General features: G+C 72.6%; 51 protein-coding genes, 4 tRNA genes and 1 pseudogene (2 of these 56 only partly in view). 24 read left to right on the forward strand and 32 right to left on the reverse strand.

The window, feature by feature from the left end:
- Positions 1-22: the final stretch of a pirin family protein gene (locus tag AB0C99_RS00255; protein WP_362467628.1), read on the forward strand. Its footprint begins 941 nt before the window's first position; only the last 22 of its 963 coding nucleotides appear in the window; the start codon falls outside the window, past its left edge; the stop codon is at positions 20-22.
- 139 nt (positions 23-161) lie between these two features.
- The gene (locus AB0C99_RS00260) at positions 162-1,226 is read left to right on the forward strand and encodes an AI-2E family transporter (RefSeq protein ID WP_362467630.1); all 1,065 of its coding nucleotides are present in this window, start codon (positions 162-164) and stop codon (positions 1,224-1,226) included.
- Here AB0C99_RS00260 and AB0C99_RS00265 read toward each other — a convergent pair whose 3' ends face one another.
- Positions 1,227-3,401 carry a SpoIIE family protein phosphatase gene (locus tag AB0C99_RS00265; RefSeq protein ID WP_362467632.1) on the reverse strand — a complete coding sequence of 725 codons (2,175 nt, stop codon included), beginning with the start codon at positions 3,399-3,401 and terminating at the stop codon, positions 1,227-1,229. It lies immediately after the preceding gene.
- A gap of 150 nt (positions 3,402-3,551) precedes the next feature.
- On the opposite strand from AB0C99_RS00265, the gene aspS reads away from it, so the two are divergent.
- On the forward strand, positions 3,552-5,372 hold the full coding sequence (gene aspS, locus AB0C99_RS00270) for an aspartate--tRNA ligase (protein WP_362467634.1): 1,821 nt from the start codon (positions 3,552-3,554) through the stop codon (positions 5,370-5,372).
- Between the two features lie 81 nt (positions 5,373-5,453).
- On the opposite strand, the pseudogene AB0C99_RS00275 reads toward aspS, so the two are convergent.
- The 3 genes and pseudogenes from AB0C99_RS00275 to AB0C99_RS00285 form a co-directional block, all read right to left on the reverse strand.
- Positions 5,454-5,714: pseudogene (locus AB0C99_RS00275) on the reverse strand (hypothetical protein); the annotation flags it as partial.
- The gene (locus AB0C99_RS00280; RefSeq protein ID WP_362467636.1) at positions 5,715-6,611 is read right to left on the reverse strand and encodes a helix-turn-helix domain-containing protein; all 897 of its coding nucleotides are present in this window, start codon (positions 6,609-6,611) and stop codon (positions 5,715-5,717) included.
- Between the two features lie 291 nt (positions 6,612-6,902).
- On the reverse strand, positions 6,903-7,334 hold the full coding sequence (locus AB0C99_RS00285; RefSeq protein WP_362467638.1) for an ATP-binding protein: 432 nt from the start codon (positions 7,332-7,334) through the stop codon (positions 6,903-6,905).
- Between the two features lie 156 nt (positions 7,335-7,490).
- On the opposite strand from AB0C99_RS00285, the gene AB0C99_RS00290 reads away from it, so the two are divergent.
- Together AB0C99_RS00290 and AB0C99_RS00295 are read left to right on the forward strand one after the other, a co-directional pair.
- Positions 7,491-8,366 carry a helix-turn-helix transcriptional regulator gene (locus AB0C99_RS00290; RefSeq protein ID WP_362467640.1) on the forward strand — a complete coding sequence of 292 codons (876 nt, stop codon included), beginning with the start codon at positions 7,491-7,493 and terminating at the stop codon, positions 8,364-8,366.
- On the forward strand, positions 8,363-8,629 hold the full coding sequence (locus AB0C99_RS00295) for a DUF397 domain-containing protein (RefSeq protein ID WP_362467642.1): 267 nt from the start codon (positions 8,363-8,365) through the stop codon (positions 8,627-8,629). The genes AB0C99_RS00290 and AB0C99_RS00295 overlap by 4 nt, the downstream gene beginning before the upstream one ends.
- A gap of 81 nt (positions 8,630-8,710) precedes the next feature.
- On the opposite strand, the gene metG is transcribed toward AB0C99_RS00295, so the two are convergent.
- Positions 8,711-10,318: a methionine--tRNA ligase gene (metG, locus tag AB0C99_RS00300; RefSeq protein ID WP_362467644.1), complete on the reverse strand. Its 1,608-nt coding sequence runs from the start codon at positions 10,316-10,318 to the stop codon at positions 8,711-8,713.
- 108 nt (positions 10,319-10,426) lie between these two features.
- A complete protein-coding gene (locus AB0C99_RS00305) occupies positions 10,427-11,824 on the reverse strand; it encodes a VWA domain-containing protein (protein WP_362467646.1) in 1,398 nt (465 codons plus the stop codon).
- Positions 11,825-12,035: 211 nt separating this feature from the next.
- Between AB0C99_RS00305 and AB0C99_RS00310 the strand changes: the two genes are divergently transcribed.
- On the forward strand, positions 12,036-14,096 hold the full coding sequence (locus tag AB0C99_RS00310; protein ID WP_362467648.1) for a PhoX family protein: 2,061 nt from the start codon (positions 12,036-12,038) through the stop codon (positions 14,094-14,096).
- Between the two features lie 41 nt (positions 14,097-14,137).
- On the opposite strand, the gene AB0C99_RS00315 is transcribed toward AB0C99_RS00310, so the two are convergent.
- The 6 genes from AB0C99_RS00315 to AB0C99_RS00340 all read right to left on the reverse strand — a co-directional run bounded on the left by AB0C99_RS00315 (position 14,138) and on the right by AB0C99_RS00340 (position 20,161).
- Positions 14,138-15,127 (reverse strand): hypothetical protein, encoded by a 990-nt coding sequence (locus tag AB0C99_RS00315; protein WP_362467650.1) that lies wholly within the window; start codon positions 15,125-15,127, stop codon positions 14,138-14,140.
- A 55-nt stretch (positions 15,128-15,182) separates the two neighbouring features.
- Entirely contained in the window at positions 15,183-16,658 is a 1,476-nt protein-coding gene (locus tag AB0C99_RS00320) for an APC family permease (protein ID WP_362467652.1), read from the reverse strand.
- 241 nt (positions 16,659-16,899) lie between these two features.
- Positions 16,900-18,870: an FUSC family protein gene (locus tag AB0C99_RS00325; RefSeq protein WP_362467654.1), complete on the reverse strand. Its 1,971-nt coding sequence runs from the start codon at positions 18,868-18,870 to the stop codon at positions 16,900-16,902.
- Between the two features lie 61 nt (positions 18,871-18,931).
- Positions 18,932-19,168, reverse strand: coding sequence for a DUF2630 family protein (locus tag AB0C99_RS00330; RefSeq protein ID WP_362468088.1), 237 nt, complete (start codon positions 19,166-19,168; stop codon positions 18,932-18,934).
- A gap of 106 nt (positions 19,169-19,274) precedes the next feature.
- On the reverse strand, positions 19,275-19,712 hold the full coding sequence (locus AB0C99_RS00335; RefSeq protein ID WP_362467656.1) for a hypothetical protein: 438 nt from the start codon (positions 19,710-19,712) through the stop codon (positions 19,275-19,277).
- Positions 19,709-20,161, reverse strand: a complete 453-nt coding sequence (locus AB0C99_RS00340; RefSeq protein WP_362467657.1) for a hypothetical protein — start codon at positions 20,159-20,161, stop codon at positions 19,709-19,711. Before AB0C99_RS00340 ends, AB0C99_RS00335 begins: the two co-directional genes overlap by 4 nt.
- A 173-nt stretch (positions 20,162-20,334) precedes the next feature.
- On the opposite strand from AB0C99_RS00340, the gene AB0C99_RS00345 reads away from it, so the two are divergent.
- A complete protein-coding gene (locus tag AB0C99_RS00345) occupies positions 20,335-20,739 on the forward strand; it encodes a hypothetical protein (protein WP_362467659.1) in 405 nt (134 codons plus the stop codon).
- Positions 20,740-20,755: 16 nt separating this feature from the next.
- On the opposite strand, the gene AB0C99_RS00350 is transcribed toward AB0C99_RS00345, so the two are convergent.
- From AB0C99_RS00350 to AB0C99_RS00360, 3 genes are all read right to left on the reverse strand, one after another.
- Complete coding sequence (locus AB0C99_RS00350; protein ID WP_362467661.1) at positions 20,756-21,202, reverse strand: universal stress protein; 447 nt, start codon at positions 21,200-21,202, stop codon at positions 20,756-20,758.
- A gap of 66 nt (positions 21,203-21,268) precedes the next feature.
- Entirely contained in the window at positions 21,269-21,892 is a 624-nt protein-coding gene (locus AB0C99_RS00355) for an FMN reductase (RefSeq protein ID WP_362467663.1), read from the reverse strand.
- Between the two features lie 4 nt (positions 21,893-21,896).
- Positions 21,897-22,976, reverse strand: a complete 1,080-nt coding sequence (locus AB0C99_RS00360) for an LLM class flavin-dependent oxidoreductase (protein WP_362467665.1) — start codon at positions 22,974-22,976, stop codon at positions 21,897-21,899.
- A 117-nt stretch (positions 22,977-23,093) separates the two neighbouring features.
- Between AB0C99_RS00360 and AB0C99_RS00365 the strand changes: the two genes are divergently transcribed.
- The 4 genes from AB0C99_RS00365 to AB0C99_RS00380 all read left to right on the forward strand — a co-directional run bounded on the left by AB0C99_RS00365 (position 23,094) and on the right by AB0C99_RS00380 (position 26,220).
- Positions 23,094-23,234 (forward strand): DUF6126 family protein, encoded by a 141-nt coding sequence (locus tag AB0C99_RS00365; protein ID WP_362467667.1) that lies wholly within the window; start codon positions 23,094-23,096, stop codon positions 23,232-23,234.
- Positions 23,235-23,301: 67 nt separating this feature from the next.
- Positions 23,302-24,555, forward strand: coding sequence for a precorrin-6y C5,15-methyltransferase (decarboxylating) subunit CbiE (gene cbiE / locus AB0C99_RS00370; protein WP_362467669.1), 1,254 nt, complete (start codon positions 23,302-23,304; stop codon positions 24,553-24,555).
- A gap of 10 nt (positions 24,556-24,565) precedes the next feature.
- The gene (cobM, locus tag AB0C99_RS00375; protein ID WP_362467671.1) at positions 24,566-25,315 is read left to right on the forward strand and encodes a precorrin-4 C(11)-methyltransferase; all 750 of its coding nucleotides are present in this window, start codon (positions 24,566-24,568) and stop codon (positions 25,313-25,315) included.
- Positions 25,316-25,533: 218 nt separating this feature from the next.
- Entirely contained in the window at positions 25,534-26,220 is a 687-nt protein-coding gene (locus AB0C99_RS00380) for a hypothetical protein (RefSeq protein ID WP_362467673.1), read from the forward strand.
- Here AB0C99_RS00380 and AB0C99_RS00385 read toward each other — a convergent pair.
- Positions 26,207-27,352, reverse strand: coding sequence for a cobalt-precorrin-5B (C(1))-methyltransferase (locus AB0C99_RS00385; RefSeq protein WP_362467675.1), 1,146 nt, complete (start codon positions 27,350-27,352; stop codon positions 26,207-26,209). The genes AB0C99_RS00380 and AB0C99_RS00385 overlap by 14 nt on opposite strands.
- Positions 27,353-27,364: 12 nt before the next feature.
- On the opposite strand from AB0C99_RS00385, the gene AB0C99_RS00390 reads away from it, so the two are divergent.
- Together AB0C99_RS00390 and AB0C99_RS00395 are read left to right on the forward strand one after the other, a co-directional pair.
- On the forward strand, positions 27,365-28,243 hold the full coding sequence (locus AB0C99_RS00390; protein WP_362467677.1) for a cobalt-precorrin-6A reductase: 879 nt from the start codon (positions 27,365-27,367) through the stop codon (positions 28,241-28,243).
- Positions 28,240-29,814 carry a serine hydrolase gene (locus AB0C99_RS00395; protein ID WP_362467679.1) on the forward strand — a complete coding sequence of 525 codons (1,575 nt, stop codon included), beginning with the start codon at positions 28,240-28,242 and terminating at the stop codon, positions 29,812-29,814. The genes AB0C99_RS00390 and AB0C99_RS00395 overlap by 4 nt, the downstream gene beginning before the upstream one ends.
- A 9-nt stretch (positions 29,815-29,823) precedes the next feature.
- Here AB0C99_RS00395 and cobJ read toward each other — a convergent pair whose 3' ends face one another.
- From cobJ to AB0C99_RS00415, 4 genes are all read right to left on the reverse strand, one after another.
- Positions 29,824-31,326: a precorrin-3B C(17)-methyltransferase gene (gene cobJ, locus AB0C99_RS00400; RefSeq protein WP_362468090.1), complete on the reverse strand. Its 1,503-nt coding sequence runs from the start codon at positions 31,324-31,326 to the stop codon at positions 29,824-29,826.
- Between the two features lie 5 nt (positions 31,327-31,331).
- Positions 31,332-31,967, reverse strand: a complete 636-nt coding sequence (locus AB0C99_RS00405; RefSeq protein ID WP_362468092.1) for a precorrin-8X methylmutase — start codon at positions 31,965-31,967, stop codon at positions 31,332-31,334.
- Between the two features lie 14 nt (positions 31,968-31,981).
- Positions 31,982-33,253 carry a cobalamin biosynthesis protein CobG gene (locus AB0C99_RS00410; RefSeq protein WP_362468094.1) on the reverse strand — a complete coding sequence of 424 codons (1,272 nt, stop codon included), beginning with the start codon at positions 33,251-33,253 and terminating at the stop codon, positions 31,982-31,984.
- Positions 33,254-33,515: 262 nt separating this feature from the next.
- Entirely contained in the window at positions 33,516-33,869 is a 354-nt protein-coding gene (locus AB0C99_RS00415) for a hypothetical protein (protein WP_362467681.1), read from the reverse strand.
- A gap of 130 nt (positions 33,870-33,999) precedes the next feature.
- Between AB0C99_RS00415 and hrpA the strand changes: the two genes are divergently transcribed.
- Both hrpA and AB0C99_RS00425 read left to right on the forward strand, forming a co-directional pair.
- A complete protein-coding gene (gene hrpA, locus AB0C99_RS00420; protein ID WP_362467683.1) occupies positions 34,000-37,983 on the forward strand; it encodes an ATP-dependent RNA helicase HrpA in 3,984 nt (1,327 codons plus the stop codon).
- Positions 37,984-38,057: 74 nt separating this feature from the next.
- A tRNA-Asp gene (locus tag AB0C99_RS00425) sits at positions 38,058-38,134 on the forward strand.
- A gap of 422 nt (positions 38,135-38,556) precedes the next feature.
- Here the strand turns inward: AB0C99_RS00425 and bldC are convergent.
- Positions 38,557-38,763, reverse strand: a complete 207-nt coding sequence (bldC, locus tag AB0C99_RS00430; RefSeq protein WP_003949541.1) for a developmental transcriptional regulator BldC — start codon at positions 38,761-38,763, stop codon at positions 38,557-38,559.
- Between the two features lie 613 nt (positions 38,764-39,376).
- Positions 39,377-40,231, reverse strand: a complete 855-nt coding sequence (locus tag AB0C99_RS00435) for a hypothetical protein (protein WP_362467685.1) — start codon at positions 40,229-40,231, stop codon at positions 39,377-39,379.
- 152 nt (positions 40,232-40,383) lie between these two features.
- Here AB0C99_RS00435 and AB0C99_RS00440 point away from each other — a divergent pair, with 152 nt between their 5' ends.
- Together AB0C99_RS00440 and AB0C99_RS00445 are read left to right on the forward strand one after the other, a co-directional pair.
- Positions 40,384-41,472, forward strand: coding sequence for a Glu/Leu/Phe/Val dehydrogenase dimerization domain-containing protein (locus AB0C99_RS00440; RefSeq protein ID WP_362467687.1), 1,089 nt, complete (start codon positions 40,384-40,386; stop codon positions 41,470-41,472).
- Between the two features lie 300 nt (positions 41,473-41,772).
- Complete coding sequence (locus tag AB0C99_RS00445) at positions 41,773-42,030, forward strand: DUF3073 domain-containing protein (RefSeq protein WP_351657838.1); 258 nt, start codon at positions 41,773-41,775, stop codon at positions 42,028-42,030.
- Positions 42,031-42,199: 169 nt separating this feature from the next.
- Here the strand turns inward: AB0C99_RS00445 and purM are convergent, their stop codons facing one another.
- Both purM and purF read right to left on the reverse strand, forming a co-directional pair.
- Complete coding sequence (purM, locus tag AB0C99_RS00450; RefSeq protein WP_362467689.1) at positions 42,200-43,267, reverse strand: phosphoribosylformylglycinamidine cyclo-ligase; 1,068 nt, start codon at positions 43,265-43,267, stop codon at positions 42,200-42,202.
- 61 nt (positions 43,268-43,328) lie between these two features.
- Complete coding sequence (gene purF, locus AB0C99_RS00455; RefSeq protein WP_362467691.1) at positions 43,329-44,855, reverse strand: amidophosphoribosyltransferase; 1,527 nt, start codon at positions 44,853-44,855, stop codon at positions 43,329-43,331.
- A 276-nt stretch (positions 44,856-45,131) separates the two neighbouring features.
- Between purF and AB0C99_RS00460 the strand changes: the two genes are divergently transcribed.
- Positions 45,132-45,224: a putative leader peptide gene (locus AB0C99_RS00460; RefSeq protein WP_362467692.1), complete on the forward strand. Its 93-nt coding sequence runs from the start codon at positions 45,132-45,134 to the stop codon at positions 45,222-45,224.
- 106 nt (positions 45,225-45,330) lie between these two features.
- Positions 45,331-46,746, forward strand: coding sequence for a sulfatase-like hydrolase/transferase (locus tag AB0C99_RS00465; protein WP_362467694.1), 1,416 nt, complete (start codon positions 45,331-45,333; stop codon positions 46,744-46,746).
- Between the two features lie 19 nt (positions 46,747-46,765).
- Here the strand turns inward: AB0C99_RS00465 and AB0C99_RS00470 are convergent, their stop codons facing one another.
- Positions 46,766-47,575, reverse strand: a complete 810-nt coding sequence (locus tag AB0C99_RS00470) for an META domain-containing protein (RefSeq protein ID WP_362467696.1) — start codon at positions 47,573-47,575, stop codon at positions 46,766-46,768.
- 100 nt (positions 47,576-47,675) lie between these two features.
- Positions 47,676-48,473 carry a sterol carrier family protein gene (locus AB0C99_RS00475; protein WP_362467698.1) on the reverse strand — a complete coding sequence of 266 codons (798 nt, stop codon included), beginning with the start codon at positions 48,471-48,473 and terminating at the stop codon, positions 47,676-47,678.
- Between the two features lie 66 nt (positions 48,474-48,539).
- On the opposite strand from AB0C99_RS00475, the gene AB0C99_RS00480 reads away from it, so the two are divergent.
- Positions 48,540-48,962 (forward strand): nuclear transport factor 2 family protein, encoded by a 423-nt coding sequence (locus AB0C99_RS00480; RefSeq protein ID WP_362467700.1) that lies wholly within the window; start codon positions 48,540-48,542, stop codon positions 48,960-48,962.
- A 5-nt stretch (positions 48,963-48,967) separates the two neighbouring features.
- Here AB0C99_RS00480 and AB0C99_RS00485 read toward each other — a convergent pair whose 3' ends face one another.
- The 5 genes from AB0C99_RS00485 to purS all read right to left on the reverse strand — a co-directional run bounded on the left by AB0C99_RS00485 (position 48,968) and on the right by purS (position 53,624).
- Positions 48,968-49,807, reverse strand: coding sequence for a M23 family metallopeptidase (locus AB0C99_RS00485; protein WP_362467702.1), 840 nt, complete (start codon positions 49,805-49,807; stop codon positions 48,968-48,970).
- A 23-nt stretch (positions 49,808-49,830) separates the two neighbouring features.
- On the reverse strand, positions 49,831-50,337 hold the full coding sequence (locus tag AB0C99_RS00490) for a winged helix-turn-helix domain-containing protein (RefSeq protein ID WP_362467704.1): 507 nt from the start codon (positions 50,335-50,337) through the stop codon (positions 49,831-49,833).
- A 115-nt stretch (positions 50,338-50,452) separates the two neighbouring features.
- Positions 50,453-52,702: a phosphoribosylformylglycinamidine synthase subunit PurL gene (gene purL / locus AB0C99_RS00495; protein ID WP_362467706.1), complete on the reverse strand. Its 2,250-nt coding sequence runs from the start codon at positions 52,700-52,702 to the stop codon at positions 50,453-50,455.
- Complete coding sequence (gene purQ, locus AB0C99_RS00500; RefSeq protein WP_362467708.1) at positions 52,702-53,382, reverse strand: phosphoribosylformylglycinamidine synthase subunit PurQ; 681 nt, start codon at positions 53,380-53,382, stop codon at positions 52,702-52,704. Before purQ ends, purL begins: the two co-directional genes overlap by 1 nt.
- The gene (purS, locus tag AB0C99_RS00505) at positions 53,379-53,624 is read right to left on the reverse strand and encodes a phosphoribosylformylglycinamidine synthase subunit PurS (protein ID WP_362467710.1); all 246 of its coding nucleotides are present in this window, start codon (positions 53,622-53,624) and stop codon (positions 53,379-53,381) included. The genes purQ and purS overlap by 4 nt, the downstream gene beginning before the upstream one ends.
- Positions 53,625-53,986: 362 nt before the next feature.
- Here purS and AB0C99_RS00510 point away from each other — a divergent pair, with 362 nt between their 5' ends.
- The 4 genes from AB0C99_RS00510 (at position 53,987) to AB0C99_RS00525 (ending at position 54,890) form a co-directional block, all read left to right on the forward strand.
- Positions 53,987-54,331 carry an Lsr2 family protein gene (locus AB0C99_RS00510; RefSeq protein WP_362467712.1) on the forward strand — a complete coding sequence of 115 codons (345 nt, stop codon included), beginning with the start codon at positions 53,987-53,989 and terminating at the stop codon, positions 54,329-54,331.
- 101 nt (positions 54,332-54,432) lie between these two features.
- Positions 54,433-54,504: transfer RNA gene (locus tag AB0C99_RS00515), tRNA-Gly, on the forward strand.
- A gap of 80 nt (positions 54,505-54,584) precedes the next feature.
- Positions 54,585-54,657: transfer RNA gene (locus tag AB0C99_RS00520), tRNA-Gly, on the forward strand.
- Between the two features lie 157 nt (positions 54,658-54,814).
- A tRNA-Gly gene (locus AB0C99_RS00525) sits at positions 54,815-54,890 on the forward strand.
- 61 nt (positions 54,891-54,951) lie between these two features.
- Here the strand turns inward: AB0C99_RS00525 and AB0C99_RS00530 are convergent.
- Positions 54,952-55,145 carry the end of a phosphoribosylaminoimidazolesuccinocarboxamide synthase gene (locus AB0C99_RS00530; RefSeq protein WP_362467714.1) on the reverse strand. The gene runs 703 nt beyond the window's last position, so the window shows 194 of its 897 coding nt (coding positions 704-897); its start codon lies beyond the right edge, outside the window; it ends in the stop codon at positions 54,952-54,954.

The raw sequence follows: 55,145 nt of genomic DNA on the forward strand, positions 1-55,145 counted from the left end.
CGTCCACGGCATGGGCGAGTGACACCGGGACCGGAAGCGGTACGGGTACGAGGGCGCCGCCCCCGTACCCGTACCGCTTTCCCCGCCCGGCCCTGACGGGCGGTCACCCGTCCGGCCCGCACCGCAGGACGACACGCCGGGCGGCGTGGTCCGGTGGACGGGTGAGCACCGATCGCCCGACGCCCCTGCTGCCCCGAGGTGCCCAGCGCACCGCCGCCTGGTGCGGGGTCATCCTGCTCGCCGCCGGGGTCGCGGCGGTCTTCGTCTGGCTGTGCGTCGTCTTCAAGACGGCCGTCACCCCCGTCCTGCTCGCCCTGCTCGGCACCGCCCTGCTCGGCCCGCTCTACCGCCGGCTGCTGCGGATGAAGGTGAACAAGTCGCTGGCCGCCGGGCTGACGGTGATCGCCGTCGTCGCCGTCGTCGGCGGCGCCACGTACATCGTCGTCGCCGCCCTCATCGAGACCGGCGACCAGATCATCGCCTCGCTGCGGCAGGCCGCCACCGACATCGCCGAGCACCTCGGCGCCGCCGGGACCTCCCTCGACGACCTCGCCAAGAACGCCAAGGCGCTGCTGGAGAAGTTCGGCGGGACCGCCGCCTCCGGGGTGATCTCCGGGATCAGCGTGGTCGGCCAGATGCTCGCCGCCGCCGTCCTCGCCCTGCTCCTCATCTTCTTCTTCCTGCGCGACTCCGACCGGACCGTGGACGCGCTGCGCTCGCTCGCCCCCCGCTCCACCGGCGACATGGTGGAGGCCATGGGGCGGCGCGCCTTCGAGGCGGTCGAGGGCTTCATGCGCGGCACCACCTTCGTCGCGTTCGTCGACGCGGTCCTCATCGGGACCGGCCTGCTCGTCCTGAAGGTGCCGGGCGCGGTGGGCCTGGCCGCGCTGGTCTTCGTCACCGCCTACATCCCGTACCTCGGCGCCTTCCTCTCCGGCGCGATCGCCGTCCTCGTCGCCCTCGCCGACCGGGGCTTCGCCATCGCGCTGTGGGTGCTCGGGATCGTCCTCGCCGTCCAGGTCCTGGAGGGCAACGTCCTCCAGCCCATGGTCCAGAGCCGGACCGTGCAGATGCACCCGGCGGTCGTCATGCTCGCCATCACCGCCGGGGCGTCCGTCGCCGGCATCCTCGGCATGCTCCTCGCCGTCCCCCTGACGGCCGCCGCCTTCGGGGTGATCGGCGAGCTGCGCAGCCGGTACGGGGCCCAGGACGCCGGGCCCGGCTGATCAGCCGGACGGGCTGCCGCCCGGCCCCCCGGACTCGTGCAGTTCGAACCAGGTCGCCTTGCCCTCGCCGCGCGGGTCCACGCCCCACGCGTCCGCCAGCATCTCCATCAGCCACAGCCCGCGCCCGCTGGAGGCCATCTCGCCCGGGTGCCGCTTGTGCGGCAGCTCGTCGCTCGCGTCGGCCACCTCGACCCGCAGCCGCCGCCGGGAGTCCTCCGCGCAGACCACCTCGGCGACGAGCAGCGCGTCGCCGTCGGTGTGGACCAGGACGTTGGTGACCATCTCGGAGACCATCAGGACCGCCGAGTCGACCTGGTCCCCGTCCGCCCAGTCGTGCAGCAGCTGGCGGAGCTGCTCGCGGGCGGCGGCGATCCGCTCCGGCTCCGCCTGGGCGACCGTCATCATCGTGCGGCGCGGGGCGGGCAGCGCCGCCGTGCCCTGCCGGGACAGCAGCAGCACCGCGATGTCGTCCTCGCGGCGGTCGGCGAGCGGACCGGTGGTGTGGTGCGAGCCGGGCCCGTGGACGGCCTCGACGAGCCGGTCGGCCAGCGCCTCCAGGTCCTCGCCGTCGTCCGCCTCAAGCAGCTTGCGGACCCGCTCCCAGCCGCTGTCCAGGTCGTGCCCGCCGGTCTCCAGGAGCCCGTCGGTGCAGATCATCAGGGTCTCGCCGGGCTCCAGGGCGAGCCGGGTGGTGGGGTAGTCGGTGTCGGGGTCGATGCCCAGCGGCAGGCCGCCGGCGGTGGGCCGCAGCAGCACCGTTCCGTCGGTCATCCGCACCGCCGGGTCCGGGTGCCCGGCCCGCGCGATCTCGACGCGCCCCGACTCCAGGTCCACCTCCAGGTACAGGCAGGTCGCGAAGCGGGGCGCGCCGAAGGGGTCGGCGGCGTCGGCGGCGGCCGTGGCGTCGGGGATGCCGGGTGCGCCGGGTGCGCCCGCGTCCCCGCCGCCCGCCGTGGTGCCCTCGTTGATCCCGTACAGGAAGCGGGAGGCGCGGGAGAGCACCGCGTCCGGGCGGTGGCCCTCGGAGGCGTACGCGCGCAGGGCGATCCGCAGCTGCCCCATCAGGCCCGCCGCCCGCACGTCGTGGCCCTGGACGTCGCCGATGACCAGGGCGATCCGGCCGGCGCCGGAGCCGCCGGGCAGCCGGATCAGGTCGTACCAGTCGCCGCCGACCTGGAGCCCGCCGCCGGTGGGCACGTACCGGGCGGCGACCCGGATGCCGGGGATGCCGGGGCCGAGGACCGGCATCATCGTGCGCTGGAGGCCCAGCGACAGCTCCCGCTCCGACTCGGCCACCCCGGCCCTGGCCAGCGCCTGGGCCAGCATCCGGGCGACGGTGGTGAGCACCGAGCGCTCGTCGGGGGTGAAGGCGACGGGGTGCTTGAAGGCGGCCATCCAGGCGCCCATGGTGCGCCCGGCGACGACGAGGGGGACGAAGGCCCAGGAGCGGCGGCCGAAGCGCTGGGCGAGCGGCCAGGTCATGGGGAAGCGGCGCAGGTACTCCTCGGGCGACGGAAGGTAGATCGCCCGCCCGGTCCGGGCGACCTCGGCCGCCGGGTAGTCCGTGTCGAGGGTCATCGAGGTGAAGGGGCCCTCGTCGCCCTTGTCGTGCCCGTGGTGGCCGATGATCCTGAGCCGGTCGCCGGCGACGCCGAAGACGGCGAGGCCGTCGGGGGAGAAGCCGGGCATGGAGAGCGAGGCGGCCACCCGCAGCACCTCGGCCGTCGACCGGGCCTCCGCCAGCGCCCGGCCCGCGTCGAGCAGGAACGCCTCGCGGGAGCGGCGCCAGTCGCCGGTGATGGGCGTGGCGGCGGCGGTGCCGGGCTGGGGCTCGGCGACCTCCTGGAGGGTGCCGACGAGCTGGTAGTCGTCGCCCTCGATGAGCGGCTTCGACCTGGTCCGTACGGTACGGAGCACCCGGCCGTGCTCGTCCATGATCCGCAGCCGGGCCTCGGCGAGGGTGTCCTCGGCGACGGCGAGGTGGACGACGCCGTCGATCTCGTTCCAGTCGACCGGGTGGAAGCGGGAGCGTACGGCGGCCTCGGTGAGCCGTACCGGTTCGGCGGGCAGGCCGAGGAGGCGGGCCGCCTCGGCGTCGAGGGAGACCACCCCGGACGCGTTGTCCCATCGCCACAGGCCGGTCGCGATGGCGGCCAGGACGTCCTCGGTGCGCATTGCCCTACTTTATGAATATCGGACAGCAGGTCGCCACTGAGAGTATTCGAATCGCGATCTTGGGTGGGCCGGTACCCTGGGACGGCTGGACGTGACCGTCCGGCATCCCTCTCGGATCCCGAAGATTCCCGAAGAACTGGATGAACGACGATGCATCGGTACAGGTCCCACACCTGCGGCGAGCTCCGCGCCTCTGACGTCGGCACCGACGTCCGGCTGAGCGGCTGGCTGCACAATCGGCGCGACCTGGGCGGCATCCTCTTCATCGATCTGCGCGACCACTACGGCATCACCCAGCTGGTCGCCCGCCCCGGCACCGCCGCGGCCGAGGTGCTCGACAAGCTGACGAAGGAGACCGTCGTCCGCGTGGACGGCAAGGTCGTCTCGCGCGGCGCGGAGAACGTGAACCCGGAGCTCGCGACCGGCGAGATCGAGATCGAGGCCGCCACGGTCGAGGTCCTCGGCGCCGCGAAGCAGATCCCCTTCACCATCAACGCCGACGACGGCGTGAACGAGGAGCGGCGCCTGGAGTACCGCTTCCTCGACCTGCGCCGCGAGCGGATGCACCGCAACATCATGCTGCGCTCCGCCGTCATCGCCTCCATCCGCTCCAAGATGGTGGCCCTCGGCTTCAACGAGATGGCGACCCCGATCCTCGCCGCGACCTCCCCCGAGGGCGCCCGCGACTTCGTCGTCCCGTCCCGGCTGAACCCGGGCAAGTTCTACGCGCTGCCGCAGGCGCCGCAGCAGTTCAAGCAGCTGCTGATGATCTCCGGCTTCGACCGCTACTTCCAGATCGCGCCCTGCTTCCGCGACGAGGACGCCCGCGCGGACCGCTCGCCCGGCGAGTTCTACCAGCTCGACGTGGAGATGAGCTTCGTCGAGCAGGAGGACGTCTTCCAGCCGATCGAGAAGCTGATGACGGAGATCTTCGAGGAGTTCGGCGGCGGCCGTCCGGTCAGCTCGCCGTTCCCGCGGATCCCGTTCCGCGAGTCGATGCTGAAGTACGGCAACGACAAGCCCGACCTGCGCACGGACCTCGAACTGGTCGACATCACCGACGTGTTCGAGAACTCGGAGTTCAAGGCGTTCGCCGGCAAGCACGTCCGCGCGCTCGCCGTCCCGGAGACGGGCGACCAGCCCCGCAAGTTCTTCGACGGGCTCGGCGACTTCGCGGTCTCGCTGGGCGCGAAGGGCCTGGCCTGGGTCCGCGTCGGCGCGGAGGGCGCGCTGACCGGCCCGATCGCCAAGTTCCTCACCGAGGAGAACGTCAAGGTCCTCACCGAGCGCCTCGGCCTGGCCGAGGGCCACGCCGTCTTCTTCGGCGCGGGCGAGTTCGACGAGGTCTCCAAGATCATGGGCCCGGTCCGGGTCGAGGCCGCCAAGCGCGCGGGCCGCTTCGAGGAGAACGTCTTCCGCTTCGCGTGGATCGTCGACTTCCCGATGTACGAGAAGGACGAGGAGACCGGCAAGATCGACTTCTCGCACAACCCCTTCTCGATGCCGCAGGGCGGCCTGGAGGCCCTGGAGACCCAGGACCCGCTGGACGTCCTGGGCTGGCAGTACGACATCGTGTGCAACGGCATCGAGCTCTCCTCGGGCGCGATCCGGAACCACGAGCCCGAGATCATGTTCAAGGCGTTCGAGATCGCGGGCTACTCCCGCGAGACGGTCGAGACCGAGTTCGCGGGCATGCTCCGCGCCTTCGAGTACGGCGCCCCGCCGCACGGCGGCATCGCCCCGGGTGTCGACCGCATCGTGATGCTCCTCGCCGACGAGCCGAACATCCGCGAGATCATCGCCTTCCCGCTCAACGGCAACGGCCAGGACCTCCTCATGGGCGCCCCGACCGAGCTGGACGAGTCCCGCCTGCGCGAGCTGAACATCCAGCTCCGCAAGCCGGTCACGAAGGAGAAGCCCGCGGACGACCGCCCGGTCACGGAGTCGGTCCACCCGGACGCGGCGCGCTGAGCCTGACGGCCTGACTGCCTGACGGAAGGGCCCGGAACCGAGATCCTCGGTTCCGGGCCCTTCCGGCGTTCGTGGGCGGGGTTACGCGTCCTCGTCGGCGAAGATCTCGTCGACGGACGAGACGGTGACGGCACGGGCGACCCAGCGGCGCAGGACTTCGGGATCGTCGCAGCCGGTGATGCGCTGACGGGCGTCGTCGGAGACGGTGAGACCGCGCTGCTCCAGGATGATCAGCATGGCCTCGGCGCTGGCCTGGGCACGCCCTTGAGTGCGGCCCTCGTCGCGGATCTCCTCGGAGATGACCGACGTGTAGAAGGAGAGGTCCACAGCCACCAGGTTCCGTTACCCCGCCGGCGTGCAGGCCCCGCAAGTGCCCGGTTCGGGGGCGCGGTAGGCGTGGTCGCAGGTGTCGCAGTTCTGGAGGGGGTGACGGGCGGCGGGGGGCTCGTCCGGGGTGCGGAAGGGCGGCAGGGGCGGGAGGCCGGCGTTGAGGCGGTGGGCCAGGAGGGCGGCCGGGCGGCGCAGGGGCTCCGCCGGGAGGTCGAAGGTCAGGACGCGGCGTACGGCGTCGGGGGTGAGCTCGCGCTCCAGCCAGGCGGCGACGCCCGGGGCGAGGTGCTCGGCGTCGGTGGCGGAGACGTACAGGCGCGGGTCCGCACGGCGGAGGCCGGCGAGGACGTCGACGGCCGTGAGCAGGAGGTCGGGCGTCGGATACACGGGCTGCGGTACGGCGGGCAGGGCGCGGCGCGGCGGATCGGCCGCCCGCCGGGCGGGCCGTTCGACCTCGGGTTCCGGCCCGCGCCCGGCCCCGGTCCCCGGCTCCGGATCCTCCGGACCGCCGGTCCGCCCCGGATGGTTGCAGGAGATCGTCCGCGTGACGATCCGCCCGTCCTCGCCGCGCTCGCGGATCCGGCGCAGATAGCCGTACAGCTCCAGCTCGCGCAGGGCGTTGGCGATCCGGACGGCGCCCTCGGGGAAACGGGCCGCGAGGGTCTTGATGTCGACGGGAGACCCGGCGGGCAGCGACTGGATGTGCACGGCGACCCCGATGGCCACGAGGGACATCCCGTCGTGCTGGCAGAGGTGGTTGCCGATCACCGTGAAGCGGGTCGTGTGCCGCACGTTGTCGTGGATGACGCCACCGACCGCCGAGCGCCCGTGGGGGCGCCGGGGAGGGTGACTTTTCCAGCTGTTGCGGGACTCGGCGCGAGGGCGCGCGATAGTGTTCTGAACACCCATTGGGGAAGCTGTTCTCTTCCTCGTGGTCAGGCCCTCGCATTGGGATTGCCCTCCCGGCGAGGGCCGACGTATGTCTGCTGTCATATGCCGGTCGAGGTGAGCGTAAAGCAGGCAACCGGGGCGGAATCCAGCTGAGTTGGTGTTCTTCACTCGCATGAGTGAGCGTGCGCCCCGGGGCGGGAGGGGTGGGGCTTGGTGAGGGTTCTTTCTCTCTCGTCGTTACTTGGAAAGACCACCCGAGCCACCGGAGTCCGCGTTTCCGGACTCCGGTGAACGTGTCGTTCTTGCTGGTCAGGAGCGTGACAAGTCGAGTTCCGCCCACACGGTCTTCCGAGGTGCGGGCCCGAGCTCGACGCCCCACCGATCGGCGAGAGCCTCCACCAGCAGGAGCCCCCGCCCCGACTCGGCGTCGACGGTCCGGGTTCGAATACGGGGAAGGTCGGCTCCCCGGGTGTCCGTGACCTCGATCCGGAGGGCGTCCGTGTGCGCCAGGAGCGCGAGACGGAAGTTCCGCCCCGAGACCCTGCCGTGCGTGGCGGCGTTCGCCGCGAGTTCGGCGACGATCTGCGCGGCGGTGTCCACGACGCCGTACGGAAGCTCCCAGGTCCGCAGCCACTCCACGGCGAGCAGCCGGGCGAGCCGGGCCCCGCGTGGCGTGGGGGACACCAGGACGCTGAAGTGGTGTGTGGGCTGGCTGAGTTGGGTGGGGTTCTTCTGGTTCACATCACCGAGCGTGGCCGCCCCCGGCTACCGTGAACAGTGACGGTGCCGATGCGTAGGGTGACTGTCCGGGCCTTGTCCACTGCTGTCCGGCCTGTCCGAACCCGTGAGGCGGGTAGGGGTGTCGCGCCATGAAACTGGGCCAGGGAAGGGTGCGGTATGTCGGTGGACGGCGGGGCGCAGCGACTCAAGACCGAGGCGGACGAGCCGGGGTGGGAGGTCGATCCGGATGACGAGTGGGGACTGGCCGTCATCGCCACCGTGGGACGGCAGCTGAGGCTGCGGAGGGAGGCGGTGGGCATAAGGGCCGCCGAGCTCGGTGTGGCCACCGGCTACGGCGAGGACATGATCTACAAGATCGAGGGCGGGAAGCGGATCCCCCGGCCCGAGTTCCTCGACAACGCGGACGAGGTCCTGGGCGCGGGCGGGCTGATCGCGGCCATGAAGGAGGACGTGGCGAAGGTCCGGTACCCGAAGAAGGTGCGCGCCTTGGCGAAGCTGGAGGCCAAGGCGGTGGAGATCGGCGTGTACGAGTGCAACAGCATCCATGGGCTGTTGCAGAACCCGGAGCATGCCCGTGCTGCGATCGAGGCGGCACAGCCTCCGTACTCGCCTGACGATGTGGAACGCATGGTGGCCGCCCGGCTGGCCCGGCAGTCGGTCTTCGAACGGGACCCGGCTCCGTCCATCCACTTCGTACTGGAAGAGGCTCCGCTACGCCGACAGGTTGGGGGCACAATGGTGTGGCGACGGCAGCTCGAACGTCTCCTGGAGGTGGGTGGGTTGCGTCATGTCACCCTTCAGGTCATGCCGACGAACACCGAGGCCCACCCCGGGCTGGACGGCAGGATCGAGCTGCTGAAGTTCCCGGATGGGACGGCGGTGGGGCGCTCCGATGGGGCGTTCAGCGGACGGCCGGTCACCGATCCCAAGCAGCTCCGCATCCTTGAGCTGCGATATGGCACCATCCGGGCGCAGGCTTTCTCGCCGAGGGAGTCGCTGGCCTTCATCGAGCAACTGCTGGGAGAAACATGATCCACAAGGCATCCGCCGGGGACGCCTCCGAACTGGCTTGGTTCAAGAGCAGCTACAGCAGCGGCACCGACGGCGAGTCCTGCATCGAGGTCGCCTGGCGCAAGAGCAGCTACAGCGGCGGCACCGACGGCGAATCCTGCGTCGAGGTCGCCACCACCCCCGCCACCGTCCACGTCCGCGACTCCAAGAACCTCGGCGGTCCCCAGCTCGCCCTGACGCCGACCGCTTGGGCGGGCTTCGTCTCGTACGCCGTCGGCAGCTGACGTCTCCGGCGGGTACGGCGGTGGCCGTCGCCCCGGTGCGGGACGGCGGCCACCGTGTCGTACCTACGGAAGAAGAGCTGGTCAGTCCTTCTTCGGGTCTTCCAGGCGGGGGAAGAGGACCGCGCCCTTCGTGACCTTCGTGCCGGCCGGGAGGCGGCCCCAGTCGGCCGCGTCCTGGACGCGCTGGTCCGACAGGGCGCCCAGGGACGCCTCGGCGCCCAGGGAGTCCCACAGGGCCTGCGAGGTCGTCGGCATGACCGGGTTCAGGAGGACGGCGACCGCGCGGAGCGACTCGGCGGCCGTGTAGAGGATCGTGGCCAGGCGGGCCCTGCCCTCCTCGCTCTCGTCCTTCGCGACCTTCCACGGCTCCTGCTCCGTGATGTAGCCGTTGACCTGCTTCACGAAGTCGAAGACCGCCAGGATGCCGCCCTGGAAGTCCAGCTCCTCGCCGATCTTCCGGTCCGCCGTCGCGACCGCCGCGGCCAGGCCCTCGTGGAGCGCCCGCTCCGCGTCGCCGTCCGCCGTCGCCGCCGGCAGCTCCCCGCCGTAGTACTTGCCGACCATCGCCGCCACGCGCGACGCGAGGTTGCCGTAGTCGTTGGCCAGCTCGGACGTGTAGCGGGCGGAGAAGTCCTCCCACGAGAACGACCCGTCCTGCCCGAACGCGATCGCCCGCAGGAAGTACCAGCGGTACGCGTCCACGCCGAAGTGCGAGGTCAGGTCCTGCGGCTTGATGCCGGTCAGGTTCGACTTCGACATCTTCTCGCCGCCGACCATCAGCCAGCCGTTGGCCGCGATCCGGCCGGGGACCGGGAGGCCCTGCGCCATCAGCATCGCCGGCCAGATCACCGCGTGGAAGCGCAGGATGTCCTTGCCGATCAGGTGCACGTTCGCCGGGAACGTCTCCTCGAACTTCGCCGGGTTCTCGTTGTAGCCGACCGCCGTCGCGTAGTTCAGCAGCGCGTCGACCCACACGTAGATCACGTGCTTGTCGTCCCACGGCACCGGGACGCCCCAGTCGAACGTCGAGCGCGAGATGGAGAGGTCCTCCAGGCCCTGCTTCACGAAGTTCACGACCTCGTTGCGCGCCGACTCCGGCTGGATGAAGCCCGGGTTCGCCTCGTAGAACTCCAGCAGCTTCGGACCGTACTGGCTCAGCTTGAAGAAGTAGTTCTCCTCCTTGAGGATCTCCACCGGCTTCTTGTGGACGGCGCACAGCTTCGTGCCGTCCTCGGCCTCGATGAGATCGCCCGGGAGCTTGTACTCCTCGCAGCCCACGCAGTACGGGCCCTCGTAGCCGCCCTTGTAGATCTCGTCCTTGTCGTACAGGTCCTGCACGAACTCCTGGACGCGGTCGGTGTGCCGCTTCTGCGTGGTGCGGATGAAGTCGTCGTTCGCGATGTCCAGGTGCTCCCAGAGGGGCTTCCACGCCTCCTCGACGAGCTTGTCGCACCATGCCTGGGGGGTGACCCCGTTCGCCTCGGCCGTGCGCATGATCTTCTGACCGTGCTCGTCCGTGCCGGTGAGGTACCACACCTTCTCGCCGCGCTGGCGGTGCCAGCGGGTGAGCACGTCGCCTGCGACGGTCGTGTAGGCGTGGCCCAGGTGAGGAGCGTCGTTGACGTAGTAGATGGGGGTCGAGACGTAGAACGCCTTCGTGCCCTGCTTCTCGGTTCCAGTGGCCGCCATGGTCCGAATTTTAACGGCCGGGGCGGGTGGCCCCGCCCCCTCGCCCGCCGGGGCCGCGCCCCGGGCCGTGACCCGGGGCCGGAGGGGCCCCGGGTCGTCCGTGCCGGGTCAGAGCGCCTGGATGCCGGCCAGCAGGCCCCGGTAGAACGCCGCGTGCGCGGTCTCCAGCGGGGCCGTGCCCGCGAAGTGGACGCTCGCGGCCGGGACGGTGCCGGGCAGCTTGCGGAGGTAGTCGAACGCCTTGTTGTCCTCCTCGCCCCAGACCGTGAAGCGCCAGTGCACGGGGCGGTCCGCCGCCTCCGCCAGCGCCTGCGTCGCGGCCGTACGGGCGTCGGGGGCGCCGTCGGTCTGGAACACGACCAGGGCCGGGCGGTCCGCGCCGTTCTTCTCGTGGTGCGCGAGGACCTCCTCGACCGCCCGGTGGTAGTGCGTGCGGCCCATCCGGCCGAGGGTCGCGTTGACCGTCTCGACGCGGTCGGGGGTGAGGTCGGCGGGGCGGAGTTCGGCCGTGCCGTCGATGTCGGTGGAGAAGAAGACGGTGGTCACGGTCGCGTCCTCGGAGAGGTGCGCGGCCAGCGCCACGGTCTGCTCGGCGAGCCGCTGCACGGAGCCGTCCTTGAAGTACGGGCGCATCGAGCCCGAACGGTCCACCACGAGGTACACGGCCGCCCGCGCGCCCGTGAGCCCCTGCTTCTTCAGCACGGCCCCGGCGGCCTTGTACGCGTCGGCGAGGTGCGGGGCGGCGGCCTTGAGCTTGGGGAGGGAGAGGGCGGGCTTGGTGGGGGTCGGCTCCTCCGCCGGGGTCTCTGCGAGCTGCTCCTCCGCCGGGGTCTCTGCGAGCTGCTCCTCCGCCGGGGTCTCTGCCAGCTGCTCCTCTGCCGGGGCTTCCGCCTCGGCCGTCACCGGCTCCGCCTCGGCCTTCACCGGGGCCTCCGGATCCGGGTCGGCGATCGGCTCCGGCTCGGCGACGGGCTCGGCCTCCGCCACCGGCTCCGCGACCGGCTCCGGCTTCGGCTCCTCCGCCTCGGCGACCGGCTCCGGCTCCGGCTTCGGCTCCTCCGCCTCGGCGACCGGTGCCTCGACGACCGGCTCCGCCTTCGCGGGCTCCGCCTCCGCCACCGGTGCCTCGGCGACCGGCTCCGCCTTGGCGTCCAGCGGCTCCGCGTCCGCCACCGCCACCGCAGGCTCCGGCTTCGCGTCCTCCGGCTCCGCCGCCTCGGCGACCGGCTCCGGCTTCGCGTCCTCCGGCTCCGCCTCCGCCTTCGCGGGCTCCGCGTCTGCCACCGGTGCGGGCTCCGGCGTCACCGGCTCCTCCCCCCGCCGCGCCCCCGGCACCTGCGGGTTGTCGAAGGAGGCCGCCACCAGGTCCGCCGCCGCTTGTTCCGCCGGTGTCGGTTCCGGGGATGTCGCCTGGGCCGGGACGGAGGTCGCCGGGGCGGAGGACTGTTCGGCGTCGTTCGCGCGGTCTCGGCCGAATACCTTGCGCAGCATGCTCCGAATACCCATGGGCGAACCCCTTCGCATGAGTTGGGCGATATGCGTCCTTCATCCCTGGCCAGGGCGGACACGTAAGGTTAGCGGCCGCGCCCGCCGGGCCCTACGACCCGGGCACCCCCGGACGCCGTGCATTCATCCGGCGTTCATTCCCCCGCCTCCGCTGTGCAGATGTGCGCACATAACGTCACCGCCGGACGCTGATCGACACCCGGAGGAAGACGTGCCCAAACTGCTGCCGCTGCTGAGCAACCCCTCGCACGCAGGCGGGCGTTCCGCCCTGACCTGCCGGTTCCGGTGCGGTGACGCCTGCTTCCAGGAGGTGCCCAACACCAGCGGCAACGAGTACGTCGGCGACGTCATAGCGGGCGCGCTCTCGCGCCGTTCCGTGATGCGCGCCGCCGCCGTCGTGACCGTCGCCGCCTCCGCCGGCACCGCGCTCGCGCTCGGTGACGCCCAGGTCGCCGAGGCGCACGGGCGCCCGAAGCCCGCGCCGAAGCCCGACGGCGCGCGCGGTCTGCGCTTCCAGCCGGTCGCGCCGAACACCGCCGACCAGGTCACCGTCCCCGCCGGCTACCAGCAGAACGTGGTCATCCGCTGGGGCGAGCCCATCCTGCGCGGCGCCCCGGCCTTCGACCCGGAGAAGCAGACCGCCAAGGCGCAGGCCGGTCAGTTCGGCTACAACAACGACTTCCTCTCCCTGCTGCCGCTGCCGGGCGAGCACCACCGCCAGGTCCTCGTGGCCAACCACGAGTACACCGACGAGGTGCTGATGTTCCGGGGCTACGACCCCGAGAACCCGACCCGCGAGCAGGTCGAGATCGCCTGGGCGGCGCACGGCCTCGGCGTCGTCGTGGTCCAGGAGGAGCACCGCTCCGGCAAGCTGACCGCCGTCACCCGGCACCGGCTCAACCGGCGCCTCACCGCCACCAGCGTCTTCGAGGCCACCGGCCCGGCCGCCGGGAGCGCGCTCCTGAAGACCTCCGCCGACCCGTCCGGCCGCCGCATCCTCGGCACGCTCAACAACTGCTCCGGCGGCACCACCCCGTGGGGCACCACGCTGCACGGCGAGGAGAACTTCAACCAGTACTTCGCCAACGCGTCCAGCGCCACCGACAAGCGCTACGGCATCGGCACCGGCGCCACCGAGCGCAAGTGGGAGCGGTTCGACCGGCGCTTCGACCTGAAGCAGGAGCCGAACGAGGCGAACCGCTTCGGCTGGGTCGTCGAGCTCGACCCGTACGACCCGGAGTCCACGCCCCGCAAGCGCACCGCGCTCGGCCGCTTCAAGCACGAGGCCGCGCAGCCGCGCATGACGGCGGACGGGCGTCCGGTCGTCTACATGGGCGACGACGAGCGCTTCGACTACTTCTACAAGTTCGTGTCGAGCAAGCGCATGAAGAAGGGCTCCTCGCGGGCCGCGCACGCGCACAACCTCACCCTGCTCGACGAGGGCACTCTGTACGTCGCCAAGCTGACCGGCGACAGCCCGGCGGCCGAGATCGACGGCAGCGGGAAGCTCCCGGCGGACGGCGAGTTCGACGGCTCCGGCGTGTGGATCCCGCTGGCCACCGCCGGTCCCGGCGGGGCCGTGTCGCACGTGCCCGGGATGACCGCCGAGGAGGTGTACGTCTTCACCCGCCTCGCCGGTGACAAGGTCGGCGCCACCAAGATGGACCGCCCCGAGGACATCGAGCCCTCCCCGCGCACCGGCCGCGTCTACGTGGCGCTCACCAACAACACCAACCGCGGCAAGGGCACCAACCCGGGCGCGGACGAGGCCAACCCGCGCAACCTCAACAAGCACGGGCAGATCCTGGAGCTCGCCGAGCACTGGGACGACCCGGCCTCGGACGGCTTCGCCTGGCGCCTGTTCCTGGTCGCGGGCGACCCGAACGACCCGGCCACCTACTTCGCGGGCTTCCCGAAGGAGAAGGTCTCGCCGATCTCCTGCCCCGACAACGTGGCCTTCGACCCGCACGGCAACCTGTGGATCTCCACCGACGGCAACCAGCTCGGCTCCCACGACGGCCTGTTCGGCGTGGCCACGCACGGCGAGCGGCGCGGTGAGCTCAAGCAGTTCCTGACCGTGCCGACCGGCGCCGAGACCTGCGGCCCGATCGTGCAGGACCGCCGGGTCCTGGTCGCCGTCCAGCACCCGGGCGAGATCGACGGCGCCTCCGTCGAGAAGCCCGCCTCGGTCTGGCCGGACGGCCCCGGGAAGATCGTCCGCCCGGCCGTCGTGTCGGTGTGGCGGGCCGACGGGCGCGACATCGGCGTCTGAGGCGTCCGAGGCGTCCGAGGCTCCGGCCAGGGGCCTGGCGGTCAGTCGACCGCCAGGCCCTCCCGGAAGCGCGTGAACTGCTCCTCGGGCTCGCCCGTGTACACCCAGGGAACCCACGCCGCCCGGGTGCCCAGCAGCCCGAGGAGCTCCCGCGCCAGCTCCGGCCGCCCCGCGTAGCAGGCCGCGTGGGCCAGGTAGTTGAGGTCGGCGACCTCCTCGGGGGCCACCGGGCGGCCGGGCTCGCGGCCGCCGATCCAGCGGGCGTGGGTGCGGCGCAGCTCGGTGACCGCGAGCTCGTGCTTCCAGTGCTGGTCGAAGCCGCGCACGGGGCCCCGGCCGAGCGCCCCGTCGGCGATGTAGCGGTACTCCTCGACCCGGGCGATCTGCACCAGGACCGGCAGCGGCGAGCCGGGCGGGGCGACCCCGGCCGCGTCGCGCGCGAAGTCGTACATGGCGCCGTGGGTGCCGTGCCAGCGGGCCGACCAGTAGCGCAGCACCTGGGTGTGGCCCTCGGTGTTGTACGGGTCGCGGCGCCGCAGTTCGTCGAACCAGTGGCGCAGTTCGCGGCGCGGCACCCCGCCCTCGTACAGCCGCGCGACGGAGAGCAGCGAGACCCAGGGCATCGGGTCGGCGGGGGCGGCCTGGGCGGCGGCGAGGCAGGCGTCGACGGCGGCGTCGATCCGGCCCCGGTCGAGGGCCCCGCCGCGGCCGGCGGCGATGGCGGTGTCGAAGACGCGGACGACGTCGGTGGCGGCCCGCAGCACGGCCGCGTCCGGGTCGCCCGGCTCGGCGGCCCGCCACGCCTCGACGGTGGAGCCGCCCGCGGCGGCGTGCGAGAGCAGCCGCAGCCGGTGGGTGCGGCGCGGCCAGTCGTCGCCGGTGGCCCGCAGCAGGTCGCGGACCCCCTGCCAGCGGCCGATGACCATGTCGTGGCGGGCCTCGGTGAGCGCCCGGTCGCCGAAGTCCGGGTCGAAGTCGGGTGTGAAGCGGGCCGCCCGTGACGAGCGGGACGGTCTGCGGAGTGCGGCCATCCGGTTCCTCCTTTCCTCCCTCGAAGACAGGGGCCGTCCTCGAAGGCAGTGGCCGTCAGAAGTCCGTGGCGTACGACTCGTCCGTGCGGCGGGCGCGCGGCGAGTCCGGTGAGTCGAAGGGTCCCGCGGCGGCGAGCGCGCGGGCCGCGTCGAGGCGGGCGGGCCGGTAGTAGGCGCTGCCCTTGGCCCAGTACACGCCCATCGGCACGATGCCGACGGCGAGCCCGCCGATGCCGATGACGAGGGCGTTGGCGGAGAGTTCGCCGAGCGATTCGACGAAGGCCCACAGCATGAAGGCGGAGCCGAGCAGCGGCCACACCCCGCCGAGCACGAAGTCCCGTACGGAGCTGAAGAGGAGGGACTTGTAGGCGACGACGGCGGCGATGCCGGCGAGGCCGTAGTAGAAGGCGATTTGCAGTCCGATAGCGCTGACCGCGTCCTTGAGGACCTGCTGCACGGTGCCGGCGACGGCCGCCGCGGCGAACATGAGGAGCGCGGCGCCGCCGACCGCGACGACGGCCACCCAGGGGGTGTTCCAGCGCCGGTGCACGGTGCCGAGCGCGGCGGGCATGGTGCGGTCGCGGCCCATCGCGAAGAGCGAGCGGGTGACCTGGATGAGGGTGGTCTCCAGGGTGGCGACGGTGGAGAGCAGCACGGCCAGGACGAGGAGCTTGCCGCCCGCGCCGGGCCAGATCTCCTCGCCGAGGACGGCGAGGATGTTGGCGCCCGCGCTCTCGATCCGCCCGGCGCTCAGCAGCACGTTGACGGAGACGGTGAACGCCTCGAAGAGCAGGAAGACGACGCCGACGCCGATGAGCGCGGCGAGTCCGGCGGTGCGGCGGCTGTCGCGGGTCTCCTCGCTGAGGTTGCTGGTGACGTCCCAGCCCCAGTAGTAGAAGGCGGCGATCAGGGCGCCGGACGCGAAGCCGGAGGAGCCGCCGAAGTGGCCGAATCCGAACCATGACCAGTCGAAGGCGGTGGCGTGGCCGCGGTGCGCGACGGCGCCCAGCACGAACACCAGGAGGATCGCCAGTTCGACGCCGGTCATGAGGAGTTGGGCCCGTACGGTGAGCCGGGCGCCGCCCAGGACGACGAGCAGCATGATCAGGAACCAGCCGGCGCCGACCGCGCAGGACAGGGCGGTGTTCTCGGCCAGCCGGGCATCGAAGAGGGAGAGCGTCAGGGAGCCGGCGGGCAGCGATCCGGCGACCATGAAGACGGTCGCGGCGAAGACCAGGGCCCAGCCGGAGAGGAAGCCGAGGGCGGGGTGGAGGGTGCGGCCGACCCAGGAGTAGCCGGCGCCCGCGTTGACGTCGATGCGGCCGAGGCGGGCGTAGGCGAGGACGATGCCGAGCATCGGTATCGCGCAGTAGAGCAGCGCCGCGGGCCCGGCGAGGCCGACGGCGCCGAAGAGCACGGCGGTCGTGGCGGCGAGCGAGTACGCGGGCGCGCTCCCGGCCACGGCCATCACGATGGTGTCGAACGTGCCGAGGGCGTTGGGCTGGAGACCTCTGCCGGAGGTGGTGCGCATAGGGGTGTCCTCGGGGAGGGGAAGGACGGGGGACGCAGGCAAGTGACCCTGCCACCAGGTCGCTTGTGGCCGGGGAGGGGGCGCGGATCACGGTGAGTCGAGCGCATCGTAGTCGTACGCGTGGATTCCGGTAACGGCGGTGGGAGGGTTGCGTTCCGCAACCGCCGGTAAGGGCTCCCGTACGCCCCATTGGCCGGGTTTGAACCACGGCCGCGTCCAAGGCGCCCCCGCCGGGCGCCCGCTATGGCGAGGCGATGGCCCGCGCCGCCCTGACCTCCTGCCGGAGCGGTTCCAGGACCCCGTCCTCGTCGCCGCCGAGGTCGATCCGGACCTCCACCAGGACGTCGCTGGACCGCAGCCCCTCGGCGAGCTCCCGCAACTGCCCCTCGACGGCGGCGACCTCGGCGGGCGGCGGCGGGGGCGCGCCGTGGTCGACGCGGATCCGGGCGGCGGTGGTGGCGTCCACGATCCGCTCCACGGCGATGGCCAGCGGCCACCAGGCGGCGGCGAGGTCCCCGGCGGGCGGCGGTTCGGTGAGGGCGCGCTGGAACTCGGAGCGGACGGCGGACATGTCCCGGTACAGCGCGCGCCGGGCCCGGTGCGGGGCCGTGGTGTCGTCCCCGGCGAGCGGCGACAGCGGGGAGAAGGCGAGGGCCACGTAGTCGGCGGTGTCGGCGACGGCGTCGGCGAGCCGGTCGGCGACCCGGGTGTGCCAGGACTCGGGCCACAGCAGATACCCGGCGACCAGGGCGATCGCGCAGCCGATCAGCGAGTCGTAGAGCCGGGGCAGCACCAGGTCGAAGCCCTGGTGGTTGAGCAGGTCGGACAGGAGCAGGATGACGGGGGTGATGGCCGCGGTCTGGAAGGCGTACCCCTTCGCGGAGAAGGCCGGGATCAGGGCGCCGAGCAGCATCATCACGGGCACGTCCCACCAGCCGCGCGGCACGGCGGCGAGGACGGGCGCGGCGAGCAGCAGCCCGCCGGCGGTGCCGAGCGCGCGCAGCACGGCCCGCGAGAAGACCGAGCCGAAGTCGGGCTTCATGACGAAGGTGACGGTGAGGGCGACCCAGTACGAGCGGGGCACCGGGATCAGCGAGACGAGGGCCTGGGAGAGCCCGATGCACAGGGCGAGCCGCAGCCCGTAGCGCCAGGACGCCTCGGAGAACAGCACCCCGCGCGCGGTGCGCCGGATCCGGACCCGCAGCGCGGCGGGCCGGCCGAGCCGGTCGTCGACGTTGTGCGGGTTGGGCTCGGCGTTGTGGACGACGGTGGCGGCGTGGCGCAGGGCCGCGTCGACGGCCTTCTCGGAGGGGCGGCGGGCCTCGGGCAGGTCGAGCGTGTACGGCCCGGTGCGGCCCTGTTCGACGGCGTCGGCGAGGGCCCGCACGGTGGCCGGGATCTCGGGCGGCAGCGGCCAGTGGAAGCGGCGGGCCGCGAGGTGGGCGGCGGGCGCGGCCTCCAGGACCGGGACGAGCGCGTTGAGCTGGGCGAGCAGCCGCACCAGGCTCGGCGCCCGGCCGTGCTGGCGGGCGCGGCGGGCGAGGACGAGGTCGTAGGACTGGTTGAGGGAGGCGGTGACGGCCTGCCGCTTCTCGTCGTACGAGGCGGTGCCGGAGGCTTCGAAGAGCGCGGCGAGCGCCCGGTAGGTCCCGGCGACGGCGGCGCGTTCGGGGGTGCCGCCGCGCAGCGGCCAGCCGAGCAGGGTGAGCACGAGGACGACGACGCCGCCGAGGCTGAGCAGCAGCGGCGCCTTCCACCAGGGGTCGGGCATGGGCAGGCCGGCGCCGACGACGGCGTTGAGCAGGAGCAGCAGTCCGGAGACGGAGGCGACGGCGCCGATCGAGGAGATCATCCCGGAGACGAGCGCGACGACGGTGAGGGCGGCGACGGCGAGCCAGCCCTGCCCGAAGACGAGGGTGCCGAGGGTGACGCCGAGGGCGCCGAAGAGCTGCGGGACGGCGATGTTGAAGATCCGCATCCGGTACGCGTCGGCGGTGTCGCCGATGACGCCGGACAGGGCGCCCATGGAGACGAGCGCCCCGTAGGCGGGCTGTCCGGCGGCGAAGCCGACCGCGAGCGGCGCGGCGAGTGCGACGGCGGCGCGCAGAACGGCGGCCCAGGGCACCGGGGTCGGCTGCGGGCGGAGCCCCGCGGTGAGCCAGGCGGGTGGGGCGAGCCGGGGCGCGCGGGTGGTCGGTGCGGGTTTCGCCATGCCTACAAAGTAGGGCCAGGCCCCGCAAGCGGGACGAAGGGGGCGCTCATGGGGGCCGGGGTCAGTTGCGGTACCCCTCGACCTCGGCGGCCGGGCGGACCGCCGCGCTGTCCGGGTCCTCGCCGTACTCGGCCTTGGCGCGCCGCTGCCGCAGCAGGTCCCAGCACTGGTCGAGCTGGACCTCCAGGTCGGTCAGGCGGGAGCGTTCCTCGTCCAGGAGGCCGCCGGTGCGGGCGCGCAGGGCGCGCTCCTCCTCGACGAGGGCGCCGATGTTGGAGAGGATCTCGTCGTTGTCCATGGTGTCCATGCCTCTCAGCGTGTCCGAAGGGCGCCCGGCCCGCAGGTCGAGCGCCCCGGGGGCCGTCGTCCTGAACCTCGACGGCGTACGGCCTGCCGGACCGGTCCTAGTGGCGTACGGCCTGCTGGATCTCGGCCTTGGTGTCGCCGGTGAGGTTCCGGTTGCTGCGGGCCGTGCCGGACTTGGACTTCCCGGCCTCGACGCCGTCGATGTTGAGGACGACGGCGTCGAGCAGATTGCCGCCGGAGTCGCGGAAGTTGACCCACACCGTGTAGTCGGCGGTCTTGTCCTTGGGGTTGGTCGCGGTGATCTCGGCGACCGTCCGGTCGCCGTCCGCCGAGGTCGGCCCGGCCTTGACGTCGCCGGTCGCGTTCACCCCGTCCTTGACCTCGTCCATCTTCTGCTGGGCGGCGGACGCGGCGGCGGCCGTGGCGGAGGAGACGATGCCGCCGGCCTTCTCCTTGGCCTGGTCGCAGCCGGTGGCGGCCAGGGAGAGCCCGAGGAGCAGCGCGAGGGCGCCCGCCGTGGCGCGTGCGCGGTTCACCGGCGCTCGCCGGTGTCGGGCTCGTCGGTGGCCAGCGCCCAGATCACGAAGATGGAGACGGCCATGGAGAAGAGCGCCCACCAGGGCTGGTAGGGCAGGAAGAGGAAGTGGGCGATGACGTTCAGGGACGCGAGCGCGATGCCTGCGACGCGGCCCCACTCGGCGCCCTTGAGGATGCCGTAGCCGGCGATGGCGACGACGACGCCGAGGATCAGGTGGATCCAGCCCCAGGTGGTCAGGTTGAACTTGAAGACGTAGTCGCCGACCCGGGCGTAGACGTCGTCCTGGGCGATGCCCGCGATGCCCTGGAAGATGTCCATGATGCCGGTGACCAGCATCAGGACACCGGCGAAGAGGGTGCCCCCGGCGGCCCAGCCGCCGCCGCTGCCGCTGCTGCCGCCGGGGCCGTCCGGTGTCCGCTTCTGCGATGGTGCGGTGTTCTGGCTCATGGACCCATCGTCGGAGCGCCCGGCCGTCCACGAACGGTTCAGTTGAGCCGTACGGGTGAGGGGCGCCCGACGGGCCCGGCCGCCGGCTGATCCACTTGCGGGGCGCCGGGGGCGGGTGTGCCCTGGAGGGTGCGGGAACCGCAGGAGCGGTTCCGGGGAAAGGAGCTCCCGCCATGGCCGCACACGCAGCCGTATCCCCCCGGCGGCGGCTGAGCACGCACGGCTGGGCCGTGCCCGTCACGCTCGGCGTCGCCTACGGTCTCTACGCCCCCGTCATCGCGCGCCACGGCGGCGCCCTGTCCTGGGGCCAGCTCTGGCTCGGCCTGATCAGCGCCGTCGTGGTCGCCGTCTCGATCCACAGCCTGCTCCGCTTCGGCGGGCGGCTGCGGCGCGAGCTGCGCGCGGTGGCCTGGGGCGCCCTCGCCGGCATCGCGACCGGCTTCCTCTACAGCCTGTCCGGCGCGAGCGTCTACTCGTCCTCGCTGCTCGGCCTGATCACCGCGGCGGTCAGCGGCGCCGCCGCGTTCTACCTCTTCTACACCCACGAGGACGCGGCGGGTCACGCCGCGCCCTACTGAACCGGCCGCGCGGAGGCTACGCCTCCTCGCCCGGGATGTCGCCGCGGACGACGACGACCGGGCAGGGGGCGTGCTGGGTGACGTGGGAGGAGACCGAGCCGAGGACGGCCGCCTTGAAGCCGCTGTAGCCGCGGTCGCCGACCACCAGCAGGGTGGCGCCCTTGGCCTGGTCGATCAGGGCCTGGGCCGCGTTGCCGCTCACGACGGTGCGGGTGGCCGCGGCGGCGGTGGCGGGGGCCAGGGTCTGGTCGAGGGCCTGGTCGAGGATCTGCCGCGCGAGGCGTTCCGGGTCGAACTCGGGCGGGACACCCGGCATCAGGGTGGCCCAGGAGGCCGGGAACTCCCAGCTGATCACCGTATGGAGGGTGTCCCCGGTCAGGGCGGCCTGGGCCGCCGCCCACTTCAGTGCCCTCAGGGACGGAGCCGAGCCGTCCACGCCCACCACGATCCTGCCGCCGGCCATGACCGACCTCCGTTTCGCTGTCGGGAGGCCCCGAACGGAGACCTCCCGACCAACGTAACAAACGGATCAATCCAGCCGCAGATCGGCCAATTGCTTCTCGAAGGGGACGATCTCGTCCTCGTCGCCGCGCCGGGCGGGCCGCCCGGCCACGATGTCCGCGAACTCGGTCCCGGCGCGGGTGATCCGGGACGGCAGCCCCTCGGTGTACTCGTCGCCGCCCGAGCCCCAGTCCTCCGACGCCGCGTAGACGCCGGTCGGGACGGTGAGGGCCCGCAGGTAGGCGAAGAGCGGGCGCAGGGCGTGGTCGAGGACGAGGGAGTGGCGGGAGGTGCCGCCGGTGGCGCCGATCAGGACCGGCACGCCGGTGAGCGCGGACGGGTCGATCAGGTCGAAGAAGGACTTGAACAGCCCGCTGTAGGAGGCGGTGAAGACGGGGGTGACGGCGATGACGCCGTCCGCCCCGGTCACCGCGTCGATCGCGCCCTGGAGCTTCTCGGACGGGAAGCCCGTGACGAAGTTCTTCGCGATGTCCACGGCGAGGTCGCGCAGTTCGACGACCTCGACGTCGACGGCGTACTCCTGCTCGGCGAGCCGGTAGCGGGCCGACTGGAGGAGCCGGTCGGCGAGCAGCCGGGTGGCGGAGGGGGTGCTCAGGCCGGCGGAGACGGCGACCAGCTTCAGCGTCTGCATGACCTCAGACCTCCTGCTTCTGCTGTACGGCGGGGTGCAGCGGGGCGGTGGCGGGGACGTCGGCCGGGCGCAGGTTCGCGAACTCCTTGCGGAGCACCGGGACGACCTCCTCGCCGAGGATGTCGAGCTGTTCCAGGACCGTCTTCAGGGGCAGCCCGGCGTGGTCGACCAGGAAGAGCTGGCGCTGGTAGTCGCCGACGTAGTCGCGGAAGGACAGGGTGCGCTCGATGACCTCCTGCGGGGAGCCGACGGTCAGCGGGGTCTCGCGGCTGAACTCCTCCAGGGAGGGGCCGTGGCCGTAGACCGGCGCGTTGTCGAAGTACGGGCGGAACTCCCGTACCGCGTCCTGCGAGTTCTTCCGCACGAAGACCTGGCCGCCGAGGCCGACGATGGCCTGCTCGGGGGTGCCGTGGCCGTAGTGCGCGTACCTCTGGCGGTAGAGCCGGACCATCTTCTCGGTGTGCTGCTTGGGCCAGAAGATGTGGTTCGCGAAGAAGCCGTCGCCGTAGTACGCGGCCTGCTCGGCGATCTCCGGGGAGCGGATGGAGCCGTGCCAGACGAACGGCGGGACGCCGTCCAGCGGGCGCGGGGTGGACGTGAAGCCCTGGAGCGCGCTGCGGAACTTGCCCTCCCAGTCGACCACGTCCTCCCTCCACAGCTTGTGGAGGAGCGCGTAGTGCTCGATGGCGAGCGGGATGCCCTGCCGGATGTCCTGGCCGAACCACGGGTAGACCGGGCCGGTGTTGCCGCGGCCCATCATCAGGTCGACGCGCCCGTCGGCGAGGTGCTGGAGGGTCGCGTAGTCCTCGGCGATCTTCACCGGGTCGTTGGTGGTGATCAGGGTGGTGGAGGTGGAGAGGATCAGGTTCTCCGTGCGGGCCGCGATGTGCCCGAGGAGCGTGGTCGGGGAGGACGGGACGAACGGCGGGTTGTGGTGCTCGCCGGTCGCGAAGACGTCCAGGCCGACCTCCTCGGCCTTGAGCGCGATGGCGACGGTGTTCTTGATCCGCTCGTGCTCGGTGGGGGTACGGCCGGTCGTCGGGTCGGTCGTCACGTCGCCGACGGTGAAGATCCCGAACTGCATCGTGCTCACCTCTCGCCTTTCGCCGCCGGTTGCCGGCCGCTTTGTTGGTTGAATCTTAAACCATCAGAGGGAACGGCGCACCCCCCACACCTATTCCCGGCCCTTACGCTGGACGCCATGGCCGCCGACCCCACCGACACCGAGCGCTGGAAGGAGCGGGGCGTGATGCTCCGCGTCTTCGTGTACGTCTTCGCGACGCACGCCTTCGCCGGGTTCGTGTGGGTGCTCTTCTACGTCGGGCAGCACGCCCGGAAGTGACCCCGCGAGCGGCCCCGCGAGCGCCCGCGCGCGGGGGCTCCGGCCCTGCTCACGTAGAGTCCCGGGCGTGAACGCTGCTGCGATATCCGGGTCCGTGCCCGGGTCCGTGCCCGAGCCGGTGACCGTCGTCGGGATCGGCGCGGACGGCTGGGACGGGCTCCCCGAGAGCTCCCGCCGGGCCCTGCGCGCCGCCGAGGTGCTGATCGGCGGCCCCCGCCAGCTCGGCCTGCTGCCCGCCGCCGACTGCCCCGGCGCCCGCGTCCCCTGGCCCACCCCGCTGCTGCCCGCCGTCCCCGGACTGCTCGACGCGCACGCGGGCCGCCGGATCGCGGTCCTCGCGAGCGGCGACCCGATGTTCTACGGGATCGGGCACACGCTCGCCCGGACCCTCGGCCCCGAGCGGCTCCGCGTCCTGCCGCACCCGTCCTCCGTCTCGTACGCCTGCGCCCGGCTCGGCTGGCCCCTGGAGGCCACCGAGACCGTCTCCCTCGTCGCCCGCCCCCTCGACACCGTCGTCGCCCGGCTGCACGACGGGCGCCGCCTGCTGCTCCTCGGCGAGGGCCCCGAGTCCCCGGGCCTGGTCGCCGCCCTGCTGCGCGCGCGGGGCTGGGGCGGCACCCGGATCCGCGTCCTCGAACAGCTCGGCTCCCCGCGCGAGGCGCTCCTCGACGGCACCGCCGCCGACTGGCCGCACGGCGCCGCCGACCCGCTGCACGTGATCGCCCTCGACTGCGTCCGCGACCCGGACGCGCTCCGGCTCGGCGTCACGCCCGGCCTGCCCGACGAGGCGTACGAGCACGACGGGCAGCTCACCAAGCGGTACGTCCGCGCCGCCACGCTCGCCGCGCTCGCCCCCGCCCCCGGCGAGCTGCTCTGGGACATCGGCGGCGGCTCCGGCTCCATCGGCGTCGAATGGATGCGGGCCCACCGCGACTGCCGGGCCGTCTCCGTGGAACGCTCCCCGGAGCGCGCCGCCCGCATCGCGCGCAACGCGGCGGCCCTCGGCGTCCCCGGGCTGCGGGTGGTGACGGCCGCCGCCCCCGACGGGCTGGCCGGGCTCCCGGTGCCCGACGCGGTCTTCATCGGCGGCGGGCTGACCGCCCCCGGCCTGCTCGACACCTGCTGGGACGCGCTCCCGGCGGGCGGCCGGCTGGTCGCCAACACGGTGACGCTGGAGTCCGAGGCGGTGCTCGCCGCCCGCCACCGCGCGCACGGCGGCGAACTGGTCCGGCTCGCCGTCGCCGCCGCCGTGCCGGTGGGCGGCTTCACCGGCTGGCGGCAGGCGATGCCGGTCACGCAATGGTCCGTAACGAAGGGTTGAACACACCGACATGACCGTCTACTTCATCGGCGCGGGCCCCGGCGCGGCCGACCTGATCACCGTGCGCGGCGCGCGGACCCTCGCCCGGTGCGGGGTCTGCCTGTACGCGGGCTCGCTCGTCCCCGTCGAGCTGCTCGCCGAGTGCCCCCCGGACGCGAAGCTGGTCGACACGGCCCGGATGGACCTGGACCAGATCGTCGCGGAGATCGCCGCCGCCCACGCGGCGGGCCTGGACGTGGCCCGGCTGCACTCCGGCGACCCGTCCGTCTTCAGCGCCATGGCCGAGCAGATGCGCCGGCTCGACGCGGCGGGCATCCCGTACGAGGTCGTGCCCGGCGTCCCGGCCTTCGCCGCCGCCGCGGCGGCTCTCAAGCGGGAGCTGACCGTCCCGACCGTCGGCCAGACCGTCATCCTGACCCGGATCGCCCAGCAGGCGACGCCGATGCCGGCGGGCGAGGACCTGGCGACCCTCGGCCGCAGCGGCGCGCTCCTGGTGCTGCACCTGGCGGCCCGGTACGCCGACCGGATCGTCGCCGAACTCGTCCCGCACTACGGCGAGGACTGCCCGGCGGCCGTCGTCGCGATGGCCAGCCGCCCGGACGAGCTGGTGCTGCGCGGGACCCTCGCGGACATCGCGGACCAGCTGAAGGAGTCGGGGATCACCAAGACGGCGGTGATCATCGTGGGCCGCACGCTGGCCGCGTCGGAGTTCCGCGACAGCCACCTGTACGACCCGGCCCGGGACCGCCACACCTGCTGAGGCCCCGGACCGCGACGGGACGGCTCAGGTGTTGGGCCGCTTCCCGTGGTTGGCGCCCTTCTTCTTCCGCGCCCGGCGCTTGTTGCCTCGCTTCGACATGGCGGGTTCCTCCCTGGAGACCTGGGTGGGCTGGGGGGTTCTGCCCTGGCAAGCCTAGGTTCGGGGGAGGAGGGGCGCATGTCGGCCCGGCTGTCAGTGCGGTGCGCTGCAATGGGGCCATGACGGTCAACGATGTCGCCCGGGCGCTGCCCGGCGTGGAAGAGCTGCGCGACCACTGCCGGGGGCTCGCGATGCTGGACGCGATCCTGTCGCCGGAGTGGGAGGGCCGGTACTACTCGTTCGCGGACGGCACCGCCTCGATGCGGGACGGGCAGGGCGACGAGTACACGATCGCCTTCGCCCCCGAGGGCGGCGTCTACGTCGAGGGCTTCTCGCACGAGTCCCCGATGAGCCCCTGGGCCGACTGCACCGCCGACCCGGAGGTGTGGCCGGGCGTCCTGGACGAGGTCCCGGCCGGCCTGCGCGCGTACGGGACGACGGAGGTCCCCGAGCCCGTCACCGCCTGCCTGTGGCGGGAGCCCGCGGACCCGGCCTGGCGGACGGGCACCATCGAGTTCCCCACCTGGGGCGACGGCGACCCGGACGGCGCGGACTACCTCTTCCACCTGCTCACCGACCGCTCGCCCCGGGCGTACGCGAAGTGGGCCGGCTATTACTACGAGACGGAGGTCGACGAGGAGGCCGTCGCCCACGTCCTCGCCCTGCGCCCGCTGACCCCGCAGGTCGTCGCGGCGCTGAACCCGGAGACGGACCTGGCGTCCCTGGCGGAGGACATCGTCGAGATCGGCTACCCGGACGGCGTGTTCCCGCCGCTCCCGGACCACGTCGCCGTCAGGAGGGCCTGAGCGGCCCCGCCGTCGCCGACCGCCCCACCACGACCCCCGCCCGGTCGACGCACACCACGTCCACCGCCACCGGCGCGCCGCGCAGCACCGCCAGGGCCTCGTCGCGGGCGCGGGCGGCGACCAGGTCGCCCAGGGGGACCGCGGCGGCCTCGGCGAGGCGCAGGGCGGCCAGGCCCGTGTTCGCGGCGGTGATCTCCCCGGCCAGCGCCTCCGGGGCGCCGCCCGCGCGGGCCAGATCGGCCAGGAAGGACTTGTCGACCTGGGAGCGGGCCGAGTGCAGGTCCAGATGGCCCGCGGCGAGCTTCGACAGCTTCGCGAAGCCGCCGCAGATCGTCAGCCGGTCCACCGGGTGGCGGCGGATGTACTTCAGGACCGCGCCCGCGAAGTCGCCCATGTCGAGGAGGGCCAGCTCCGGCAGCTCGTACAGCTCCGTCACCGTCCTCTCCGACGTGGAGCCCGTGCAGCCCGCCACATGGGTGAGACCGGCCGCGCGGGCCACGTCCACGCCCCGGCGGATCGAGTCGATCCACGCCGAGCACGAGTACGGCACGACGACCCCCGTGGTGCCGAGGATCGACAGCCCGCCGAGGATGCCGATCCGCGGGTTCCACGTCGACCGGGCGATCTCCTCGCCGCCGTCCACCGACACCGTGATCTCCACGTCGCCGCCCCCGCCGTGCGCCGCCGCGACCGCCGCCACGTGCTCGCGCATCAGGCGCCGCGGCACCGGGTTGATCGCCGGCTCGCCCACCTCCAGCGGCAGCCCGGGGAGCGTGACCGTGCCGACCCCGGGACCGGCCCGGAAGACCACGCCCGAGCCGGGCGGCAGGAGCCGCACCGTCGAGCGGATCAGCGCCCCGTGCGTCACGTCCGGGTCGTCGCCCGCGTCCTTCACCACCCCGGCCGTGGCCGCGCCGGCGCCGGGGTCCAGGGACTCCACCGCCAGGGCGAAGGCCGGGGTCTGGCCCTTCGGCAGGGTGATCGTCACCGGGTCGGGGAACTCGCCGGTGAGCAGCGCCGTGTACGCGGCGGTCGTCGCCGCCGTCGCGCAGGCGCCGGTCGTCCACCCCGGGCGCAGGCCCGTGTGCTTGAGTTGGGCCTCACGCCCGCCGCCGGAACTCGTCGCACTCACGGATGGACTCCCATGCACGTACTCATACTCGGGGGAACGACCGAGGGCCGGGTCCTCGCCGGGCTGCTCCACGACGCGGCGGGCGCGACCGGCGCGACGGACGGGGCCGGGCCCCGCGTCACCAGCTCCCTCGCCGGGCGGGTCGCCGCGCCGCGCCTGCCGGCCGGCGAGGTGCGGGTCGGCGGCTTCGGCGGGGCGGCGGGGCTGGCCGACTGGATACGGCTCCACGGCGTGGACGCGGTCATCGACGCCACCCATCCCTTCGCCGAGCGGATCAGTTTCAACGCGGCCCGGGCGGCCGCCACCGCCCATGTTCCCCTGCTCGCGCTGCGCCGGCCCGGCTGGGTCCCGGGCGAGGGGGACGACTGGCACGAGGTGGGGTCGCTGGCGGAGGCCGCCGGGGCGCTCGGCGGGCTCGGCGGGCGGGTGTTCCTCACCACCGGGCGGATGGGGCTCGCGGCCTTCGCCGACCGGCCCGAGTGGTTCCTGGTCCGGTCCGTCGACGCGCCCGAGGCGCCGATGCCCGCCCGGACCGAAGTCCTCCTGGAACGCGGCCCGTTCACCCTGGAAGGGGAGCGGGAGCTGCTCGCCCGGCACCGGATCGACGTGCTGGTCACGAAGGACAGCGGCGGCGCGGCGACCGCCCCGAAGCTCGCCGCCGCCCGCGAGGCCGGGATCCCGGTCGTCGTCGTGCGGCGCCCGCCCGTCCCGGCGGGGGTCGCGGTGGCCGCGACACCGGAGGAGGCGGCCCGCTGGGCGCTGGACCTGGGGCGGGGGCCGGGCGTGGGTCCGGCTCCGGGCCCGGCCTCGGCCCCAGCCCCGGGCCCGCGGCCGGGCCCGGCCGGGCAGCGCGCGACAGACCCGGCGGCAGGTCCTTCAATGGAGGGATGAGTACCGTTCGATGGCTTGCCGCGGCGGGACTGACGGCGCTGCTCGGCGTCACGGCCGCCGGGCCCTCCCCGACACCCTCCCCGGCGCCCTCTCCGGCGCCCGAACCGCCCCCGGCGCAGCCGCCCCCGCAGCTCGACGACGCGGACGTGCGGCGGGCCGTCGACCGGCTGGACGGGGTCGTCGAGGCGGCCATGAAACGCACCGGCGTGCCCGGTGTGGCCGTCGCCGTCGTCCACGACGGGAAGGTCGTCAAGATCCAGGGGTACGGCGTGCGGAAGGCCGGCGAGAAGGCCGCCGTCGACGCCGACACCGTCTTCCAGCTGGCGTCCGTGTCGAAGCCGATCGCCTCCACGGTCGTCGCCGGTGCCGTCGGCGTCGAGGGCTGGGAGCGGCCCGTCGCCCCGGACGTGCCGGGCTTCGCGCTCAAGGACCCGTGGGTCACCTCGCACGTGACGGCCGCCGACCTGTTCTCGCACCGCAGCGGCCTGCCCGACCACGCGGGCGACCTCCTCGAAGACCTCGGCTACGACCGGGCGTACATCCTGTCCCACCTGCGCTACGAGCCCCTCGCCCCGTTCCGGGCGAGCTACGCCTACACCAACTTCGGCCTGACCGCCGCCGCGCAGGCCGTCGCGGACGAGAAGGGCGTGCCATGGGAGAAGCTGGCCGCCGACACCCTCTACAAGCCGGCCGGCATGGACCACACCAGCTCCCGCTTCCAGGACTTCGCCGACGCCCCCGACCGCGCCTACGGGCACGTGAAGGCCGCCGACGGCACCTGGAAGGCGCTCTACGTCCGCGACCCGGACGCCCAGTCCCCGGCGGGCGGCGTCAGCTCCACCGCCCGCGACATGGCGACCTGGCTGCGGCTCCAGCTCGGCGACGGCACGCTCGACGGGCGGCGGATCGTCGCCGCCGACGCCCTCCAGCGCACCCACTGGCCCGAGGCGATCTCCGGCCCGCCGCGCGCCCCGGCCGCCCGCACCGGCTTCTACGGGCTCGGCTGGAACGTGAGTTACGACGACGCGGGCCGGCTGCGCCTGTCGCACACCGGGGCGTTCGCCCAAGGCGCGCACACCAACGTCACGATGCTGCCCGGCGAGCAGCTCGGCATCGTCGTCCTCACCAACACCGCGCCGGTCGGCGTCGCCGACGCCGTCGCGCTCGACTTCTTCGACATCGCCGAGCACGGGAAGCCCAGCCGCGACTGGATCCCGCTCGTCGACCAGCTCTACCAGGCGGAGGCGGACGCGGGCCGCTCGAAGACCGACTACGCCCACCCCCCGTCGGACGCGGCCCCCGCCAGGCCCGCCGACACCCTCACGGGCGCCTACACCAGCGCCTACTACGGGCGCGCCGAGGTCGTCACGGCCCCCGACGGCGCCCTCACCCTCCGGCTGGGCCCGAAGCCGCAGTCGTACCGCCTGACGCACTACTCGGGCGACACGTACAGCTTCGAGACCAGGGGCGAGAACGCCGTCGGCCGCACCGGGGTCACGTTCACCCCGGACGGCCGGGCGTTCACCGTCGAGTACCTGAACGGCGAGGGGCTGGGCACCTTCGGCAGATAGCGGCGCTCCCTACCCGTAGCGGCGCGGCGTCCACGCGATCGTCCGGCCGTCGCCCCGCTCGGTCACCCGGGTCTGGGTGGAGCCGACGAGGAGGAGGGTGCGCATGTCGACCTCGGACGGGTCCAGGGTCTTCAGGGTCAGGATCCGTACCGACTGCTCCGGGCCGCCGACGTCGCGGGCGACGACCACCGGGGTGTCGGGCGCCCGCAGTTCGAGGAGGAGTTCGCGGGCGGCGGCGACCTGGTGGGTGCGGGACCTGGAGCCCGGGTTGTAGATCGCAAGGACCAGGTCGGCCTCGGCGGCGGCCCGCAGGCGCCCGGCGATGACGTCCCAGGGCTTGAGCCGGTCGGAGAGGGAGATCGTCGCGTAGTCGTGGCCGAGCGGCGCGCCCGCCGCGGCGGCGGCTGCGTTGGCGGCGGTCACGCCGGGCAGGACCCGGACCGGCACGTCGGCGTACCGCTCCTCGGACGCCACCTCCAGGACGGCGGTCGCCATGGCGAAGACCCCCGGGTCGCCGCCGGAGACGACCGCGACGCGGTGGCCGCGGCGGGCCAGGTCGAGGGCGAACTCGGCGCGCTCCGACTCGACCTTGTTGTCGGAGCCGTGCCGGAGCTGCCCGGCGCGCAGGACCGGGACCCGGTCGAGGTAGGTGGTGTAGCCGACGAGCACGTCGGCGTTGACGAGCGCGCCGCGCGACTCGGGCGTCAGCCAGGGCGCCCCGGCCGGCCCGGTGCCGACGACGACGACCTCGCCCCGCTCCCGTACCGGCGGCTTCGCGTCGACGCGGGAGGGCAGCACGGCGACCGAGAAGTACGGCACCGAGTCCGGGGCTATCCCGTCGAGGCGGCCGGTGCGCTCGCCCGCCATGAACGCGCGCTCCACGTACCGCGCGTCCTCAAGCCGGCCGGCCCGCTCCAGGGCCCGCTTCACGGTGGGGAAGGTGCGGCCCAGCTTCATCACGACCGCCGAGTCGGTGCCCGCGAGGCGGGCCGTCAGCTCGTCCTCCGGCAGCGTGCCGGGGACGATCGTCAGCACCTCCTCCGCCTCGCACAGCGGCTCGCCGAGCCGGGCGGCGGCGGCGCTCACGGAGGTGACGCCGGGGATGACGGTGGTGTCGTAGCGGCCGGCCAGCCGCTTGTGCATGTGCTGGTACGAGCCGTAGAACAGCGGGTCGCCCTCGGCGAGCACGGCGACCGTGCGGCCCGCGTCCAGGTGCGCGGCGAGCCGGGCCGCGGCCTCCTCGTAGAAGTCGTCGAGCGCGCCCCGGTAGCCGCCGGGGTGGTCGGTGGTCTCCACCGTGAGCGGGTACATCAGCCGCTCCTCGATGTGGTCCTCGCGCAGGTGCCCGGCGGCGATCGAGCGGGCGATGGACCGCCCGTGGCGGGCCGAGTGGTAGGCGACGACGTCCGCCGCCGCGATGGCCTTCACGGCGGCCACCGTCATCAGGTCCGGGTCGCCGGGCCCGAGCCCGACCCCGTACAGCTTTCCGGGCACGGCGGCCTCCGTGTTCACTGCCGTCACTGCTGGATCTCCGCTTCGTGCGCGAGGGCGTTGAGCGCCGCCGCGGTCATGGCGCTGCCGCCCCGGCGGCCCCGGACCACCAGGTACTCCAGGCCGAGGTCGTTGGCGGCGAGCGCGTCCTTGGACTCGGCGGCGCCGATGAAGCCGACCGGGATGCCGAGCACGGCGGCGGGCTTCCCGGCGCCCTTCGCGATCATCTCCAGGAGGTGGAAGAGCGCGGTCGGCGCGTTGCCGACGGCGACGACGGAGCCCTCCAGGCGGTCCCGCCACAGCTCCATCGCGGCGGCCGAGCGGGTGGTGCCCAGCTCGGCGGCGAGGCCCGGCACGGCCGGGTCGGACAGCGTGCAGACCACGTCGTTGTCGGCGGGCAGCCGCTTGCGGGTGACGCCGCTGGCGACCATCTGCGCGTCGCACAGGATCGGCGCGCCCGCGCGCAGGGCGGCGCGGGCGGCGGCGACGACGCCGGGGGAGTACGCGACGTCCCGGACCAGGTCGGTCATCCCGCAGGCGTGGATCATGCGTACGGCGACCGTGGCGACGTCGGCGGGCAGGCCCGCGAGGTCCGCCTCGGCGCGGATCGTGGCAAAGGAGCGGCGGTAGATCTCCGCGCCGTCCTTCTCGTACTCGTACATCCTGGTGTTCTCGCTCATCTCGTGGGTATCGCCGGGCCGCGGGCCGCCGCGACGGCTTCGGACAGGGAGGTACGGGGGGTGGGGGCGCCGTCGACGAGGTAGCCGCCGTCGGCGGTGGCGAGGACGTCGACCCAGGCACCGTGCGGGTGCCCGCAGCGGCGCTCGCAGCCCGAGTAGTGCACGGGCAGCGCGCCGCCCGGCGCGAGGGCGGCGTCCCGCCGCACGTCGGCGAGGGACTTGGCGCAGCCGGGGCGTCCGGCGCAGGCGCCGACGCCGGTGCCGGGCGCGTCGGGGCGGGTGATCAGGCCCGCCTCGGCCAGCGCGCCGAGCCGGGCGGGCGGGGCGGCGACGACCACGCCGCGCCAGGGCGTGAACCGCACCTCGGCGGCCGGGGCCAGCGCCCGCAGCCGGGCGGCGGTGAGCCGGCCGAGCGGGGCGAGCACGTAGAGGGCGTCCGGCCCGAGCGGCCCGGGGGCGGGCGGGGCGCCCTGCGGCAGCGGTACGGGACCGGGGACGGGCTCCGCCGCGATCCCGGCGTCCGCGAGGGCGCGGCCGAGCCCGTCGGCGAGCGCGGGCAGGCACCCCTCGGGCAGCTCCCGCACCCGCCAGGCACCGTTCCCGGCCCCCTCGGCGACCCGCAGGAAGACCCCGGCGGCGACGAGCGCGGCACGCGGGGCGTCGGCGGCGGAGACCCGCAGGGCCCGACCGCCGAGGAGCAGGAGCGCGCGGTCGCGGGCTCCGGTGTCCGCCCCCGCCCGCTCTGCGAGCAAGGTCACATCGCCGCCGAGCCCCGCGACGTCGCCCCGTCCGGAGTCCAGGACGAACAGGAAGCGGCCCGAGAGGGACGCCGTCCAGTCCTCCGCGCACAGCAGCGCGTCCAGCTCGCGCGTCCACAACTGCACGTCCGGGCCGCCGAGTCCGTCGAGGCCCGCGGTGGGCGAGGCGACGAGGTTGCGGATCCGCTCGTGGCCCGGCGAGGGCAGCAGGCCCGCGCGGTCGAGGAGCGCGGCCAGCTCGGCGCCGCAGCCCTCGCCCAGGCCGCGCAGCTCCGCGTTGCCGCGCGAGGTGATGCTGACCTCCCCGTCGCCGAGGGACTCGGCCGCGTCGGCCAGCGCCAGGAGCTGAGGCTCCGTCAGGCGCCCGCCGGGCAGCCGGAGTCGGGCGAGCCGCCCGTCGTCCGCCGGGTGGAGTCTGAGCGCACCCGGACAGGCGTCGCCGCGGTCCCGGACGAGAGGTCCGCCCGCTTCGGGCGAGGTGCGTGGGGTGGCCGACATGGCGGCGAGCATACCCACGGGCCGCCCCGCCCCCACCGGCCGCGAAGCCGCCGTGGCCGGGTGTGATCGGCCCGACCCCCGGGCCCCTCCCGGGGGGCTCCCCGACGATCTAGGGCCTGTCTGACAATTCCCGTCGGGTCCGGCCCGCCCGGCACGCACGCTCGCCGCACGGCCGAAACGCCCAAGTAGCTCCGCTACGAGGGCGCCCCGGCCGCACGCCGATCGCACGCACCGGACGACCCGGCCTGATCCGACGCGAATCGTCAGACAGGCCCTAGACCCTCAGGACCGACAGCTCCACCGGCGAGGGCGGCGCGAGTGCGGGCGGCTCGCGGCCCCGGGTCGCCTCCGCGGGGCCCTCGTCCACGGCCCAGTCCGCGCCCCCGCACCGGGCGTGCAGCAGCGCGGGCAGCAGCTCGCCGAAGGCGTGCGTCCGGGGCGGTACGACGGGGCCCGCGGCCCCCTCGTCGACCGGGTGGCCCGGGTCGCAGCCGGGCGCCGGGGCCCCGGCGGTCACCGGTCCCGGCGCGGGCGGGGACGTGGGCGCGAGGTCGCCGCGGAGCACGAGTCCCAGCGCCAGCGCCGCCAGCGCGGCGAGGGCCGCGAGCGCGCGTGCCGTGCGGGACATGCGGGGACCTTTCGGGGGCGGTGCGGGAGGGTGCCGGTGGGTGTGTCCCGAAATATTACGCAGGAGCCCGGCGCCGCCCTCGTAAATCGGTTCGCCGCTTCTCGGCCGCAGGTGCGATCCTGGATCCCGTATGTCTACTTCCTTCGCCGCCCTCCAGTCCGTCCTGGCCGAGGTCTCGCTGCGGGACTCCCACCGGCTCGGCCGCCGTCTCGAAGGCGCCCGCCGCATCCGCAAGCCCGAGGCCCGTGAGGCCGTCCTGGACGAGATCGCCGCCGAGGCCGGGAAGGCCAAGGAACGGGTCGACGCGCGCGCCGCGCGCGTGCCCGCGGTCACGTATCCGGAACAGCTGCCCGTCTCGCAGAAGAAGGACGAGATCCTGGAGGCGATACGCGACCACCAGGTCGTGATCGTCGCCGGTGAGACCGGCTCCGGCAAGACCACGCAGATCCCGAAGATCTGTCTGGAGCTGGGCCGGGGCGTCCGGGGTATGATCGGGCACACCCAGCCCCGCCGGATCGCCGCCCGCACGGTCGCCGAGCGCGTCGCGGAGGAGCTCCGCACCCCGCTGGGCGAGGCCGTCGGCTGGAAGGTGCGCTTCACCGACCAGGTGAACCCCGAGGGCACCTTCGTGAAGCTGATGACGGACGGCATCCTGCTCGCCGAGATCCAGACCGACCGCGAGCTGCGCGCCTACGACACGATCATCATCGACGAGGCCCACGAGCGGTCCCTCAACATCGACTTCCTGCTCGGCTACCTGGCCCAGCTGCTGCCGAAGCGCCCCGACCTCAAGGTCGTCATCACCTCCGCGACCATCGACCCCGAGCGCTTCTCCCGCCACTTCGGCGACGCGCCGATCGTCGAGGTCAGCGGGCGTACGTATCCGGTCGAGGTGCGCTACCGCCCGCTCTTGGAGGAGGACAGCGAGGAGGCCGACCGGGACCAGATCACGGCGATCTGCGACGCGGTCGACGAGCTCCAGGCCGAGGGCCCCGGCGACATCCTGGTCTTCCTCTCCGGCGAGCGGGAGATCCGCGACACCGCCGACGCGCTCATCAAGAAGCGGCTGCGGAACACCGAGGTGCTGCCGCTGTACGCGCGCCTGTCCCACGCCGAGCAGCACCGGGTCTTCCAGGCACACTCCGGCCGCCGGATCGTGCTGGCGACGAACGTGGCCGAGACCTCCCTGACCGTCCCCGGCATCAAGTACGTGATCGATCCGGGCACCGCCCGCGTCTCGCGCTACTCGCACCGCACCAAGGTCCAGCGGCTGCCGATCGAGCCGGTCAGCCAGGCCAGCGCCAACCAGCGCAAGGGCCGCTGCGGGCGCACCAGCGACGGCATCTGCGTCCGGCTGTACTCCGAGGACGACTTCCTCACCCGGCCGGAGTTCACCGACGCCGAGATCCTGCGCACCAACCTGGCCTCCGTCATCCTCCAGATGACCGCGGCCGGCCTCGGCGAGATCGAGAAGTTCCCCTTCATCGACCCGCCGGACCACCGCAACATCCGGGACGGCGTGCAGCTCCTCCAGGAGCTCGGCGCGCTGAACCCGAACGAGAAGGACCCGAAGAAGCGGCTCACCGAGCAGGGGCGCAAGCTCTCCCAGCTGCCCGTGGACCCGCGGCTGGCCCGGATGGTCCTGGAGGCCGACCGGAACGGCTGCGTCCGCGAGGTCATGGTGATCGCCGCCGCGCTCTCCATCCAGGACCCGCGCGAGCGGCCCGCCGAGAAGCAGGCGCAGGCCGACCAGCAGCACGCCCGCTTCAAGGACGAGACGAGCGACTTCCTCGCCTTCCTGAACCTGTGGCGCTACGTCCGCGAGCAGCAGAAGGAGCGCGGCTCCAGCTCGTTCCGCCGGATGTGCAAGCAGGAGTACCTGAACTTCCTGCGGATCCGGGAGTGGCAGGACATCTACGCCCAGCTGCGGACGGTCGCCAAGCAGATGGGGATACACCTCAACGAGGAGGACGCGCCCGAGCAGTCGGTCCACGTCTCCCTGCTGTCCGGGCTGCTCTCCCACATCGGCCTGAAGGACGTGAAGGAGTCCAAGGACGGCGGGAGCGGCGGCGGCCGGGACGGGAAGCGGGAGGGCTCCCGGAGCGAGTACGTGGGCGCCCGGAACGCCAAGTTCGCGATCTTCCCCGGTTCCGCGCTCTTCAAGAAGCCGCCGCGCTTCGTCATGTCCGCCGAGCTGGTGGAGACCTCGCGGCTGTGGGCGCGGGTGAACGCGCGCATCGAGCCCGAGTGGATCGAGCCGCTGGCCCAGCACCTCGTGAAGAAGACGTACAGCGAGCCGCACTGGGAGAAGGACCAGGCCGCGGTCATGGCCTTCGAGAAGGTGACGCTGTACGGCGTGCCGATCGTCGCCGACCGCAAGGTGAACTACGGCCGGATCGACCCCGAGGTCTCCCGCGAGCTGTTCATCCGCAACGCGCTGGTCGAGGGCGACTGGCGCACCCACCACAAGTTCTTCGCCGACAACCGCAAGCTGCTCACCGAGGTCGAGGAGCTGGAGCACCGGGCGCGGCGCCGGGACATCCTCGTCGACGACGAGACGCTCTTCGACTTCTACGACAAGCGGGTGCCCGAGCACGTCGTCTCGGGCGCGCACTTCGACTCGTGGTGGAAGCACAAGCGCCACGAGGAGCCGGAGTTCCTCGACTTCGAGCGCGAGATGCTCATCAACGAGAAGGCGGGGGCGGTCACCAAGGACGACTACCCGGACTCGTGGCGGCAGGGCGCGCTGAAGTTCCGGGTGACGTACCAGTTCGAGCCGGGCGCGGACGCGGACGGCGTGACCGTGCACATGCCGCTCCAGGTGCTGAACCAGGTGACCGACGAGGGCTTCGAGTGGCAGATCCCGGGGCTGCGCGAGGAGGTCGTCACGGAGCTGATCCGGTCCCTCCCCAAGCCGATCCGCCGCCACTACGTGCCGGCGCCGAACTTCGCCTCCCGCTTCCTGGACGCGGTCGTGCCCGTCCAGGAGCCGCTGACGACGGCGATGGCCCGCGAGCTCCAGCGGATGGTCGGCGTCCCGCTGACCGCCGAGGACTTCGACTGGGCGAAGCTGCCCGATCACCTGAAGATCACCTTCCGGATCGTCGACGAGCGGCGCCGCAAGCTGGCCGAGGACAAGGACCTGGAGGCGCTGAAGCTGGCGCTGCGCCCCAAGGCCCGTCAGGCGCTCTCCAAGGCCGCCGCGGCGGCGACGGGCGGCCCGGACGGCTCCGGGCCCTCCCTGGAGCGCTCAGGGCTCAAGGAGTGGACGATCGGGACGCTCACGAAGGTCTTCGAGACCCGGCGGGCCGGCCAGCCGGTGAAGGCGTACCCGGCGCTGGTCGACGAGGGCGACAGCGTGGCCGTGCGGCTCTTCGACACGGAGGCCGAGCAGCAGCTCGCGATGTGGCGGGGCACCCGGAAGCTGATCATGCTGAACATCCCGGTGAACCCGGCGAAGTTCGCCTCGGATCGGCTGACCAACCAGCAGAAGCTCGCCCTGTCGGCGAATCCGCACGGCTCGGTGCAGGCGCTCTTCGAGGACTGCGCGACCGCGGCGGCCGACAAGCTGATCGCGGACCACGGCGGGCCGGCCTGGGACGAGGAGTCCTTCCGGAAGCTGTACGACAAGGTGCGCGCCGATCTGGTGGACACGACCGTGCGGACCGTGGGCCAGGTGCAGCAGATCCTGGCGGCCTGGCAGGCGTGCCAGCGGCGGCTCAAGTCGACGAACAGCCTGGCGCTGATCAACAACCTGACCGACGTGCGCGAGCAGCTGGCCTGGCTGGTGCCGGCCGGGTTCGTCACCCGTACGGGGCTGAAGCGGCTGCCCGACCTGATGCGCTACCTGGTGGCGGTGGACCGCAGGCTCCAGCAGATGCCGACCGGGGTCCAGCGGGACACCACCCGGATGGAGAAGGTCCACGAGATGCTCGACGAGTACGCGTGGCTGCTCGAACAGCTCCCGAAGGGCCGTCCGGTGCCGACGGAGGTCACGGACATCCGCTGGATGATCGAGGAGCTGCGGGTGAGCTACTTCGCGCACGCGCTGGGCACGGCGTACCCGATCTCGGACAAGCGGATCGTGAAGGCGATCGACGCCGCGGCCCCGTGACAGGCCGGTTCGACCGCACCCCCTGACCTGCTGTAGAGTCTGTCTCGCAGCCGCTCAAGAGAGGCTGTGAGCAAGGCTCTGTGGAGCAGTTGGTTAGCTCGCCACCCTGTCAAGGTGGAGGTCGCGGGTTCAAGTCCCGTCAGAGTCGCCAGTGAAGAAGGCCCGCACCGATCGGTGCGGGCCTTCTTGCGTTCCCGGCGCCGAGGGACCAAGGTCCCGGCAAGGGGTGACCAACGGAGCGTCGGCGGGGCGCCCGGAGGTGGAAGGCTTGTTCTGTGGCAAGAGTCTGACGATGTGACGGGTGTCACTCAATCCGTTTTCGAAAGCGCTTCACTTACGCCCTGCCTACATGCCTCGAATTTAATATGTGCAATTGCACGGCCCAGACGAGGCCGGCGACGGACACAAAAAAGATCGCGCTGAACCCGGCGGAGTCCAGCGCGATCGATGACGGAGAGCCTGTTGGGGCAGGCGACGCGTCAGCAGAGCTTGGGGTGGGCGGACCGGGTTGGGGGACCCGGAACGTGCCCGGTGGTGCGGGTATTACGGGGTGTTGCTTGAATCGCGAGCGCCTCAGGCTTCGCTGCGCTGCTGCGGAATGCCCGCCAGCAGGGCGCGAACCTCGGCCTCGCGGTACCGGCGGTGCCCACCCAGGGTGCGGATGGACGTGAGCTTGCCCGCCTTCGCCCAACGGGTCACCGTCTTCGGGTCCACGCGGAACATCGTGGCAACCTCGGCGGGGGTCAGCAGCGGCTCGGCATCAGGGGTGCGAGCGGTCATGAGCGGCCTCCTCGGGAGAACCGAACCTTCTCGGTTCTTTCCTCTAAATTCTGCACCTTGACCCGCGTTGCCCGAAATGGCAGAAGCGGGCCGAGTCGGTTATAGGACGAACGGCTTGTCCTCGGCACTACAACTACACCATCCGTCCAGCCACGTCGGCCAAACCGATGGAATTGCCCTCGCAGGTGTTCATCAGCGGCGGAAGTCGATGGACCATGCCATAACGGACAGTCACGCCACTGTGACGATCAGTCACAGAGCGATCAGGAGTCCTCAGACCCCCCATAGAGTGCAATGTCGAGCATTCCGCCCTTACTTGGGCGGAAGGAACCCTCCCCGGACTCCTTGTCCTATTTTGACACGAGGGTGGGTGATGGGCGCAAGGGTGCGGTAAGTGCTATCCGTCACCCTTGAGCCAAAGGCCCGGATCGGGACCTACGTCCTGCCCCATCCGACCCAACGACCCCACACGTACCGACCTAGGACCCGAACAAGCGTCCACCGATGAAGATCATCGACACCGGATGGACCCATTATGTCGATAACCGGGACAGTGGTCGGTTTCGAGTAGGTCACAAACCGGCCACGGGGCCGATTCGTGCCGGATTCCGGCTCAGTTCGCGAACTGGAGATCCCGGACCGCCCGCCAGCGCTCCGCCAGCCGCCCGTACACCTCCCGCGCCAGCTCCTCGTCGCCGTCCCGCAGCGCCGCGATCCCCTCCGCCAGGTCCGCCGCCGTCCGGTCCGCCGCCATCGCCGCCGGCGCCAGCGCGTGCACCAGGCCCCCGTAGTCGAGCTCCACCACCGCCCTCGGGTGGAACTCCTCCAGCCAGCGCCCCACCTCGGTCAGACCCTCCGTCATGGCGCCCTCCTCGACCGCCCCCCGCAGCGCCCGCAGCGCCCGCGCCAGCCGCCGCCGCGCCTGCGCCATCGGCGTCCGGTAGCGCAGCACCGCAGGGCGCTCCCGGTCCCCCGGCCCGTACTCTCGCTCCTCGTCCGAGAAGAGCGCGAACCAGCGCAGCGGCACGTGCCAGACCGCGCCCCGGATCCACGGCCGCGCGTCCGGATTCCGCTCCCGCCACCGCTCGTGCTCCGCCGCCACCCGCGCCCGCGCCTCCGGCGGCACCATCGCGTCCAGCACCGGCGCCGGCAGCGTCCCCGCCACCAGCTCCTCCAGGGCCAGCAGACCGCGCAGCCGGGTCCGCCAGGGGCAGACCAGGACCGCGCCCTCCACGGTCAGCACGAAGGCGTCCGCGCTCTCCCGCGCGGGCACCGGGACGGGCGGCACCCGCACCAAGTCCGCCAGCGAGCGGCGCAGTTCCCGCTGGGCGTCCGGGAGGTCCGTACGGGCCGCGTAGCGCGCCCAGTGGGACCGCTCCGGCTCCGGGAACGCCGCCAGCGGCTCGTACACCCTCAGATAGGCGGCGTACGGAACCCGCACCGAGGACAGGGCGGACGAGTCCGTCATGTCGCAAATCCTTCCACGTAGGTACTCCTGAAGGGGTGATCCTCAGCACTGCGCCCCTGCTACGGCCAGGTAGGACTTACCCTCGTGCCGACCTGGTCCCACCCCCACCCGCAGGGGGGACCTTCCGCCGCATCAGCTTGGGAGTCACCACCGTGACCGATGTGACCGGCGTTCCTGATGTACTGCACACCCTGTTCCACTCGGAACAGGGCGGCCACGAACACGTCGTGCTGTGCCAGGACCGCGCCACCGGCCTCAAGGCCGTCATCGCCCTCCACAACACCGCCCTGGGCCCGGCCCTCGGGGGCACCCGCTTCTACCCGTACGCCACCGAGGCGGAGGCCGTCGCCGACGCGCTGAACCTCGCCCGCGGCATGTCGTACAAGAACGCCATGGCCGGGCTCGACCACGGCGGCGGCAAGGCCGTGATCATCGGCGACCCCGAGACGGTCAAGACCGAGGAACTGCTGCTCGCCTACGGGCGCTTCGTGGCCTCCCTCGGCGGACGGTACGTGACGGCCTGCGACGTCGGCACCTACGTGGCCGACATGGACGTGGTGGCCCGCACCAACCGGTGGACCACCGGCCGCTCCCCCGAGAACGGCGGCGCCGGCGACTCCTCTGTCCTCACCGCCTTCGGCGTCTTCCAGGGCATGCGCGCCTCCGCGCAGGTCCTCTGGGGCGACCCCACCCTGCGGGGCCGCAAGGTCGGCGTGGCCGGCGTCGGCAAGGTCGGCCACTACCTGGTCGAGCACCTGGTCGCCGACGGGGCCGAGGTCGTCGTCACCGACGTCCGCGAGGAGTCGGTGCGCCGGATCACCGAGAAGTTCCCCCAGGTCTCCGTGGCCGCCGACACCGACGCGCTGATCCGCACCGAGGGCCTGGACGTCTACGCCCCCTGCGCGCTCGGCGGGGCGCTGAACGACGCCACCGTGCCCGTGCTGACCGCGAAGATCGTCTGCGGCGCGGCCAACAACCAGCTCGCGCACCCCGGTGTCGAGAAGGACCTCTCCGAGCGCGGCATCCTCTACGCGCCCGACTACGTGGTCAACGCCGGCGGCGTGATCCAGGTCGCCGACGAGCTGCACGGCTTCGACTTCGACCGCTGCAAGGCCAAGGCGACGAAGATCTTCGACACCACCCTCGAAATCTTCGCACGTGCGAAGTCCGACGGGATTCCGCCGGCCGCGGCGGCCGACCGGATCGCCGAACAGCGCATGGCGGACGCGCGCCGCGCCTGACCCTCGCCGGGACCGGCCCGCCGACGGGGAGCGTTCCCGGACACATTCGGGAGACTTCGCTCACGCCGATCGGCGGGTCGCCCCTCAAGAAGGGGTTAAAATCGCGACTGACCAGCGAGGACGGGGCGCCTCGGTGGTTCTGTACCGAGGTATGTGATGCGCACGGCGTACCGTAGACCGACGGAAACAGGTACCGTTGAAGCCCTACGGACCGGTCTCTCATTCGAGAGTCCGTTCCGGATCATGAACGCGTGTCAAGACTCTGGGGCCGTCGAGCCCCGTCACCGAGGGGGTCGAGCCATGGGGCGCGGCCGGGCAAAGGCCAAGCAGACGAAGGTCGCCCGCCAGCTGAAGTACAGCAGCGGCGGGACTGACCTGTCGCGTCTGGCCAATGAGCTGGGCGCATCGACCTCGAATCAGCCGCCGAATGGCGAGCCGTTCGAGGACGACGACGACGAGGAAGACGACCCGTACGCGCAGTACGCGGATCTCTACAACACGGACGACGAGGACGAGGACGACGAGTCCGGTCCGGCGTCCACTCAGCGTCGCGCTTGACCTTCTGAACATCGCAGCCCGGTCCGGGGTACCCCGGACCGGGTTTTGCGCTGTCCGGGTGCCGTAGCGGGCCGCCCTTCGGCGGAAACGACGAAGGGGCGCCCCCTGGGGAGGCGCCCCTTCGTAGGTTTCGCCACTCGACTGTGGCTCGCCGGCTTCCCGCGCGGTCCTACTTCGCGTAGTCGCCGACCAGCTCGGCGCCGGTCTCCTTGTCGCCGCGCTCGGTGATCTCACCGGCCACCCAGGACTCGACGCCCCGGTCGGCCAGCGTGGTGAGGGCGGCGTCCACCGACTCGGCGGGGACGACGGCCATCATGCCGACGCCCATGTTCAGGGTCTTCTCCAGCTCCAGGCGCTCCACCTGCCCGGCCCTGCCGACCAGGTCGAAGATCGCGCCGGGGGTCCAGGTCGAGCGGTCCACGGTGGCGTGCAGGCCGTCCGGGATCACCCGCGCCAGGTTGGCGGCCAGGCCGCCGCCCGTGATGTGGCTGAAGGCGTGCACCTCGGTGGTCCGGGTGAGCGCCAGGCAGTCCAGCGAGTAGATCTTGGTGGGCTCCAGGAGCTCCTCGCCCAGCGTGCGGCCGAGCTCCTCGACCCGCTGGTCCAGGGTCATGCCGGCGCGGTCGAAGACCACGTGGCGGACGAGCGAGTACCCGTTGGAGTGAAGACCGGAGGAGGCCATCGCGATGACCGCGTCACCCGTACGGATGCGATCCGGGCCGAGCAGCAGGTCGTGCTCGACGACACCGGTGCCGGCGCCGGCCACGTCGAAGTCGTCCGGGCCGAGCAGGCCCGGGTGCTCCGCCGTCTCGCCGCCGACCAGGGCGCAGCCCGCGAGGACACAGCCCTCGGCGATGCCCTTGACGATGGCCGCGACCCGCTCGGGGTGCACCTTGCCGACGCAGATGTAGTCGGTCATGAAGAGCGGCTCGGCGCCGCAGACGACGATGTCGTCCATGACCATGGCGACCAGGTCGTGGCCGATGGTGTCGTACACGCCGAGCTGGCGGGCGATGTCGACCTTCGTGCCGACGCCGTCGGTCGCCGAGGCGAGCAGCGGGCGCTCGTAGCGCTTGAGGGCGGAGGCGTCGAAGAGCCCGGCGAAGCCGCCGAGGCCGCCGAGGACCTCGGGGCGCCGGGTCTTCTTGACCCACTCCTTCATGAGCTCGACGGCGCGGTCGCCCGCTTCGATGTCGACGCCCGCGCTCGCGTAGCTGGCACCGGTGGCCTGAGACATGGCTTCAGAACTTTCGTGTCGTACTGCGGGGGCGCAGCGGGGTCTTACGGGCGTGACGCGCTTACGGGCGGCGGAGGGCGTCCGCGGCCGCGGTGGCCGCCGGACCCGCGGCCAGCTCGGTCTCCAGGAGCTGCTTGCCGAGCAGCTCGGGGTCCGGAAGCTCCATCGGGTACTCGCCGTCGAAGCAGGCACGGCAGAGGTTCGGCTTCTGGATCGTGGTCGCCTCGATCATCCCCTCCAGGGAGATGTACGAGAGCGAGTCCGCGCCCAGCGACTTGCCGATCTCCTCGACGGTCATCCCGTTGGCGATCAGCTCCGCGCGGGTGGCGAAGTCGATGCCGAAGAAGCAGGGCCACTTGACCGGCGGCGAGGAGATCCGGATGTGGACCTCGGCCGCGCCGGCCTCGCGGAGCATCCGGACCAGCGCGCGCTGGGTGTTGCCGCGGACGATCGAGTCGTCGACGACCACGAGCTTCTTCCCCTTGATGACTTCCTTGAGGGGGTTCAGCTTCAGCCGGATGCCCAGCTGGCGGATGGTCTGGGAGGGCTGGATGAAGGTCCGGCCGACGTAGGCGTTCTTGACCAGGCCGGCGCCGAACGGGATGCCGGACGCCTCCGCGTAGCCGATGGCGGCCGGGGTGCCCGACTCCGGCGTCGCTATCACCAGGTCGGCCTCGACGGGCGCCTCCTTGGCCAGCTTGCGGCCCATCTCCACGCGGGAGAGGTACACGTTGCGCCCGGCGATGTCGGTGTCGGGGCGGGCCAGGTAGACGTACTCGAAGACACAGCCCTTGGGCTTCGCTTCTGCGAATCGCGAGGTGCGGATGCCGTTCTCGTCGATGGCGACGAGCTCGCCCGGCTCGACCTCGCGGACGAAGGTCGCGCCGCAGATGTCGAGGGCGGCGGACTCCGAGGCGACGACCCAGCCGCGCTCCAGCCGGCCGAGGACCAGCGGGCGGATGCCCTGCGGGTCACGGGCGGCGTAGAGCGTGTGCTCGTCCATGAAGACGAGGGAGAAGGCGCCCCGGACCTCGGGGAGGACCTTCGCGGCGGCCTGCTCGATGGTGAGCGGCTTGCCGTCCTCGTCCGACTGGCCCGCGAGGAGCGCGGTGACCAGATCGGTGTCGTTGGTGGCGGCGACCTGAGTGGACCGGCCCTCCCGCTTGGGGAGTTCGGCGACCATCTCGGCGAGCTTCGCCGTGTTCACCAGGTTGCCGTTGTGGCCGAGCGCGATCGAGCCGTGGGCGGTCGCCCGGAACGTCGGCTGCGCGTTCTCCCACACGGAGGCCCCGGTGGTCGAGTAGCGGGCGTGACCGACCGCGATATGACCTTGGAGGGAACCGAGAGAGGTCTCGTCGAAGACCTGGGACACGAGGCCCATGTCCTTGAAGACGAGGATCTGGGAGCCGTTGCTTACCGCGATTCCCGCGGATTCCTGACCCCGATGCTGGAGGGCGTAGAGCCCGAAGTACGTGAGCTTTGCGACCTCTTCACCCGGAGCCCAGACACCGAAGACGCCACACGCGTCCTGGGGGCCTTTCTCGCCGGGGAGCAGATCGTGATTGAGTCGACCGTCACCACGTGGCACGGCTCCGAGTGTAGGCGAGATCGCCGATCGGTCCGAACTCGCGAACGGGCCGTGGTAGGCCCCCCTTCTCGCTCGTGCGATCGCACGAACTGATCCTTGGATCCTTGTCGGAGCCCACAAAGCAAGGGCCGTAAGGGTTACCAGCCGGTAGCCGGTGGCGGGACCCCGCCCGACGGGCGCCCGTACGGGACGGGGCGGACGGTCGGGATGTGACGGAGTCCACGGTGCGGGACGGTCGTTGACACCCCCCGAGGCCCTCCGCCAGGCTTTCTGATCATGCAGCCTTCCCGTGACCGCTCGGTCACGCTCGTGGCGCGCCGGCACGTGGACCTGGTCCGTGTCGCGAGCGCGATCTGTCGCTGCGCCTGAACCTCCCCCTCGCCGCACCCCGCCTCCGGGAACCCCGCGCCTCCGGGCCCGTTCCCGCGCGCCCGCACGCGCCCCTTTCACTCCGCTTTCCCCACGGGAGACCCGTATGTCCTCGTCCCTGTCCCGTCGCGCCCTCGGCGGGGCCGCCCTCGGGAGCGCCGCCGCCGTCGCCCTCGGCGCCCCGGCCGCCGCCGCCGCTCAGAACGGCCAGGACGGTGCCGCCGCCGTGGCGGAACGTCCCTTCCGGGCCGCGCCCGGACGCCACCCCAAGCGACCCAACATCCTCTTCATCCTCGGCGACGACCTCGGCTGGGCCGACCTCTCCTCGTACGGCTCCCCGCACATCCGCACCCCGCACCTGGACCGGCTCGCCCGCCAGGGCGTCCGCTTCACCGACGCGTACTCCGGCTCCGCGACCTGCTCCCCCACCCGCTTCAGCCTCTACACCGGCCGCTACCCCGGCCGCACCGAGGGCGGGCTCGCCGAGCCCATCGCCGACAAGTCCGTCGGCCTCGACCCCACCCACCCCACGCTCGCCTCGCTGCTGCGCGGGGCCGGCTACGCCACCGCCCTCATCGGCAAGTGGCACTGCGGCTACCTGCCCGACTACTCCCCCACCCGCTCCGGCTGGGACGAGTTCTTCGGCAACTTCGGCGGCGCGCTGGAGTACTACTCCAAGCTGGGCCTCGGCGGCGAGTACGACCTGTACGAGGGCGACGCCACGTACAAGGACCTGCGCTACTACACCCGGATCCTGACCGAGCGCGCGAGCGAGTACGTCTCCCGCGACCACGACCGGCCCTTCCTCCTCAACCTCAACTTCACGACCCCGCACTGGCCCTGGATAGCCGACGGCGACGAGGAGGCCGGCGCCGAGATCGTCCGCCGCATCAAGGCCGGCGACCGGTCCGCCCTCTGGCACCAGGACGGCGGCTCGGTCGAGAAGTACGCGGAGATGGTCGAGGACCTCGACCGCTCCGTCGGCCAGGTGCTCGCCGCGCTGCGCCGGGCCGGCCGCGAGCGCGACACCCTGGTCTTCTTCGGCAGCGACAACGGCGGCGAGCGCTTCTCCTACAACTGGCCGCTCGCCGGGAACAAGGGCTCCCTCCAGGAGGGCGGCATCCGCGTCCCGTCCATCCTGCGCTGGCCCGCCGCCATCGACGGCGGCCAGGTCAGCGACCTGCCCGTGTTCTCGCCGGACTGGACCGCGACCCTCCTGGAGATCGGCGGCGCCCGCCCGCACCCCGCCCACCCGCTGGACGGCACCAGCCTCGCCGGGCACCTGCTGCGCGGCCACGCGCCCGCCGAGCGCGACCTGTTCTGGCGGGTGCGCGGCGAGCGGGCGCTGCGCCGGGGCGACTGGAAGTACTACCGGGGCAAGAACGGGCGCGACCAGCTCTTCCACCTCCGCGAGGACGCCCGCGAGCAGGCCGACCGGGCGGTGTCCGAACCGGCGCGGCTCGCCGCGCTGCGGGCCGCGTGGGAGCGGGTGGACGCGGGGCTGCTGCCGTACCCGGGCTGATCCCGGGCCCGCCCTCCGCTCAGGGAGCCTGCGCCGCCGTCGCCGTGAAGCCCTGGCCGTCCGCGTCCGTGACGGTCAGGGTGCGGTGCTCAAGCCGGTAGCGCAGCGGGCCGTCGAGGGCCTCGTACATCCTGGTCTCCAGGTCCATCTGCGGGCCCGTGCAGATCATCCGGGTGGTCGCGAGCGCGCCGAGGGTGATCGTCTTCGCCTTGGTGTCGATCTCCGCCGGGGCGGTGACCCTGTTGCAGCCGAGGCTGCCGGTGAGCCGCCCGTCCTTGCCGAAGGTCAGCACCGCCTTGCCCGCGGCGCCCGCCGGGAGGGACGCGGCGGTCTTCCCGGAGAGCAGCGCGTCCACCGTCCAGGCCGTGCCGGTCAGCGGGGCGTCGGGCTCGGCGGTCAGCTCCACGCCCCGGCGCCCGTCGGGCGAGGTCAGGGTGAGCGCCGTCCCCTTCAGCCCGCCCTTGAGCTCGCCGCTGAACGCCTTCAGGAACGCCGCCTCGAAACGCGCCTGGTCGGCGGGGCAGCCCATCGCGGTGACCTCGCTCGGCGCGACGGTGAGGGAGTCGCCGGACACCGTGACGGCGGCGCCGAAGGCGTTGCAGCCGCTGCTGCCCCGGACCCGCCCGTCCGCCGTGAACGCCACCCGCGCCCCGGGCGGGGCCACCGACCGGGCGCCGTCGACCGTGACCGCGCCGACGGTCCAGTCGGTGCCCGCGACGGGCAGCGCGGGAGCGACGGTCCCGGCGCCGGGATCCGCGCCCCGCTGCGTACCGCAGGCGGCGAGGAAGACCAGCGGGACCAGGGCGGCGTACACGCGCGGCGTCTTCATGGGGGTGGGACGGGCGAGGCCGCCGGACGGTTCCGGGGCCTTCCGGACGGGGCCGGGACCCCTCCCGTACGGAGCCGAGGCCCCTTCCGTACCGGCCCGCTCAGCCCATCAGCGGCAGCAGCCCCGCCAGGTCCGCCCGTTCCCCGCTCGCGCTCACCCGGGCCGCGTCCAGCTCGGCCGCCCACTCCGCGCGGCCGGTCGCCAGCCGGATCCAGGTCAGCGGGTCGGTCTCGACGACGTTCGGCGGGGTGCCCCTCGTGTGCCGGGGGCCCTCGACGCACTGCACCACCGCGTACGGCGGGATCCGCACCTCCACCGAGCCGCCCGGCGCCCGCGCCGCGAGCGTGTCGGCCAGCAGCCGGGTGCAGGCGGCGAGGGCCTGCCGGTCGTACGGGATCTCCACGCCGGTCGCCGCGCTCAGGTCGTCGGTGTGGACGACCAGTTCGACGGTCCGGGTGACCAGGAAGTCGGCCAGGGTCATCGCCCCGAAGCTCACCGGGAGCAGCCGGGTGTCCGGCGCCGCCGCCACCGCCGTCGCGTACGCCGCCGCCGTCCGCTCGTACAGCCCGGCCAGGTCGTCGGTCGGGACCTCCCGGGTCCGCTCGTCGATCCGCCCGGCCGCCGAGGCGGTCGCGGACGGCCAGTCGAGGAGGGCGAGTTCCCGCGCCGCCGGCTCGGGCGCGGCCAGCAGCTCGGGCACCGAGCCGACCATCCACGCGAGGTGCCCGGCCAGCTCCCGCACCGTCCACGTGCCCAGCCGCGTGGGCCCGTCGAGCGCCTCCGGCGGGAGCGCCCGGAGCGCGTCCCGCACGTGCCCGAACTGGGCGGAGACGGCGGCGCGGGTCTTGGCGGAGTCATAGGAGCGGACGCGCTGGGCGCGCTTCTTGGTGGGTGGCATGGCCCGAGGCTAACCGCGAGACTGGAAGGAAGGGACCAATCGCGAGCGAAAGCAGGCGAGGGGACCATGACCCATCACGAACACCCCGACGCCGCCCTGGTCCGCCGGGGCTACGAAGCGTTCGGCTCGGGTGACATGGAGACGCTGGCGGGGCTGATGACCAGCGACTGCACTCACCACGTACCCGGCGGGAGCCGGATCGCGGGGCACTACAAGGGCCGGGACAACGTCCTCGGCGGCTATTACGCGAAGCTCGCCGAGCTGACCGGCGGCACCTTCCGCGTCGAGCTCGGCGACGTCTTCGTGGACGGGCGCGGGCACGCCATGTCCGTCCACCGCTTCCACGCCGACCGCGGCGACCGCGGCATCGAGATGGCCGGCGGCCTCTTCTTCACCCTGGTCGGCGGCAAGATCACCGACATCGACGAGTGCGTCGCCGACATCGTCGAGGCGGACTCCTTCTGGGGGCGGGAGGACGACGGGGCCTAGGACGGTCAGGGGGCGTGGGGCGCGGGCTCCGGTGCGGTGAAGACCTCCCCGTTCGCCGGGACGCCGACCCCGGTCCAGGTGAAGGGGACGCCCCGCGCGGTGTCCAGGTCGGGGCCGTCCATGAGCTGGAAGTGGACGTGCGGCTCGGAGGAGTTGCCCGAGTTGCCGCAGCGGGCTAGCTCCTGGCCCGCGCGGACCCGGTCGCCCGGCCGCACCGCGAGCGAGCCGCGCCGCAGGTGCGCGTACATCGCGTACGTACCGTCGCCGAGGTCGAGGACGAGGTGGTTGCCGGTGACCCGGCGCGCGCCCGCCAGGCCCCGGAACCCCGCCTCGACCAGCAGCATCAGGACCAGCGCGGGCAGCGAGCCGCGGCTGAGGTGGTCGCGCTGGCGGTCCTCGGCGTGCGTGACGGTCCCGTCGGCGACCGCGAGGACGGGCGCGTCGAAGGCGGGGAAGTCCGCCGGGCGGCGGAACACGGGCCACAGCCACGCGAAGCCGGGCCGGGGCCGCTCCCCCTCCGCCGCCTCGCGCGTGATGTCGATCGCGTACGTCTGGCCGAGGTGGTGGGTGCCGTGGCTGGGGGTGCGGTCGGCCGGGCTGTTCAGCGCCGACCAGCGGCCGGTCACCGGCGGGTCCACCGCGAGGGGCGGGACGGTCCCGGCGGCGGCGAAGCGCTTGCGGGCGCTCAGCGAGAGCCCGAGGCCGAGGCCCGCGGCGGCGATCGCCGGGAGCCAGCCCGCCGCGTACGGGTAGGGCGGCTCGACGAAGACAGAGCCGACGGCCTGGACGACGAACACCAGCCACAGCGCGCGGTGCAGGAGCAGCAGTGCCTTGCGGGAGGACATGGGCTTCCCCTCGGGAGTCGTGGTCACGGGCGGGCGGCGGTGAGGACGACGAGGAGCGGGACGACCCGGGCGGCCGGGACCTCGTGGCGTCCCCGGCCGGTGGACTGGAGCCAGCCCGCGGCGGTCAGTTGGCGCAGGTGGTGGTAGACCTGCCCGGTCGTGCCGGTGTCGTCGAGCTCCGCCAGCTCGGCGGCCGTGCGCCGGCCGCCGAGGACCTCCCGCAGCAGCCGGAGCCGTACGGGATGGCCGAGCGCGGCGAACGAGTCGGCCGTCGTGGCCCAGTCCTCGTCGAGCAGCCGCTCCGTGAAGGCGCCGAACTGCCACTCGTACCGCTCCTGGGTCGGCAGCCGGACCGTGCCGGTGAACAGCACGGCGCCGTCCTCGCCCGCCGCCCCGGCCCCGGCGAGCTCCGCCTTGAGCCCTTCGAGGGCCCAGAACGTGCCGTCCACGCGCGCCGGCGCCGGGGCCTCGGCGCCTTCCAGGGCGGCCATGCGTCGCTCCAGCTCGGCCACTCGCTCTTCCAGATCCATGACATGGAGATTACGTAATTACGTAATCCTTGCGCAAGGGCGGGCCGGATCCGGGCACGGAGAAGCCCCCGCCCGGGACCCGAAGGTCCGGACGGGGGCTCCGTCGTACGGTCGATCAGGCCAGCAGGCCCGGGATCGTCGCCTCGTGCGCCGTCCGCAGCTCCTCCAGGGAGAGCGTGAACTCGCCCTGGACCTCGACCGCGTCGCCGTCGACCACGCCGATCCGGGTGGCCGGCAGGCCCCGCGCGCCGCACATGTCGGTGAAGCGGAGCTCCTCGCTGCGCGGGACGGACACGACCGCGCGGCCGGCCGACTCGCTGAAGAGGAACGTGAACGCGTCCAGGCCCTCGGGCACGACCAGGCGCGCGCCGTTGCCGCCGCGCAGGCAGGACTCGACGACCGCCTGGACCAGACCGCCGTCGGACAGGTCGTGGGCCGCGTCGACCATGCCGTCGCGGGACGCCGAGATCAGGATCTCGCCGAGCAGCTTCTCCCGGTCCAGGTCCACGGCCGGGGGCAGACCGCCGAGGTGCTGGTGGATCACCTCGGACCAGGCCGAGCCGCCGAACTCCTCCTTGGTGTCGCCCAGCACGTAGAGGAGCTGGCCCTCTTCCGCGAAGGCGATCGGGGTGCGGCGGTTGACGTCGTCGATCACACCGAGGACGGCCACGACGGGCGTCGGGTGGATGGCCACGTCGCCGGTCTGGTTGTACAGCGACACGTTGCCGCCGGTGACCGGGGTGCCCAGCTTCAGGCAGCCGTCCGCGAGACCGCGGGTGGCCTCGGCGAACTGCCACATCACGGCCGGGTCCTCGGGCGAGCCGAAGTTCAGGCAGTCCGAGATCGCGAGCGGCTTGGCGCCGGAGGCGGCGACGTTGCGGTACGCCTCCGCCAGCGCGAGCTGCGCGCCCGTGTACGGGTCGAGCTTGGCGTACCGGCCGTTGCCGTCGGTCGCCATGGCCACGCCGAGGTTGGTCTCCTCGTCGATACGGACCATGCCGGCGTCCTCGGGCTGCGCGAGCACCGTGTTGCCCTGCACGAAACGGTCGTACTGGTCGGTGATCCAGGACTTCGACGCCTGGTTCGGCGACGAGACCAGCTTCAGGACCTGGTCCTTCAGCTCGGCGCCGTCCTGCGGCCGGGGCAGCTTGCCGGCGTCGTCCGCCTGGAGCGCGTCCTGCCACTCCGGGCGCGCGAACGGGCGGTGGTAGACCGGGCCCTCGTGCGCGACGGTGCGCGGCGGGACGTCGACGATCTGCTCGCCGTGCCAGAAGATCTCCAGCCGCTCGCCCTCGGTGACCTCACCGATGACGACCGCGATGACGTCCCACTTCTCGCAGATCTCCAGGAAGCGGTCGACGTGCTCGGGCTCGACGATCGCGCACATGCGCTCCTGCGACTCGCTCATGAGGATCTCCTCGGGCGAGAGCGTCGCGTCGCGCAGGTGGACCAGGTCGAGGTCCACGCGCATGCCGCCGGAGCCGGCCGAGGCCAGCTCGGAGGTGGCGCAGGAGAGCCCGGCGCCGCCGAGGTCCTGGATGCCGGCGACCAGCTTCTCCTGGAAGATCTCCAGGGTGCACTCGATGAGGAGCTTCTCCTGGAAGGGGTCGCCGACCTGGACGGCGGGGCGCTTCGTCGGCTTCGTGTCGTCGAAGGTCTCCGAGGCCAGCACGGAGACGCCGCCGATGCCGTCGCCGCCGGTGCGGGCGCCGTAGAGGATCACCTTGTTGCCGGGGCCGGACGCCTTGGCCAGGTGGATGTCCTCGTGCTTCATGACCCCGATGCAGCCGGCGTTGACCAGGGGGTTGCCCTGGTAGCAGGAGTCGAAGACGACCTCGCCGCCGATGTTCGGCAGGCCCAGGCAGTTGCCGTAGCCGCCGATGCCCGCGACCACGCCGGGCAGCACGCGCCGGGTGTCGGGGTGGTCCGCGGCGCCGAAGCGCAGCGGGTCGACGACGGCGACCGGGCGGGCGCCCATGGCGAGGATGTCGCGGACGATGCCGCCGACGCCGGTGGCCGCGCCCTGGTAGGGCTCGATGTAGCTGGGGTGGTTGTGCGACTCGACCTTGAAGGTGACCGCGTAGCCCTGGCCGACGTCGACGACACCCGCGTTCTCGCCGATGCCGACGAGCATGGCGTCGTTCTCGGGGACCTTCTCGCCGAACTGCTTCAGGTGGACCTTGCTGCTCTTGTACGAGCAGTGCTCGGACCACATGACGGAGTACATGGCGAGCTCGGCGCCGGTGGGACGGCGGCCGAGGATCTCGCGGATACGCTCGTACTCGTCCTCCTTGAGGCCGAGTTCCTTCCAGGGCTGCTCGACGTCGGGCGTCTCGGTCGCGTGCTTGACCGTGTCCAGAGTCATCAGGCGTTGACCAGCTTCTTGAGGATCGAGGTGAAGAACCCGAGGCCGTCCGTCTTGCCGGTGCCGATCAGCGGCTCGACGGCGTGCTCCGGGTGCGGCATGAGGCCGACCACGTTGCCCGCGGCGTTGGTGATGCCGGCGATGTCGCGGAGCGAGCCGTTGGGGTTCACGTCCAGGTAGCGGAAGGCCACCCGCCCCTCGCCCTCCAGCTCGTCGAGCACCCGCTCGTCGGCGACGTACCGGCCGTCCATGTTCTTGAGCGGGACCTCGATCTCCTGGCCCTGGACGTAGTCCGAGGTCCAGGCGGTCTCCGCGTTCTCCACCCGCAGCTTCTGGTCGCGGCAGATGAAGTGGAGGTGGTTGTTGCGCAGCATGGCGCCCGGCAGCAGGTGGGCCTCGGTGAGGATCTGGAAGCCGTTGCAGATGCCGAGGACGGGCATGCCCGCCTTCGCCTGCTCGATGACCGACTCCATCACCGGCGAGAAGCGCGAGATGGCGCCGGCCCGCAGGTAGTCGCCGTAGGAGAAGCCGCCGGCCAGGACCACGGCGTCGACCTGCTTGAGGTCCTTGTCGCGGTGCCAGAGCGACACGGGCTCGGCGCCCGCGAGGCGGGCGGCACGCAGCGCGTCCTGGTCGTCGAGCGTTCCGGGGAACGTGACGACGCCGATGCGTGCGGTCACGACTCCACCTTCACGATGAAGTCTTCGATCACGGTGTTGGCAAGGAAGGTTTCGGCCATCTCATGGATGCGGGCGAGGGCGGCCTCGTCGACCGGTCCCTCCACCTCCAGCTCGAAGCGCTTTCCCTGGCGGACGTCGGCGATGCCCTCGAATCCAAGGCGGGGCAGTGCACGCTGCACCGCCTGTCCCTGGGGGTCGAGGATCTCCGGCTTGAGCATGACGTCGACTACGACGCGTGCCACTGGCACTCCCGGTGGTGTGTTGCGTGGGCGGTTCCCTCAGCGTACCTGCCTCCAAATTCTACGCGGGTAGAAGTCTGAAGGATCCTACAAAGAGCCCTCCGGCACCACCCCGATGAATTCAAGTGGAATATCACCCGCCGACCGGGACACGCGGAAACAATTGAGTGGGCTTCACAATGCGCCACCCGTCGCTGTACAAAGGGAATGCAGAGAAAAAACCCGACGTGCGCAGTCGGGCGCGGACGAGCACCAGACCAGCGCAGTATTGCCCCTAGGAGCCCCGCCACCTCGGCATCACCGCACGTCAATGCGGTGGCACCGGACGGGACGGCGCGGCGCTCCACAGGAAAGGACCGATATCCGTGGCTCAGCGTGTGGTGGTCACCCTCTCCGACGACATCGACGGCGGAGAAGCGGCAGAAACGGTCGCGTTCGGCCTGGACGGGAAGATGTACGAGATCGACCTGAATCCCGCCAATGCAAAGAAACTGCGCAAGGCGCTCGCGCCCTACCTGGCCGCCGGCCGGAAGCTGACCGGACGGACCGGCGGCGCCGCGCGCCCGCTGCCGGAGGGCGGCTTCACGCACACCGCGCTCGCTCCCGCCCCGGCCGCCGTCCGCGCCTGGGCGCAGTCCAACAAGATGGAGGTGCCCGCCCGGGGCCGCATCCCGAAGCGGGTCTACGAGGCGTTCCGCGCGGCGGGCTGACGCGGCGTCGGACCTCGATTTGCATCCCACCCCCCATGATCCGCTAGAGTCTGGAGCACGCCGAGGGGCGAGGCCGAAAGGCCCCGGACCTCACGCAGCGTGCGGGTGTAGTTCAGTAGCAGAACAGCCCCCTTCCAGGGGGAAGGCGCAGTGTGCAATCCCTGTCACCCGCTCTGCATCGCATTACCGAGCACTCCGGTGCATCAGGTAGAGTGGTGCTCGCGCCGCCCGGTGAAAGCCGAGCGGAGGCAATGCGGACGTGGCTCAGTTGGTAGAGCATCACCTTGCCAAGGTGAGGGTCGCGAGTTCGAATCTCGTCGTCCGCTCAGGGAGCGAAGGCCCCGGTTCATCGAACCGGGGCCTTCGTCGTGCACCCCTCTCCTCAGCCGCGACGCTGTGGCCACCACCACAGCGCGGGCCCCCGGAAACCGTGTCATCGGCACCCGGAACGTTGGGTATAGTTAGCAGCGCGCTACGGCGCATGCGGACGTGGCTCAGTTGGTAGAGCATCACCTTGCCAAGGTGAGGGTCGCGAGTTCGAATCTCGTCGTCCGCTCCATGAAGAAGCCCCCGGTCGAATCGACCGGGGGCTTTCTCGTGCCCCGCGTACCCCTCGTCCCCTACCAGGCCGTCCCGGTCAGGCGCTCGTACGCCTCGATGTACTTGGCGCGGGTCGCGTCCACGATCTCCTGCGGCAGCGCCGGCGGCGGCTGCTCGCTCTTGCGGTCCCAGCCGGAGGCCGGCGAGGTCAGCCAGTCCCGCACGAACTGCTTGTCGTACGAGGGCTGGGCGCGGCCCGGCTGCCACTCGTCGG

This window comes from Streptomyces sp. NPDC048659 (assembly GCF_040650575.1).
Lineage (GTDB): Bacteria > Actinomycetota > Actinomycetes > Streptomycetales > Streptomycetaceae > Streptomyces.

Bases quoted from the DNA above. Each gene is read 5' to 3' on its own strand.
- bldC (WP_003949541.1), bottom strand. From the start codon at position 38,763: ATGACCGCTCGCACCCCTGATGCCGAGCCGCTGCTGACCCCCGCCGAG.
- AB0C99_RS00395 (WP_362467679.1), top strand. From the start codon at position 28,240: ATGAGTACCGTTCGATGGCTTGCCGCGGCGGGACTGACGGCGCTGCTC.
- AB0C99_RS00350 (WP_362467661.1), bottom strand. From the start codon at position 21,202: ATGGCCGGCGGCAGGATCGTGGTGGGCGTGGACGGCTCGGCTCCGTCC.
- cobM (WP_362467671.1), top strand. From the start codon at position 24,566: ATGACCGTCTACTTCATCGGCGCGGGCCCCGGCGCGGCCGACCTGATC.
- AB0C99_RS00380 (WP_362467673.1), top strand. From the start codon at position 25,534: ATGACGGTCAACGATGTCGCCCGGGCGCTGCCCGGCGTGGAAGAGCTG.
- AB0C99_RS00410 (WP_362468094.1), bottom strand. From the start codon at position 33,253: ATGCTCGCCGCCATGTCGGCCACCCCACGCACCTCGCCCGAAGCGGGC.
- AB0C99_RS00315 (WP_362467650.1), bottom strand. From the start codon at position 15,127: ATGGCCGCACTCCGCAGACCGTCCCGCTCGTCACGGGCGGCCCGCTTC.
- AB0C99_RS00405 (WP_362468092.1), bottom strand. From the start codon at position 31,967: ATGTACGAGTACGAGAAGGACGGCGCGGAGATCTACCGCCGCTCCTTT.
- AB0C99_RS00470 (WP_362467696.1), bottom strand. From the start codon at position 47,575: ATGAAGACGCCGCGCGTGTACGCCGCCCTGGTCCCGCTGGTCTTCCTC.
- AB0C99_RS00480 (WP_362467700.1), top strand. From the start codon at position 48,540: ATGACCCATCACGAACACCCCGACGCCGCCCTGGTCCGCCGGGGCTAC.
- AB0C99_RS00320 (WP_362467652.1), bottom strand. From the start codon at position 16,658: ATGCGCACCACCTCCGGCAGAGGTCTCCAGCCCAACGCCCTCGGCACG.
- AB0C99_RS00280 (WP_362467636.1), bottom strand. From the start codon at position 6,611: ATGGGTGTTCAGAACACTATCGCGCGCCCTCGCGCCGAGTCCCGCAAC.
- AB0C99_RS00465 (WP_362467694.1), top strand. From the start codon at position 45,331: ATGTCCTCGTCCCTGTCCCGTCGCGCCCTCGGCGGGGCCGCCCTCGGG.
- AB0C99_RS00295 (WP_362467642.1), top strand. From the start codon at position 8,363: ATGATCCACAAGGCATCCGCCGGGGACGCCTCCGAACTGGCTTGGTTC.
- AB0C99_RS00360 (WP_362467665.1), bottom strand. From the start codon at position 22,976: ATGCAGTTCGGGATCTTCACCGTCGGCGACGTGACGACCGACCCGACG.
- hrpA (WP_362467683.1), top strand. From the start codon at position 34,000: ATGTCTACTTCCTTCGCCGCCCTCCAGTCCGTCCTGGCCGAGGTCTCG.
- AB0C99_RS00485 (WP_362467702.1), bottom strand. From the start codon at position 49,807: ATGTCCTCCCGCAAGGCACTGCTGCTCCTGCACCGCGCGCTGTGGCTG.
- AB0C99_RS00475 (WP_362467698.1), bottom strand. From the start codon at position 48,473: ATGCCACCCACCAAGAAGCGCGCCCAGCGCGTCCGCTCCTATGACTCC.
- AB0C99_RS00290 (WP_362467640.1), top strand. From the start codon at position 7,491: ATGTCGGTGGACGGCGGGGCGCAGCGACTCAAGACCGAGGCGGACGAG.
- AB0C99_RS00460 (WP_362467692.1), top strand. From the start codon at position 45,132: ATGCAGCCTTCCCGTGACCGCTCGGTCACGCTCGTGGCGCGCCGGCAC.
- AB0C99_RS00365 (WP_362467667.1), top strand. From the start codon at position 23,094: ATGGCCGCCGACCCCACCGACACCGAGCGCTGGAAGGAGCGGGGCGTG.
- AB0C99_RS00340 (WP_362467657.1), bottom strand. From the start codon at position 20,161: ATGAGCCAGAACACCGCACCATCGCAGAAGCGGACACCGGACGGCCCC.
- AB0C99_RS00355 (WP_362467663.1), bottom strand. From the start codon at position 21,892: ATGCAGACGCTGAAGCTGGTCGCCGTCTCCGCCGGCCTGAGCACCCCC.
- AB0C99_RS00415 (WP_362467681.1), bottom strand. From the start codon at position 33,869: ATGTCCCGCACGGCACGCGCGCTCGCGGCCCTCGCCGCGCTGGCGGCG.
- metG (WP_362467644.1), bottom strand. From the start codon at position 10,318: ATGGCGGCCACTGGAACCGAGAAGCAGGGCACGAAGGCGTTCTACGTC.
- AB0C99_RS00390 (WP_362467677.1), top strand. From the start codon at position 27,365: ATGCACGTACTCATACTCGGGGGAACGACCGAGGGCCGGGTCCTCGCC.
- aspS (WP_362467634.1), top strand. From the start codon at position 3,552: ATGCATCGGTACAGGTCCCACACCTGCGGCGAGCTCCGCGCCTCTGAC.
- AB0C99_RS00325 (WP_362467654.1), bottom strand. From the start codon at position 18,870: ATGGCGAAACCCGCACCGACCACCCGCGCGCCCCGGCTCGCCCCACCC.
- AB0C99_RS00345 (WP_362467659.1), top strand. From the start codon at position 20,335: ATGGCCGCACACGCAGCCGTATCCCCCCGGCGGCGGCTGAGCACGCAC.
- purM (WP_362467689.1), bottom strand. From the start codon at position 43,267: ATGTCTCAGGCCACCGGTGCCAGCTACGCGAGCGCGGGCGTCGACATC.
- AB0C99_RS00330 (WP_362468088.1), bottom strand. From the start codon at position 19,168: ATGGACAACGACGAGATCCTCTCCAACATCGGCGCCCTCGTCGAGGAG.
- AB0C99_RS00265 (WP_362467632.1), bottom strand. From the start codon at position 3,401: ATGCGCACCGAGGACGTCCTGGCCGCCATCGCGACCGGCCTGTGGCGA.
- AB0C99_RS00305 (WP_362467646.1), bottom strand. From the start codon at position 11,824: ATGGGTATTCGGAGCATGCTGCGCAAGGTATTCGGCCGAGACCGCGCG.
- AB0C99_RS00490 (WP_362467704.1), bottom strand. From the start codon at position 50,337: ATGGATCTGGAAGAGCGAGTGGCCGAGCTGGAGCGACGCATGGCCGCC.
- AB0C99_RS00445 (WP_351657838.1), top strand. From the start codon at position 41,773: ATGGGGCGCGGCCGGGCAAAGGCCAAGCAGACGAAGGTCGCCCGCCAG.
- purL (WP_362467706.1), bottom strand. From the start codon at position 52,702: ATGACTCTGGACACGGTCAAGCACGCGACCGAGACGCCCGACGTCGAG.
- AB0C99_RS00435 (WP_362467685.1), bottom strand. From the start codon at position 40,231: ATGACGGACTCGTCCGCCCTGTCCTCGGTGCGGGTTCCGTACGCCGCC.